Consider the following 43,767-nt stretch of genomic DNA (forward strand, 5'->3'; position numbering starts at 1 on the left):
GCTCGCGCTCGCCCGCTTCGCGCAGGGCCGCCTGCGCCGCCTCTGCGGCCTGGCGCTTGGGCGTGACGGCCTCACGCGCGGCTTCGGCTTCCTGCTCCAGCTCGGCCAGGCGATTGCGCTCGGCCAGGCGCCGGGCCGCGGCTGAGGGCGCCTCGGCGGCGGCCACGAAACCGTCCCAGCGCCAGAGATCGCCCTGGCGGGTGACGAGACGCTGGCCTGGGGCGAGCAGGGCCTTGAGGCGCGGGCCATCGGCCTTCTCGACGATGCCGATCTGGGCAAGGCGGCGCTGCAGGCTGTCGGGCGCCCGCACGAAGGTGGCGAGCGGCTCGACGCCCTCAGGCAGCGCGGCATCCTCGGCGCCGGGCTCGGCACCCGACCAATGGGCGGGCGCGGCAAGATCGGTGGGGGCGTCGATGTCATCGCCGAGCGCCGCACCCAGCGCCACTTCGTAGCCCTTGGTGACTTTGAGCTTGTCGGCGATGGGGGGATATTTGGCGCTGGCCGGCGTCAGCACAAGCTTGGCGAGCGTACGCGCCTCGGTCTCCAGCCGGCTGGCGACGCGCTCGGCTTCCTGCAGCGGGCCTCGGGAGGCAGCCTCGGCCTCGCGGGCGCCGGCATGCCGGGCTTCAGCCTCAATGGCGGCCTGCTCAGCCTCGCCGAGTCGCTGCTGGAGCGCTGAGAGTTCCTCCTGCAGGCTCTGCGCCAAGGCGGCAGCGTTGGAGCCGGCCTTCAGCGCCTCGCTCTCACGCCGCACATCGGCGAGCTGGCGCTCGAGCCGCATGACGCGGTCGCCGGCCTCGCGTTCGCTGCGCTCGGCCTGGCTGCGTCCGGCCTGTAGCTCGGCGAATTCGGTCTGGGTCTCGCCCATCGCCTTTTCCTCAGCGGCGAGGGCGACTTCGGCGGACCGCAGGACTTCCTGCGCCTCGGCGGCGAGATCGCCTGACGCTTCCTGCTCCTCCTTCAAGGCGGCTTCCTCGCCGACAAGGCGTTCCAGCATGGTGCCGGCATCGGCGATCATCGCCTTTTCGCGGGTGATGTCGGCGCCGGCCTGGGTGATGCGGTGGTCGAGCTCGATCTTGCGCTGTTCGGCCCGGCGCTCTTCCTGCTGCAGGGCCTCGCGGGCGGTGGTCAGGCGATGCAGCTCGGCGGCCGCCACCGATTCGGCCTCGCGCAAAGGCGGCATCTCATGGGCGGCGATCGCGGCGAGGCGCGCTGCCTCGGCCTGGGCGCGGGTGCGCTCGGCCACGGTGCGGATGTCGAGATCGAGGCGCTTCTCGGCCTCGATCACCAGCCGGCCCGCCTCCTCGAAGGCGATGTGGAAGAGCAGGGCCTCGGCCTGGCGGATCTCGTTGGAGAGGCCGCGATATCGGGAGGCCTGGCGCGACTGGCGCTTCAGGCTGTCGAGCTGCGATTCGATCTGGGTCAGTACGTCCTCGAGGCGCTCGAGATTGCTCTCGGCGGCCTTCAGGCGCAGTTCCGCCTCGTGCCGGCGCGAATGCAGGCCGGAAATGCCGGCCGCCTCTTCCAGGATGCGGCGGCGGGACTGCGGCTTGGCGGCGATCAGCTCGGCGATCTGGCCCTGGCGCACCATGGCGGGCGAACGGGCGCCGGTGGACGCGTCGGCGAAGATGAGCTGCACGTCGCGGGCACGTACCTCGCGCCCGTTGATGCGGTAGTTGGAGCCGCGGTCACGCTCGATTCGCCGCGAGATTTCAAGGAGATCGACATCGTTGAAGGCGGCGGGGGCGGTGCGGTCCTTGTTTTCGACCGTGAGGATCACCTCGGCCATGTTGCGCGCCGGCCGGTTGCCGGAGCCGCCGAAAATGACATCGTCCATTTCGGCGGCGCGCAGGTTCTTGTGGCTGCTCTCGCCCATCACCCAGCGCAGGGACTCGACCAGGTTCGACTTGCCGCAACCGTTCGGCCCGACCACACCTGTCAGGCCGGGCTCGATCAGGAAGTCGGTCGGCTCGACAAACGACTTGAAGCCGAGAATCCTGAGCTTGGTAAGTTTCATTCGTCACCCCGCAACCAGGCCGTTGTCAGGGCGGAGGCTGCCTTCAGGACTTGAGGAACGGATCCGCAGTCTGGGAGAACTCATCCAGCGAGATCTCGCCGCTCTTTCTAACACCATTGATGAAGAAGGTCGGCGTGCCGTCGATGTTGAAGACCTTCTCGCCGCGATCTTTCACCGCGTTCACGCCAGCATAGAGCGCCTGGTCTTTCAAGCAGGCCTGGAACTGTTCCTGTGTAAAACCCGACTGCTTGGCGATCGCGAACAGGCCCGGCAGCACCTGCTTGGCATCATCGACGAAAGCCCAATTGTCCTGCTGGGCGAAGAGGACGTCGAGGACGGTGTAATATTTGGTGGCGTCGTTGTTGGCGATGCAGCGGGCCAGCATGAAGCCGGCGGTGGCGCGCGGGTCGAGCGGGAATTCGCGCATCGTCCACTGCACCTTGCCGGTGTCGATATACTTCTGCTTGATCGCCGGGAAGACCTCCTTGTCGAAGCGCGCGCAATGCGGGCAGGTCATCGAGGCATATTCATAGACCTTGACCGGCGCGTCGGGCTTGCCAATGGAGATATCGGGAATCGGGCCGGGAACAGCGAGTTCCAGCAGGCTGACCTTGTCGCCGTCGGCGGCGAAAGCGGGCAGGGCCGGTAGCGCCGAGGTCGCCGCGAGGGCTGCGATCAGGGTGCGGCGGTTAAGCATCGGGCTCATCGGCTCATCATGTCCTTCATTGGGTGCGCTAGAGCAAAACGCGTTTTGGCAGTAACGGCATTTTGCCCAGATTCTTTATTTCGACGCGTTTTGCGATTCTTGCCGATTCCGTCAAATCGCAAAACGCTTTGCACGCTGCAAACGTGCGGTACTTGAGCCGCACAATTATGGCAACAGGCAGACGGAGCGCTTTCACGGAGCTGTGACCGGTTTTGATCCCCGCACCTGACGTCCCAGGCGCTCTAGCGCTTCGCGCAGGCCGGAGTCTTCGATGCCCTTGAGATCGTCGGCCAGCTTCTGGGCGGCGGCAGGAGCCAGTTCTGGTACCTTGGGCCGTTCGCGCCGCTCCGGATGCTCGACCGGGCCTTGCTTGAGGCGCAGCTTGCCGACGCAGCGCCAGCCGAACACCGCATTGATGCGCTCGATGATCTGGGCCGCGCCCATCTCCACCTCCAGGGCGAATGCGCTTTCCACCCGCAGAATCAGCGTTGCTGGCTGGGGGGCGGCTTCCGGCACCTGTGTCTTCGGGCGCGGGGGCCACTGGATCTTCATGGGCTGCGACTGCTCGGCGAGGCGCGCGCCCACGATATCGGGCCAGTGGCCGATGATGTCGGCCGTGGCAAAGCCGCGCGCCTTCAGGGCATCGGCAAGGGTGGGGCCGAGCAGGTCCGCGAAGGGGCGTGCCGATCGGCGCGGCTTGAAGTTTGAGGGCTTGTTGCTCATGGCCAAAATATGAAATGAGGAACCATGCTGAATCCTGCGCCCTCCGAGGTCAAGTACTCTGACGCCCTGCTGGCCTGGTACGACAGGCATCGGCGGCGGCTGCCCTGGCGCGCCTTGCCGGGCGAGACGCCCGATCCCTATCGCGTCTGGCTCTCCGAGATCATGCTGCAGCAGACCACAGTGAAGACGGTCGGGCCGTATTTCGCGACTTTCGTCGCGCGCTGGCCCACGGTCAAGGCCATGGCGGCGGATGATATCGAGGAGATCCTCAAGGCGTGGGCGGGGCTCGGCTATTATTCGCGGGCGCGCAACCTCCACGCCTGCGCCCGCTTCGTCAGCGACAAGCTCGGCGGACGCTTTCCCGATACCGTGGAGAGCCTTCGCCAGCTGCCGGGTGTCGGCGCCTATACGGCGGCGGCGGTGGCGGCGATCGCCTTTAACCGCCACGCGGCGGTGGTCGATGGCAATGTCGAGCGGGTGGTGACGCGGCTCGAGGCGATCGAGACCCCGCTCCCCCAGGCCAAGTCCGCCATCGCTGAGATCGTCCAGCGCCTCACGCCAATGGACCGTCCAGGGGATTTCGCCCAGGCGATGATGGATCTCGGCGCCACCATTTGCACGCCGAAGCGCCCGGCCTGCGCCCTCTGCCCGTACATGTCATTCTGCCGGTCCCGCGCCGCCGGCACCCAGGAGAACTTTCCCCGCAAGGCGCCCAAGGCCAGGCGCCCCTTGCGCAAGGGCGCGGCTTTCTGGATCACCCGCCCCGATGGCTGGGTGCTGGTGCGAAAGCGCCCCGACAAGGGGCTGCTCGGTGGCATGACCGAGATCCCGTCCAGCACGTGGAGCGAGGATTTCGACATCGGCGGCGCCCTTGCGCATGCGCCGCTCAGGACGAACTGGCGCAAGCTATCCGGTGAGGTGAGCCATGGGTTCACCCATTTCGAGCTTGCCGTCACTGTCTATGCCGCCGACGCCCTGGTGAGCACCAAGGCGCCGCCCGATTGCCGCTGGGTGCGCTTGGCCGATCTCGACGGCGAGGCCCTGCCGACGGTGATGCGCAAGATCGTGGCACTGGCACGCGGCGAATAGGGCAACTTGCCGCCGTCTCCTGCCGAGGCATTCCGGGTGTATATCCGGTCTCCCTTTCCGATTCCTTGCCCGACAATCGGGCACGGAAGCGCATGCTTCGCCATCTGGATAAGAATAATTTATTCTTTATGACAATCTTTGCTTTCTGCGAAAAAATAAATATTAACCTTGCGATACTTCTTGTGATACATTGGGGAAGTTCACTTTTCTCTTGCGTTTGTCGCTCCATCAGCCAGCATGAGGCCGTACGTGCAGTGGGGGTCCCATGTCATTTCTTGCCGCTTTGCTGATCGGCCTGGTCGCTGGTCTGCGCACCTTCACAGCTCCGGCGGCCGTGAGTTGGGCAGCCCATTTCGGCTGGCTTCCCCTCCAGGACACCCCCCTGGCCTTCATGGGCTACACGATCACGCCGTGGATTTTCACCGTCCTCGCCATTGTCGAGCTGGTGGGCGATCAATTACCCTCGACGCCGAGCCGCAAGGTGCCGATGCAGTTCGCGGCCCGGATCATCAGCGGCGCCTTCACAGGCACGGCAATCGGCCTGCCAACCGGCCTCGGCCTGGTTTGCCTGACCGCCGGCATCATCGGTGCTGTGTTGGGCACGTTCGGTGGCCATGAGTTCCGCCGGCGGCTCGCCCTCCTTTTCGGCAGGGATCTGCCGGCGGCGCTGGTCGAGGACGTGATCGCCATCGGCGGCGCCTTTTTGATCGTGAGGTTTCTGCTTTGAGCAGGACATTCGATGCCATCATCGTCGGTGCCGGCCAGGCTGGGCCCTCGCTCGCCAGCCGTTTCAGCGCGGCGGGGCAGACGGTGGCGGTAATCGAGCGCAAGCATGTCGGCGGGACCTGCGTCAACACCGGCTGCATGCCGACCAAGACGCTGGTCGCCAGCGCCTATGCCGCCCATCTCGCCCGGCGTGCCGACGATTACGGCGTGGCGCTCTCAGGTTCTGTCGGCGTCGACATGAAGAAGATCTGGGCGCGGAAGCAGAAGGTGACGATGGATTCGCGCACCGGGCTCGAGGGCTGGCTCGGCGGCATGCCGGGCTGCTCCCTGATCCGCGGCCACGCCCGCTTCACCGGCCCGCATGCGATCGAGGTGAATGGCGAGACCCTAACCGCCCCGAAGATATTCCTCAATGTCGGTGGCCGCGCCCATGTGCCCGAGATGTCAGGCCTTGGCGATATCGACTATCTCACCAACACTTCCATCGTCGAGCTGGACACGCTGCCCCGGCATCTCGTCGTGATCGGCGGCAGCTATATCGCGCTCGAATTCGCGCAGATGTACCGTCGCTTCGGCAGCGCCGTGACGGTGATCGAACGCGGCCCGCGCCTGGCTTCCCGTGAGGACGAAGATATCTCCGCCGCCATCCGCGAGATCCTGGAGAAGGAGGGCATCGCCATCCATCTGGGCGCCGAGGACATCCGCTTCGCGCGCCGGGGCGGGGAGGCGGCCGTGGCTCTCGGTGGAGGCGAGGAGATTCTCGCCTCGCATGTGCTTGTTGCCGTGGGCCGCGTGCCCAATACGGACGATCTCGGCCTCGACAAGGCCGGCGTCGCCACCGACAAGCGCGGCTTCGTTACCGTCGACGACCAGCTGCGCACCAATGTCGAGGGCATCTGGGCGCTGGGCGATTGCAACGGCAAGGGCGCCTTCACCCATACGTCCTATAATGACTACGAGATCGCGGCCGCCAATCTCTTCGACGACGACCCGCGCCGGGTGAGCGACCGCATCACCGCTTATGCGCTCTATATCGATCCTCCGCTCGGCCGGATCGGCCTGACGGAAGCCGAGGTGCGCAAGTCCGGCGTCAAGGCGCTGATCGGCACGCGCCCGATGACCCGTGTCGGCCGCGCGGTGGAGAAGGGCGAGACACAGGGCTTCATGAAGGTGATCGTCGATGCCGAAAGCCACGCCATCCTCGGCGCCGCGATCCTGGGCGTCGGAGGGGACGAGGTCGTCCATGGTCTTCTTGACGGCATGTATGCGCATGCGCCATCGAGCACCATCCAGCGGGCGGTGCATATTCATCCCACGGTGTCTGAACTTGTGCCGACGATGATTGGGGAAATGAAGCCGCTGGTGTAAGACGCTGCCGCCGATTTCCGACGAATTTCTGAAATTCTGGGCTGGAAAGGCCGGTTCTGCAGTTCGGTTGCGATGCCAAAACAAGGCATCGCCCTGGTTTTGCGCACCCAGATTCGGATTTTGGCTGCCAATCAGGCTGCTGGCGAGTCACGCTAGCGTCACGATGGAGTCACGCTAAGTCGCATGTCACGACAAAGCGACCGTCGGTGTGAGCCGGCCCGCGGTCTTCCCCAGCAAGGGGAAGGGGCACAGCGAAATTCCAAAAAGACCGGACACTTCAGTGCGATGGCGTCTGCAGCCGAGAGAAGACCAGATGGGCGCCATGACTGGCAGCTTGCTGAAGACCTATGCCGATTGCGATGCGCTCGACCTCGCCAGTCTGGTGAAGCGTGGTGAGGTCTCGCCTATGGAACTGGTGGAGGCCGCCATCACGCTGGTCGAGCACCTCAATCCCCAGCTCAACGCGGTAGTTCATCGGCTCTACGACGCCGGCCGGGCCTCGGCCGCGATGGTGGATCGGCATGCTCCCTTCGCCGGAGTGCCGTTCCTCTTGAAGGAACTCGGCACGGCTTTCGAGGGAGCACCACTCACCAATGCCTCCCGCTATCTCCAGGATCGGGTCGCGACGGCCGATTCGCAGGCCGTGCGCCGGATCAGGGCCGCGGGTCTGGTAACGATCGGCAGGTCGAATGCACCCGAATTCGGTCTTTCCATCACCACCGAGCCCAGGCTCTACGGCGCCACGCGCAATCCCTGGCGGCGGGAGGCCACGGCGGGTGGCTCGAGCGGCGGCGCGGCAGCGGCGGTCGCTACGCGCATGGTGCCGATGGCTGAAGCCAATGGTGGGGCGGGTTCGATCCGCCTACCCGCCTCTTGCTGCGGCGTGGTCGGCCTGAAGCCCTCACGCGGGCGGGTCAATCTCTCGGCCCCTGCCGATCTGTGGTATGGCGGCGTCGCTTCATTCTGCTGCACACGCACGGTGCGCGATACGGCAGCCTATCTTGACGCGCTTGCCAGAGGCCCGGCGAGCGAGCCCCAGGCGCTGTCCTGGCCCGAGGAGAGCTGGCTGCAGCTCTCCGCGCGCATGCCGAGACGTCTTCGCATCGCTTTCACCGTGACGTCGCCGAACGGCATGCCCGTCGATCCGCAAGTCAAGGCGGCCGTGCTGGCGGCGGCGAAGGAGCTGGAAGGCTTTGGGCACAGCATCGAGGAACACGACATGCCCCTCGATGGCGATGCCGCCTGGAGGATCTATGCCCGCATGGTGCCGGCACGAGCGGCCGCGGAATTCAGGCGGCTGGAGACGGTGGTAGGCCGTCGGGTTACGCGGGATGACGTTGAGCCGGTAACCTGGGCCATCATCGAGCGGGGACGAGGCGCCGACAGCGGCCAGCACGCCCGGGACGACCAGGAATTGCGCCAGCTCGGCCGCGCTGTCGCCGACGACCTCATGCCCTACGACATCTTCATCACGCCCACCCTGACGCAATTGCCGCGCCCCGTCGGCTATTACGACATGGGGGATGGCGATCTCGACCGCTATCTGTCGCGCTGGAGCGATGCGGTCTTCGCCTTTCCCTTCAACATCTCGGGCCTGCCGGCAATCTCGCTGCCGCTCGGCTGGACGGCGGACGAGATCCCGATCGGCGTGCAACTGGCGGGTCGTCATGGCGACGAAGCCAGCGTCCTGGCAATCTCCACGCAACTGGAGCACGCGATGCCGTGGAAGGACAGGCGGCCGAAAGGAGGTGCTCCCAGCTAACCCGCCGCTGCCAGTTCCTTGCGCAGCACGGTCCTGAATTCGTCGATCAGACGCAGCTTCCCATCTTCGCGGTAATGCCAGAAAGTCCAGCCATTGCAGGCGGGCAGGCCCTGGGCGAGGGCGCCGATCTTGTGGATCGAGCCGACGATGTCGCCGAGCATGATCGAGCCGTCGACCCGCACGCGTGCCTCATGACGGCCATTGGTGTCGGTGAGGATGGCGCCGGGCTGCAGCAGCTGGCGTTCGATCACGGTGGCGAAGGGAATGCGCGGTTCGGAGCGCTTCTCGGCCGGGGCCAGCATGGCGGCATCGTCGACCGGTTCGGCGAGGGCGATGCGCTCGCGGGCATAGGCGATATAGTCCGGATCGCGCTCGATGCCGACGAAATGGCGGCCGAGCTTCTTGGCGACGGCGCCGGTGGTACCCGAGCCGAAGAAGGGGTCGAGCACGACATCGCCGGGGCGGGACGCCGCCAGCAGGATGCGGGCGAGCAGGGTTTCCGGCTTCTGGGTGGGATGCGCCTTGCGGCCATCGTCGCCCTTCAGGCGTTCGGCGCCGGTGCAGAGCGGGATCAGCCAGTCGGAGCGCATCTGCACATCCTCATTGCCGGCCTTCAGCGCCTCGTAGTTGAAGGTGTAGCGCGAACCCTGGTCGCGCGAGGCCCAGATCAGGGTCTCATGAGCATTGGTAAAGCGCTTGCCGCGGAAATTCGGCATGGGGTTGGACTTGCGCCAAACGATGTCGTTGAGGATCCAGAAGCCGAGATCCTGCAGGCTGGCGCCGACGCGGAAGATGTTGTGGTACGAGCCGATCACCCACAGAGTCGCATCGGGCTTCATCACGCGCTTGACGGCGGCGAGCCAGGCATTGGTGAAGTCGTCGTAATGGCGCAGCGAGGCGAATTTGTCCCAGTCATCGTCGACGGCATCGACCATGGAATTGTCGGGACGCTGAAGATCCCCGCCGAGCTGAAGATTATAGGGCGGATCGGCAAAGACGAGATCGACGCTCTGCGCGGGCAGGCGTGCGAGGGCTGCAATGCAATCCCCTTCGAAGATGGTATCGAGAGGGAGAATCCCGCCCGGCGAAGCAGCCGCGCGGGATTCACCTTTCTTCGACCCAGGGCTCATCCGGAGCATTGTTGCTGCTCCGGTACGCGAGATACTCATGGGATACTCACACGCAACGCTACTCGGACTACGAGGGGAATCCTGGGCCCGTTTGGTAAATTCCGCGTTGCCATATCAAGAAAAATTGCGTGCCGGATCGGGACGAGTGTCGTAATTCTTCAGACCATAGCGCTTTACGATTTGGCGGAATCGTCAGAATCGCCAAAGCGTTTTGCGATTTGACGGAATCGGCAAGAATCGCAAAGACGCGTCGAACCAAAGAGTTAGAGCAAAGCAGCGTTTACGCTTAAACGCGCTTTGCTCTAGGGCGCGTCGAGACAAAGACCCAGTGCAAAAGGCGTTTCCGCCTGAACGCGTTTTGCTCTGGGGATGCCATAAAGCCTGAAACGGGGAAGCGACATGCTCAAGAATATCGATCCGCTGCTCAATGCCGATGTGCTCTATGCCCTCAGGGCCATGGGCCATGGCGACACGCTGGTGATCTGCGACACCAATTTTCCGGCTGATTCGGTGGCCCGCGAAACGGTGCTCGGCGATCTCCTGCGCATCGACGGCGTGAGCGCGGCCCGGGCCGTGCAGGCGGTATTGTCGGTGGTGCCCCTCGACACCTTCGTCGATGATTCCGCCCGCCGCATGGAGATTGTCGGCTCGCCGAGTGAAATCCCGCCGGTGCAGCAGGAAGTGCAGGTCGAGATCAACAAGGCCGAGGGCACGCCCCGGCCGATGACCTCGATCGAGCGCATGGAATTCTACGAACACGCCAAGAAGGCCTATTGCGTGATCACTACCGGCGAACGGCGTTTCTATGGCTGCTTCATCTTCCGGAAAGGCGTGATCGCGCCGTAGCTGGGAGCGCGTTCTGCTGGGAGCGCGGACGTCCTCGTCTGCTCTTGAGACGGAGACGTCCAAGGATAGAGCGCGCCCGCGATCGGCGGTCTCAGGGGCCGCCCGTGATCGGTGTGCCGGTCTTCAGACCGGCATGTCCTGGACCTAGGTGGAAGATGCCGTTCCCGCCACATCGACTGAAGGTCGATGTGGCTGAGAAGACCGGCACACCGTATGCGCCCCTTCTTTGGAACTCTCCGTTTCAAGAGCGGACGAGGACGTCCGCGCTCCCAGCATTATACGCCTTCAGCCGCCCGAATGTCCGCCGGTGATGCCGGCAGGGGCCGTGGGTGTCGATCGCCCTCGTGTGCTCGGCGGTGCCGTAGCCCATGTGGCGCTCGAAACCGTAGAGCGGGAATTCGGCGGCGAGCTTCACCATCAGCCGGTCACGCGTGACCTTGGCGATGATGGAGGCGGCGGAGATGGCGGGCACCAGCGCGTCACCGTCGACAATGGCGCGAGCGGGCAGGTTCAGGCCATGCGGCACGTCCTTGCCGTCGATCTCCACCGAAGTGGGGCGCAGCGAGAGGCCGCGCACGGCCCGGCGCATGGCATCGAGCGTGGCGCCGCGGATGTTGAGGCGCTCGATCATGTCGGGGCTCGAAAAGGCCACGGAGACCGCGAGGGCGCTACGCATGATCTCGACATAGAGTTCCTCGCGCCGGACAGCGGTGATCACCTTCGAATCAGCCAGACCCTCCGGCACATTGTCCGGATCCAGGATCACGGCGGCAGCCGATACGGGACCCGCGAGAGGGCCGCGGCCTGCTTCGTCGACACCGGCAAGAAGTATCTTTGTCATGATCTGCCGTTAGAAGATTCCCCGGACGTGTTCCAGCCCCAAACTGCAATCGCCCGCGCATAATTCGTGACTTGCTTTGTGTCCGGGCCATGTCAGACTAGGGCCTCGTCTCGATAAGTCACAGGAATATTGTCTTTCAACCAGAGAACGGCCGACATCGCCGGGGATAGGTCTGGATGCAGGAACAGCTGAGCGAGGACGAAACCATGGCCGCCGAGCCTTCCGATTATCAGCCGCCCGCCGAGGTTGCTCCGAGTAAGGTTCCTCCTGCCACCAAGACGGGCCTTTTGAACGACCACGTCTTCGAACGGCTCGTCCAGGACGAGGAGGATGTCGTCGGGCTGCTCGCCTATTCGCTCTCCATGCAGAACAAGCGCGACTGGCTGCTCGCCTTCCACAAGGAAGTCGGCCGCGACCCCACGCCCGCCGAACTCGCCGCATACGACATCGGCGAGCGCATCGAGCGGCGCCTGATGACCTATCGCAAACTCGCCGAGCATGCCCTCTCAGGCAACGCCTTCTGGGCCTCGGCGACACTGACGCCGGTGAGCGAACTGCCGGGCGCCCCGGCGATCGAGCCCTCGACACCGGCCCCCGCCAAGAACGCCGGCAAGCAGGGCTGGTTCGGCGGGAAGTCGCGCTAGCTGGGAGCGCGGACATCCTGTCCGCTCTTGGAAACGACAACATTGCAGAATGCGGCGACAAGCTTCGTTTTCGTCATTGCGAGCGCAGTGAAGCAATCCAGGGGCGGCAGGTACCGCCCTCTGACACCTGGATTGCGTCGCTGCGCTCGCAATGACGATGTCGGATCTCGCGCCTTTTCCTGAAAGCTACATGTTTCATGAGCGGACAAGATGTCCGCGCTCCCAGCTAGAACAACGCCAACTGCTCTCCCACCCGCACCGGGCGCGTGAAGAGATCGGCGCGCAGCTTTAGGCGGCGGGCGTTGATGCCGAGCCTTGCCGCCGCCAGCTCGAAGCGGCGGCCGATGGTCCAGGCATAGGGCCCCGTGCCGGTCATGCGCAGGCCCCAGCGGGAATCGTAATCCTTGCCGTCGCGGGCGGATTTCATTAGCGAGAAGACGTGCTTCAGCGCGTCGGGCCGATGCTCGGCCAGCCAGCCGCGCATCAGCTCCGACACTTCCAGCGGCATGCGCAGCATGACATAGCCGGCCTCGCGGGCGCCGGCGGCATGGGCGGCGTCGAGGATGCGCTCGATCTCGGCATCGTTGATCTTGGGGATGATCGGCGCCACCATCACAGTGACGGGGATGCCGGCATCGGCGAGCTGACGCATGGCCTTGAGGCGCAGCGAGGGCGTCGCCGCCCTGGGCTCGAGCGAGCGGGCGAGCTTGGCGTCCAGCGTCGTCACCGACAGCGCGACCTTGACGAGGTCGCGCTTGGCCATGCGCGCGAGGATGTCGATGTCGCGGGTGATAAGCGCCGATTTGGTAACGATCCCGAGCGGATGGCTGGTGCGGTCGAGCACTTCCAGGATGGAGCGTGTGATGCGGCGCTCTCGCTCGATCGGCTGGTAGGGATCGGTGTTGGTGCCCATGGCGATGGTGCGCACCTCGTAATTACGGGCCGACAATTCCTTCTCCAGGAGGGCGGCGGCATTGGGCTTGGCGAACAGACGGGTCTCGAAGTCGAGGCCGGGCGAGAGGCCCATATGCGCGTGGGTCGGCCGGGCGAAGCAATAGACGCAGCCATGCTCGCAGCCGCGATAGGGGTTGATCGAGCGGTCGAAGGAGATGTCGGGCGAATCATTGAAGGTGATGATCTTGCGCGCCTGCTCGTCCTGCACCTGTGTCTTGACGGCGGGCAGGTCCTCGACCGAGTTCCAGCCATCGTCCTCGATGAAACGCGACAGGCCTTCGAAGCGCCCGCTGGCATTAGAGCCGGCGCCGCGGCCACGCCGCCTGTCGATGTCGACGACGGTGGTGCCGAGAGGCACCGCCGAGACGAGAGGGTCCTTGATGATAGGCATGCCCATGGAAGCCTCCGGCAATCCGCATTCTCGAATCAAATTTCTCTGTTCTCATTAGAACAAAAAGAGAACATTGATGCAAGGGCGCCGAAAATGCCGATAATTTACGCAAAAGCGGTAGGCAGGGCCTCTGCCGAATTCGCATGGCGCGTGATATGCGGTCGCCTCGAAAATTGTCGCTTTCACCGAATTCCGACCCTCCCATGATCAGTGTCGTCATCGCCGCCAAGGACCAGGAATATCTCCTGGCCGAAACGCTCGCCGCCCTCGTTCCGGCGGCCGCCGACGGCTTCGTGCGCGAAGTGGTGGTGGCCGATGGCGGCTCCTCAGACGGCACGTGCATGGTGGCCGATGCAGTGGGCTGCGTGATCGTGGAGGGCGAGGCTGAGGCAGGCCTCAAGGCGGCGCGGTCCGATTGGGTACTGGTGGTGGCGCCGGGCGTGCGGCTCGAAGCCGACTGGTTCCGCGAAGCCGCTATCGCCATGCAGCGCCTGCAGCGCGGCGGCAGCAAGCCGGTGGCGATGCTGTTCCGCGGTGCGATCGACGATTATGGCTGGCAGGCGAGGGGGCGCGAGCTGGCGCTGAAACTGTCACGCTCCAGCCGCCGCAAGCAGGCCGTGCTGGCACCGCGCAAGTCGCTGCTGGAAGGGCAGAGGCTGGCGGTTTACGCACTGAGGGCGCGGGCGTTCACGGGCGGGATTACGCTGCCGCCGGAGTGATCCTGGGAGCGCGGACATCCTGTCCGCCTCTCCCTCTCCTGCAGGCGCGGCGGTTCCAAGAGGCGGACGAGGACGTCCGCGGTCCCAGCCACCGCGCTTCGCCAGCAAGGACTGTGTCCTGATCAGCGGCTTGCCGTATCGCGATTTTCTTCAGGAAGGCGCAGTGGCTGGGACCGCGGACGTCCTCGTCCGCTTCTTCCCTTCCAACAAGCGTGCTGTTTCCAAGGGCAGGCGAGACGCCTGTGCTCCCGTCACCGCGTCAGCGTCGCGCCCTTGTCGTCGAACACATGGCAGATCGCCGGATCGATGCGCAGCGGCACGCTCTCGCCGTGATGCACGCGCAACTGCCCGGCTGCCGACACCGTGAGGTTCTCGCCGCCCGCGGTGGTCGCGTAGAGCACGGTGCCACCGCCGAGATGCTCGACGAGGTTGATCTTCACCTCCCCCAGCGCCTCGCCCGCTTCGCCGCCCACCTGGATATGTTCGGGCCGCACGCCGAAGGTCACGGGTTCGCCCGTCCGGGCGCCCGGGAGTGGTGCGCCGAGGCGCACATTGCGGCCGGCGACCTCGATGGCGTCGCCCGCTCCGGCAAGGCGCGCGGGAAGGAAGTTCATCTTGGGCGAGCCGATGAAGCCGGCCACGAACTGGTTGGCCGGCGCGTTGTAGAGGTCGAGCGGGGCCCCCACCTGCATGATGTTGCCGTCGCGCAGCACCACGATCTTGTCGGCCATGGTCATCGCCTCGACCTGGTCATGCGTGACATAGATCATGGTGTTGCCGAGATCCTGGTGGAGCTTGGCGATCTCCACGCGCATCTGCACGCGCAGCTCTGCATCGAGATTGGATAAGGGCTCGTCGAACAGGAAGATCTTGGGCTCGCGCACGATGGCGCGGCCAATGGCGACGCGCTGGCGCTGGCCGCCGGAAAGGGCCTTGGGCCGTCGCTGCAGATAGGTGTCGATCTTCAGGATCTTGGCCGCCTTCTGCACACGCGCCTCGATCTCGGCGCGCTTGTACCCGGCCGTCTCCAGGCCGAAGGCGAGGTTCTTGTAGACGCTCATATGCGGGTACAGCGCATAGGACTGGAACACCATGGCAATGCCGCGCTTGGAGGCGGGCACCTCGTTCATGCGTTCGCCATCGATCAGCAATTCGCCGCCCGAAATCGGCTCGAGACCGGCGATCATGCGCAACAGCGTGGACTTGCCGCAGCCCGAAGGGCCGACGAAGACGGTGAACTCGCCAGGATCGATGCTGAGGTCGATGCCGTGCACCACTTCGATGGCGCCATAGCGCTTCACCACCTTGTTGAGCTTGATGCTGGTCGCCATCGCGTCCTCCGGGCCTTTGGTGGGTCGACCTCCAGGTCGACCTCTTTTTTCCTGCAAACGGGGCGTCTTCAGAAAGGGCCGACCTGGAGGTCGGCCCACCGACTGGCGTCCGGCCCGTTTACTCCGCCGCTTCCTTCTCGTCCGGCCGCCAGCCCCGATATTTCGGGTGATCCGGCCCGAGCGGCAGGGCGACATCCCTGCCGGTCTCGGCCGAATGATAGAAGGCCGTCGCCAGCTCCAGCGAGCGGCGGGCATCGGCGACGGTGACCGGGTTCGGCGCGCGGCCATGCAGGGCCTCATGGAAGGCATCGAGCTGACCAAGGTAACGCCGGCCCACCGGCTTGTAATCCTTGAGCAGGGCCTCGATCTTCGCCGCTACCTCGTCATTGGCGGGCAGGATCTGCCAGGGCTCGTCGCCTGGCGAATAGACCTCGCCGCCGCTCTCGAAGGTGACGTTCTCGAACATCAGGCGCAGGCGGCTGATCTCGTTCTGCGAGCCGAGCGTGGCGCTGAGCGCGACGAGCGCGCCGCTTTCCATCTCCAGCGAGGCGGCGACGCAGTCCTCCACCTCGATGGCGTTCACCCGCGTGGTGGCGCGGGCGAAGAGCTTGGCCACCGGGCCCATCAGATAATTGAGCATGTCGTGCTGGTGGATGGCGTGGGTCATCAGCACGCCGCCGAGTTCGGTGGCCCATTTGCCGCGCCATTTCACCTCGTAATAGGCGGGCGTGCGCTTCCAATGCGTCTCGACCGTACCGAGATAGGGCTTGCCGGCGATACCGGCATCGATGATTCGCCTCGCCTTCTGCACGCCGTCGCCGTAGCGATACTGGAACACCGGCATCAGCAGGCGCCCGCTCTTCCTCTCGGCTTCCGCGAGCTGGTCGACATCGGCGATGGAGCCGGCCAGCGGCTTTTCGCAGACGACATGCTTGCCGGCGGCCAGCGCTTTCATGGTGAGATCGACATGCGTGGCGGGCGGCGTGCCGAGATCGATGACGTCGATGTCCTCGCGGGCGAGAAGCTCGTCGAAGGAGCCGGTGCGGGCGGGCACGCCGAACTCCTCGGCCACCGCATCGAGGCGCTCGCTGTTGAGGTCGCATACGGCGGCGAGGCGCCAGCGCTCGGGGCGCGGCACGATGCCCTCAACGATATGGTTGCGGCCGACATTGAGGCCGACCACGGCGATGGATTTGATCTCGCTCATCAGGCGGCCTCCCCACGCTTCATCTGGATGCCCCCGGCCTCGGCGACCTGCTGCGCCTTCAGGGCGATTTCCATGGCCTTGAAGCAGCGCGCCTGTGGCATCGCGGTCTCGGTGCGGTCTCTGATATCGGCGAGGAACTGGCGGCCATAGGGGAGTTCGACGGCGGAACAATCGATATGATGCATGCCCTTGCGGTCGGTGAGGAAGAGATGGTCGCCGCCCGCCCGGCCGGCGACATCGACATATTTGCGCAGCTCGATGGTGCCCTCGGTGCCGACGATGAAGAGGCGGCCATCGCCCCAGACCGGCAGGCCGTCGGGAGTGAACCAGTCGATCCGGATGTAGCCGGTGACGCCACCGGGCGTGCGCAGATGGACATCGCCGACATCCTGCAGGCCGGGCTTGTCCGGATTGGCGCGGTTGCCGACCGAGGCGGAGAGCACTTCGGCATCGTCGGCCCCCGTGAAGAACAGGAATTGCTCGAACTGGTGGGCGCCGATATCGACCAGGATACCGCCATAGCGTTCACGCTCGAAGAACCAGCCGGGACGCTGGGGCTTGCGGATACGATGCGGGCCGAGGCCGGCGACGGTGACGATGTCGCCGATGGCGCCGGCTTCGACCAGCTCGCCCGCCTTGACGGTCGCCGGCACCTCGAAATGCTCGGAATAGAGGATGGAGACGATGCGCCCGGTTTCCGCCTGCGCCCGCTTCACCGCGGCAAGCTGGTCCAGGCTGGTCATGCCGGGCTTGTCGAGCATGACGTCCTTGCCGTGGCGCATGGCCTTGAGGGCGATGTCGGCCCGGTCGCCTGGAATGGCGGCGCTCACGATGAGCTCGATCTCCGGATCCTCGTAGAGGCGCCCGGCCTCGGCGATGCGCGGAATGTCGGGATAGCGGGCGGCGAAATCAGCCGCGAGATCGTCCTCTAGGGCATGGAAGCCGGTGCAGACGCCGCCGGCCCGGCGCAGGGCAGCGAGCTGGCCGTTGATGTGATCGTGATTGATACCGTCGATGGCAAATCTTACGGGATTCATAGCGATTGTCTCATGATGAAAATGTCATTGCTCGCCTGGTCATCCCGGACGCGATGCAGCGCGAAGCGCTGCGGCGCAGATCCGGGACCGTACGCGGAATGAAGCGCCAATCTCTTGACGGTCCCGGATCTGCGCCGGATCGCGGTGCGCCGCGGCTTGTCCGGGATGACTCCATCGGCAATTCGCATGGCCCTGCTCCCTCAACGCTTCATGCCGGTGGTGGCGATGCCCTCGATCAGGAGGCGCTGGAAGAACAGGAAGATCAGGAAGATCGGGATCAGGGAGAGGATCGACATCGCGAACAACGCGCCCCAGTCGGAGGCGCCGCTGGCGTCGACCATCGAGCGCAGGCCGAGCTGCACCGTGTAGGTGTTGATGTCGTTGAGATAGATCAGCGGCCCGAAGAAGTCCTCCCAGGTCCAGATGAAGGAGAAGATCGCCGCGGTGGCGAGCACGGGCACCGAAAGCGGCAGGATGATCTTCCAATAGATGCGCCAGGCGCTGCAGCCGTCCATCTGCGCGGCCTCGTCGAGCTCGCGCGGCAGGCCGCGGAAGAACTGCACCATCAGGAAGATGAAGAAGGCGTCCACCGCGAAGAATTTCGGCACCACCAGCGGCAGCCAGGTGTTCACCCAATGGAGCTGCTGGAACAGCACATATTGCGGGATCAGCGTGACGTGATAGGGCAGCATCAGCGTGCCCAGCATCAGCGCGAACCAGAAGCGCTTGCCGAAGAATTCGAGGCGCGTGAAGGCAAAGGCCGTGACCGAGGCGGCCATGACATTGCCGATGGTCGCCAGCACCGCGATCAGCAGGGAGTTGAGGAAGAAGGTGCCGAAGCTCACCTGCAAGCCGAACCAGCCCTTCCCATACGCTTCCACCGAGACTTGGGAGGGAATGAGCGAGACCTGGTCGCCGAAGATGTCGTTGGCGGGCCTGAGCGAGCCCGACAGCATCCACAGGAGTGGATAGAGCATCACGAAGGAGAGGGCGATCAGCACGACATGGGTGAAGGTTGAGCGCAGGATCGAGCGCTCGGGCGTCATGTCGGGGGAGGCGTGCGCGGCATCAGTCATCGTAATGCACCCAGTAGCGCGACGTCAGGAAGGAGAAGGCGGTGAAGACGGCGATGATCAGCACCAGGATCCAGGCCAGCGCCGAGGCATAGCCCATGCGGAAATAGCTGAAGGCTTCCTGATAGAGGTAGAGCGTGTAGAACAAGGTCGAGTTGATCGGGCCCCCGCTGCCTTCGGAGATGATGAAAGAGGGCGTGAAGGCCTTGAAGGCCTCGATGGTCTGGATGACGAAGTTGAAGAACACCACCGGGGTGAGCAGCGGCAGGGTGATCTTGAAGAACTGCCTGGCCTTGGAGGCGCCGTCGAGACTGGCGGCCTCATACATGTCCTGCGGGATCTGGCGAAGGCCCGCCAGGAAGATGATCATCGGCGAGCCGAACTGCCAAACCGACAGCACCACCAGCGTATAGAGCGAATAGCGCGGGTTTGAGATCCAGCTCGGTCCGTTGATGCCAATATAATAGAGTAGCGAATTGACGAGGCCGTCGGCGGCGAAAAGCTGGCGCCAGAGCACGGCGATGGCGACGGAGGAGCCGAGCAGCGAGGGCAGATAGAAGACCGCACGGTAAACAGGCAGGCCGCGGATGCCACGGTTGAAGGCCATGGCCAGCGCGAGCGCGAAGATCAGCTTCAGCGGCACCGAGAGCACCACATAGAGCAGCGTGACCTTCATCGCCGCAGCGAATTTCGGGTCGGCGGTGCCGATACGGATATAATTGTCCGCACCGACGAAGTTGGGGCTCTGCAAGAGGTCGTAGTCGGTGAACGACAGATAAAGCGAGGCCAGCGCCGGCCCGAGCGTCAGGCCGAGGAAGCCGAGCAGCCACGGCGTCAGGAAGAGATAGCCTGCCGCGTTCCGACTCAGCCAGCCCGGTGCGGAAGTCTGCTGCCGGCCTGCCGATGCGACGCTTGCAGAGGGAACGGACATCGCGGTTTACCCCCGCTTGAGGATCGACTCGGCTTCCGTGATCAGTTGGGTGCCACCATCTTCCGGCGTGGAGGAGCCAAAAGCGACTTCCTGGCTGAGGCGCTGCAGCACGAAGGCGACCTCGCCGGCGCCCTTGGGCGGGGAGGGCGGCAGCGGGCTGACATAAGGATCGAGCTTGCCGATATAGTCGACCATCTGCTTGCTGGTCTCGTCGAGCGAGGGTGTCACGAGGTCGCGCACCTTGGGCGAGGCCGGCACGCCACGCTCCACGCCAAGGGCCTTGACGCCCTCGGGTACCTTCACCGTGAAGTTCGCGAGCTTCACCGCAAGTTCCGGCGCCTTGGAAGAGGCGGCGATCGACCACATCTGCGAGGGCTTGTAATAGTGCCCGGGCTTGCCGCTGCTGGTGACGGGATAGGCGGTGATGCTGAGCTTGGTCTTGCTCAGCGCCTGCGCGCCGATGAACTGGTTGGCGTGCAGGAAGCTCAGCGCCGCCTTGCCGAGCGCCAATGGCGAGGTGTCGAGGGTGAGCTTGTCGAGCGCCTGGATGTCGGCCGTGACGCAGCCGCCGGAGTCGCGTAGCGCTCCCCACATCTTGAACCAGTCGGCGGCATCCTTGGCGTCGAAGGCGAGCTTGCCATCATTGTCGTAGAGCGCCTTGCCGCGCTGCCGGAGCCAGAGCTCATAGGCCGGCTCCACGCCGCTGGCGTCGCAGGCGGCGTAGAAGTTCCGGCGCTTGTTGCCCTTGGCGAAAGCGGCGCATTTGGAGGCGAAGTCCTCCCAGCTGGTGCCGAGCGTCGGCGGCTCGGCGCCGGCATCCTGCCAGGCCTGCGCGTCATAGGCGACGGCGGAGGAGTTCACGCCAAGATTGATGCCATAGAGCTTGCCGTCGACGCTGCAGGAGTCGAGGTTCGGCTTGCCGAAATCAGCGATGTCGAGGCTCTTGCCGAGATACTCGTCGAGCGGGATGATGGCCCCGCGGCGGGCATATTCGAACAGATAGCGGTAATCCATCTGGATCAGGTCGGGCGCATTCTGGCCAGCGACCTGGGTGGCGAGGCGGGGCCAGTAGTCGCTCCAGCCGGCCGATTCGGTTTTGACGTCGATGCCGGCATTGGCGGCCTTGAAGGCATCGACCGCCTTGTTGCTGCGGTCGGCCCGTTCCTGCGAACCCCACCAGAAGGCACGGATCTGTTTGACATCCTGCGCCCAGGAGGGGCTGCCGAGGAGAGCAGAGGCAGCAAGGCCCGCACCTGCCCCGAGAATGGTACGGCGATTAACGAGATGGTCACTCATCAATTCTCTCCCTATGTCGGGTCGTTTCCGTGTGCTGATCTTCTTCTTCGTCTTCTTTGTTGTTCCGCTTGGATGTCAATCCTGCCGGATTATTTCTAGCCGGGCCAGCGCAATCCTTCCCATACGTCTTCTTCACGACATTGCGGCAACACCGCTGTCATTCAGAGCTTGTAAGCCTTTTTGGCGAGATTGTAGGCGAGGTCCGCAGCCACTTCGTAAGCTTCGTCCTCGTCGAGACGGTGGTCGGCGACGAGCCGGGCGAGATAGGAGCAGTCGACGCGGCGGGCCGTGTCGTGACGGGCCGGTATCGACAGATAGGCCCGGGTATCGTCGTTGAAGCCGACCGTGTTGTAGAAGCCGGCGGTCTCCACCGCGAGTTCGCGCGCCCGGCGCATGCCCTCGGGACTGTCGAGGAACCACCAGGGTGGGCCGAGCTTCAGGGCCGGATAGTGGCCGGCGAGCGGGGCGAGTTCGCGGCTGAACACTGTCTCATCGAGCGTGAAGAGAATGACGGTCATGCCGGGCTCGTTGCCGACGGCATCGAGCAGGGGCTTGAGCGCCCGCACATAATCCATGCCCACCGGAATGTCGGCGCCGATATCGGTACCAAAGCGCTGGAAGAGCGGGGCATTGTGGTTGCGGTAGGAGCCTGGGTGAATCTGCATCACCAGCCCGTCATCGAGGCTCATGCGCGCCATCTCGGTGAGCATCTGCGCGCGGAAGAGTTCGGCATCCTCGGGTACGGCCGGCCCGGCGAGCACGCGGGCGAACAGGGCTTCGGCTGCCGCGGTGCCGATATCGGCGGTGCTGGCGCTGGCATGGCCGTGGTCGGTCGAGGTGGCGCCCAGCGACTTGAAAAAGGCGCGGCGCTCGCGATGGGCGGAAAGATAGCCCTGCCAGGTCGCCAGCTGGCCGGTCATCGCGAGCAAGGTCCGCACGCCGTCATGGAAGCCAACGCGTTCGGGATCGACGACGACATCCGGGCGATAGGCAGGGAGCACGCGACCTTTCCAGCCGGAGGCCAGGATCTGCTGGTGCGACTTCAACTCGTCTATGGCGCTGTCGGTGGTCGAGATCGCCTCGATGTTGAAGCGCTCGAACAGGGCTCGTGGCCGGAACTCGGGCTTTCCCAGGGCCTCGGCGATGGTGTCGTAGAGGCGGTCGGCATTGCCTGGGGCCAGGCGCTCGGTGATGCCGAAGCAGCGCTCCAGGGAATCTTCCAGCCACAGCCGGCTTGGCGTGCCGCGAAAGAGATACCAGTGGCTGGCGAACAGGCGCCAGATCTTGCGCCCATCCGTCTCGACCGGCGTGCCGTCCCTGGCGGGGATGCCGAGTTCTTCCAGCCGCACACCCTGCGAATAGAGCATGCGGGTGACGTAATGGTCGGGTTTGACGAACAAGGTCGCTGGATCGGGGAAGGGCGCATCCTCCGCATACCAGCGCGGGTCGGTATGGCCGTGCGGTGAGAGGATCGGCAGGCCGGCAACGCTCTCATGGAGGCGCCGGGCGATGGCTCGGGCACTCGCTTCGATCGGAAACAGCCTGTCTGGATGCAGTGCCATGCTGGGCGTTGCCCCGTTCTAGTTGGCGTGTCCTCTTGACGACGGCTTTAACACTAAGATACTAGTGTGTCAAAGTCTGAATAAACGGCCCGCTGTCGGGCCGATCCGGGGCAGGCCCATGGAGAGCCACGGCGACGATCACGCGCTGGAAATCCTGGTGGCGCGGGGCAAGGCGGCACAATCGGGCCTGCGCCCCTCGATGCGGCGCGTCACTACGGCCACGGCGATCTATAACGACTTGCGCGAGGCCATCATCAGCATGCGCCTGGTGCCCGGCACCCCTTTGCAGGAGAAGGCGCTGACCCAGCGTTTCGGCGTGAGCAAGACCCCGATGCGCGAGGCGCTGATCCGCCTGGCCGACGACGGCCTGGTCGACATCTTCCCGCAGTCCGGCACTTTCGTGTCGCATGTGCGGCTGGCTGAGATCCCCGAATCCACCGTCATCCGGCAGTCGCTTGAGGATACGGCGGTGCAGCGCACGGCCGAGATCGCCAATGCAGCCGATATCGCCCGCATCGATGCCATCATCGCCCGCCAGCGCATGCTCGCCGATCTCGGCGACACCGACGCCTTCCACGAGGCGGACGAGGCCTTCCACGAAGTCATCGCGCTGATCGCCGGCTATCCCAACATTCCCCGCCTCTTGCGCCAGGTGAAGGTCCAGATCGACCGGGCGCGCCGGCTGACCCTGCCGGTTGCCGGGCGCATGCACCAGGTCATCGACGAGCATGAGCCCATCCGCGATGCCATCGCCCGCCACGACGTCGAAGCGGCCCGCGCCGCCATGAAGACGCATCTGGCCGTCATGCGCCTCGATATCGACCGTCTCAGGCTGGAATATCCCGACTATTTCGTTTGATCGGCAGGCCGACAAGCGCCGGGACAAGGCGCGGCGTGCCGATCGTCAAGACACAGGTCCGAGAGACAATTCGAAGTGAGGAAATTTTGATGACGCAAGCTTTGAAGAACGCCGCCGCCGAGCGCCACCGCGTGGCCCTGGTCGGCACCGGCCATCGCGGCACCGGCATGTGGGGCAAGGAATTGCTGGCAGGCTGGCGCGACCGGGCCGAATTCGTCGCCATCTGCGATCTCAACGAAGTGCGCGCCGCCCATGCCCGCAAGGCCATCGGCACCAATGCGCCCATCTATACCGATGTCGACGCCATGCTGACGGCGGTGAAGCCCGAGATCGTCATCGTCTGCAGCCGTGACGACACCCATGACGAGATCATCGTCAAGGCGCTGGAAGCGGGCTGCCGCGTCATCACCGAAAAGCCGATGACGACCACGCCCGAAAAATGCCGGCGCATCCTCGAGGCCGAGATCCGTACCGGCAACACGGTCGACGTCACCTTCAACTACCGCTTTGCGCCGACGGCGGCGCGCATCAAGCAATTGCTGCGCGACAAGGCGATCGGCACGGTGACCTCAGTCGATTTCCACTGGTATCTCGACACCCAGCATGGCGCCGACTATTTCCGCCGCTGGCATGCCATGGAGAAGAATTCGGGCAGCCTGTTCGTGCACAAGTCGACCCACCATTTCGACCTCCTGAACTGGTATCTGGAATCGACCGCCCGCGAGGTCTCCGCCTTCGGCACGCAGCGCAAGTATGGCCGCAACGGTCCCTTTCGCGGCGAGCGCTGCCACACCTGCAGCCACACCAGCGAATGCGACTTCTATCTCGACATGAGCAAGGATGAGTGGCTGACCATGCTCTATGAGGAGCCCTCCAGGGAGGACGGCTATTTCCGCGACGGCTGCGTCTATCGCGAGGACATCGACATCCCTGACACCATGACAGCGATGCTGCGCTACGAGAACGAGGTGATCGTCTCCTATTCGCTCAACACCTTCATGCCGGTCGAGGGCTACCACCTCGCCTTCAACGGCACCAAGGGACGCATCGAGGTCCGGCAATTTGAGCGTCAGGCTTTCGATACGCCCGACTATGACGAGATCCTGCTGATGCACAATTTCGGCAAGGTCGAGCACATCCGGGTGCCGCATGCGGGAGGCGGCCATTTCGGCGGCGACGACCGCCTGCGCGACATGCTGTTCCGAGAGGGCACCGCCGATCCCCTCGGCCAGCGCGCCGGGGCCTTGGCCGGTGCGATGTCGATGCTCTGCGGCGCGGCTGCGGTGGCCAGCATGAAAGCGGGGAGGCCGGTGAAGCTGGCGGAGTTGGGCGGTTTGCCTGGGAGCGCGGACGTCCTCGTCCGCTCTTGAACCAGAGGGCAATAAAATAGGGCGCAAACCTCAGCGGTTGCGCCCTTTTTTCACACCGAAGCGGTTCAAGAGCGGACGGGACGTCCGCGTTCCCAGGTTACAACTGCGCCGAGTTAAACGTGTTGCAGGCGTTGATCTGGCCGCTCTTCAGGCCGGTGGTGAACCAGCGCTGGCGCTGGGCCGAGGTGCCGTGGGTGAAGCTGTCGGGCACGACATAGCCCTGGGCCTTCTTCTGCAGCATGTCGTCGCCGATGGCCTGGGCCGTCTGCAGCGCGCCTTCGACGTCGCCTTGCTCGATGAACTTGAAGTTTTGCTGGGTGCGGTTGGCCCACACGCCGGCCAGGCAGTCGGCTTGGAGTTCAAGGCGAACCGAGAGGGCGTTGGCGCCGGCATCGTCGGTCTGCTGCTGGGCCTGGTGCACCTTGGGCAGGATGCCGAGCAGATCCTGGACGTGATGGCCGACTTCATGCGCAATCACATAAGCCTGCGCGAAGGCGCAGGCGCCCTGGCCGGCCGGGCAGGCGTTGAAGCGGTTGCGCATCTCGTCGAAGAACTCGGTGTCGAGATAGACCTTCTTGTCATTGGGGCAGTAGAAGGGGCCCATGGCCGATTGCGCCGTACCGCAGGCCGAGCTGGTGGCGCCGCTGAACAGCACGAGCTCGGTGGGCGTATAGCTGCGCCCGCCGGCCTGCTCCTTGAACAACTCCGTCCAGGTGTCTTCGGTTGAGCCGAGGATCTTGCGCACGAACTGGCCCGAGGCATCGTCGGCCCCACCGCCGGCCGTCTGCCTTGAGGGCTGCTGTTGCTGCTGGACCTGGGGCTGGCCGCCACCGCTGAGGCTCTGCAGGGCGTTCATCGCCGCATCCGGGCCGACCAGGAAATAGAGCGCTGCCACGATCACCAGGCCGCCGAGGCCGATGGTGCCGCGTCCGCCTGGAAAACCACCACCGCCGCCGCCCAAGCCGCCACCGTCGTCACCACGGCGATCCTCGACATTGTCGGAGGCGCGCATATCGTCGAGCTTCATGGCCCTGTCTCCTGATCCCTCCATGCCGGCCGTCTCGCGGTCCCGCATGCCTGTTCGTTCCAGCCGCTCAAGGCTTAACTGTAAACCTAGGGTTTCGCAAAGCCCGTTGCCAGTGTCTTAGTGCGTACTTCCGTAAGGAAAATAAGTTTTCCTCAATCGCGGAAATTAGGGTTGTTCGAGCGCGGCCCGGATGGCGCGAAAATCGCGCCAGGCCAGGCGTTTCTGAACAGGCTGGCGCAGCAGATAGGCCGGATGCAAGGTTGCCATTGCCTGAATGCGACGGCCGCCGATCTCGTGCTCCAGCCAGCGCCCGCGCAGCTTCAGGATACCGTCGGTGACCCCCAGCAAAGCCTGCGCGCTGCGGGCGCCGAGGCAGACGAGAATCTTGGGATCGACCAGCTCGATCTGCCTCTCGATGAAGGGACGGCAGATCGTGGTCTCCTGCGGTGTCGGATCGCGGTTGCCGGGCGGGCGCCAAGGCACGACGTTGGCGATATAGGTCCGGGTGCGGTCGAGGCCGATGGCGGCCAGCATGCGGTCGAGCAACTGGCCGGAACGTCCGACGAAAGGCTTGCCCTGGATGTCCTCGTCGCGCCCCGGCGCTTCCCCGATGAACATGATGTCGGCATCCGGCGCGCCATCGGCGAAGACGAGTCGGCTCGCCGTCGCCTTGAGCGCGCAGCCTTCGAAACGGTCGAGAATCTCGCGCAATTCGTCCAGCGTTCGGGCGCTGCGGGCCTGTTCGCGGGCCGCCAGCTCGACCGTATCGGGCGTGGCGGTCAGCAGGGCTGCGGCGGGCGAGGCGAGCCGTGGGGATGCAGCCGGGCGGGGCGCTTCTGCGGGACGAACCGCCACGGCAACCGGGCGAGCGGGAACCGCGCTTTCGGCGAAACGGTCGACCGGTTCGTCCGAGATGGCCGTGTCAACGCCCATGTCGGCGTACCAGCGCAGCAGCGCGACGACTTCTTCCGGCGGGATGGGCAGGGACATCATGGTTGAAGGATAGAACAAAGCCGTGCCGGTTTGAACCGTCTTGTGCGTTACGTTAACCCCCCATCAAGGTTAATGCATCATCAATGGGCTCACTGCTTCGCCTTGCGGTTCCAACTCGTGAGCTCCGTGGATGTTTCTGCGCCGGCCTGTCGTCATCGCCCTGCTGCTATGTGCCGGCGCGACAAGCGCGATGATCTATCGCCGTTGCACGGCCGTTCAGGCGGGTCCGACCGTCACCGCCAGCCTGCATAGCGCGCTCGACAGGCCTGTCGGCTTGTTCGGCGTGCGCTCGGCGCGTGTCGTCGAGGCCGGCCTGTTCGGCATGCCGCAGCTCAGCCTCGCCGATATGAGCGCGGCGCCGAAATCCAGGGATGGCAGCAACGGCTTCGTCCTGCGCGCCACGCCGGCCTCGCTGGTGCTGACGCCTGATAGCGACGACCTTGCGGACCCTCCCGCCGATGGCGGCCCGCGCAGCGCGCCCATCCATGACGGCATGAAAAAGAATGCCGAGGGCTGGCCGACCGTGATGCGCGCCGCCAAGGGCGACCTCAATCCCGAGCGCGGGCCGGTGGAGAATGCCGCCTACATGGCCTATGGCGCCGACATCTTCTTCATGCCGCGCAGCGGGGCCAAGCCGATGGCGCGGGTGTCCCGCAAGCTCCAGCCACCGGCGACGGCGGAAGGGCTGCAGCAGTTCCGGCCGACCCGGCTGAACTCCATCGTCGCCACCCGCATGGCCGAGCGGCTGATGACGGCCGACCTCGATCTCGGCGGCAGCGATGGCGCGGTGCCGCTCGATCATTCGCTGGCGCCGACGGGCGGCACTTCCCCGGCCGCCAGCCGCCCGGACCTTGCCAGCCTCAACAGCGGCACCACGCGCTCGGACGAGACGGCGCCGGTCGAGCTGGCGATGGCTGACCCCGCCGCAACACAGCCCACGGTCACCCTTGCCAGCGTGCAGCCGACCACGCCGGATGACGCCCAGGACCTGCCGGATATCGGTGATGACGAAGGCCTGACGGACGCCCAGAAGAAATCGCGCATCGCAGGCCTGCCCGGCTTCGACGACGGCAAGCCGCGCCCACTCGACCTGCCGCCCGTCGCCTTCACCAAGGGCCAGATCTGCCTTGCCACCGCCATTTATTTCGAGGCGCGCGGCGAAAGCCGGGAAGGGCAGGTAGCGGTGGCCCAGGTGATCATCAACCGCCTGCGCTCGCCCTTCTATCCCAAGAATATCTGCGACGTCGTCTATCAGGGCGCCAGCAACCATCGCTATGGCGGCTGCCAGTTCTCCTTCGCCTGCGACCTCACGGCCGACAAAGTCACCGAGAAGGAGCCTTGGGACCAGGCACTCGTCATCGCCGAACGTGTGATGAACGCCAAGGACTGGATCCCCGAAGTCGGCAATGCCACGCATTACCACGCCAACTACGTCCGCCCGCGCTGGGTGCGCGACATGACGGAAAAGGACAAGATCGGCAAGCACATCTTCTATCGCGTGAAATGGTGGGCGTGACATTTCCCGATGTGATGGCTGGCTGATCCGTCTGCATCCACAGGCTGTGTAACCGGCGGCATACAAAAGTCCTCGATTCCGGCATAAGCAGAAGCATGTCCGATGATGTCATTCTGATCCTGCTGGTTATTCTCGTGGCGATCGCCTTCCCGGTGCTGGCGATCGCGAGCTTCGTCATGGCGCTCGGGCTGAAGCGCCGGGTTCGACAATTGGAAGATCAGGTTGGGCAGTTGCGGTCCCAGCATTCGGCGGTGCAGGCGACGGCGAAACCTCCAACCACCGACACGCTGCGCGAGTCATCGATCCCAGTTCCCGTTGCAACCGTGCCGCCCGATGCGCCCAAGGCCACCCCGGCGCCGGAATCGCAACCCGTCACGCCGGTTCCGCCCGTCTTGCCGCCAAAACCGACAATGGAGGGGGAGGAAACCGATATCCCCGCCCTGTCGCCTCCGATCGCCGCCCGGCAAGCCGCGCCTGCACGCGCGTCGATCAGCCTCGAAGAGCGTCTCGGCACGCGCTGGGCGGTCTGGGTCGGCGGCGTGGCGCTGGCGCTCGGCGGTGCGTTCCTGGTGCGCTATGCCATCGAAGAGGACCTGATCGGTCCGGCCGCCCGTATCATCGCCGGTCTTCTCTTCGCGCTCGCCCTGATTGCGGGGGGCGAATATCTGCGCCGCCGCCCTGCCGCCCCGGCCGGGATCGGGGCCGCCTATATTCCAGGCGTGGTCACGGCGGCCGGCACGGTCGCGCTGTTCGCCACCATCTATGCGGCCTATGCGGTGTATGGTTTCCTCAGCCCGGCCCAGGCCTTCATCCTGCTCGGCGCAGTCGGCGTCGGCACCATGTATGCGGCAGCCCTGCACGGACCGGGGCTCGCCGGTCTCGGCCTTGTCGGCGCCTATGGCACGCCCTTGCTGGTCTCCACCAGCCAGCCGAGCCCGTGGGCCCTGGCGCTCTTCGTGCTGGTGGTAACGGCCGCCGCCTTCGTGCTGTCGCGCGCCCGTCTTTGGCGCTGGCTGGCGGTGACGGCCAGCGTGGCGGCGCTGCTCTATGGCGCCCTGCTGATCAACATGATGGGAGACGATCCGAGCCCGGTGGCCGCCTTCACTTTGGCGCTGGCGCTGCTGATCGGGGCCGTCCTGGTCTATGAGCCTCATCGCGGCAAGACCTATCAGAGCTTCGACTGGGTAGGCGCGGGGGCGCTGGCCGGACTTGCGGTGCTGGCGCTGGCCTTTGCCGATGCCGATTTCTTCTCGCAGACCTCGCTGGCGACCCTGCTGATCGTGGTGGCGGTGGCGCTTGCCAGCGCTCTTGTTTTTGACGCGATGGCTCCCGCAGCAGTGATCGCCGGCATTGCGGCTGTCGTCTGCCTGTGGATCTGGCCGATCGACAGCCAGCTTGCCGCCGAGCCGATGATGCTGGTTCCCGGCCATCTCTATCTGCCTTTCCTGATGCCGGATGCGCTGCAGGCCTATCTGGAAATGGCGATCATTCCCGCCGTGGCCCTGTTCGCGGCGACGACATCAAGCCTGATGCGCCAGCCGCGGGCGCTGCAGCCGGCTTTCGCCCTGGCACTGGCCGGTGCGGGAACTCCGATCTTCGCCTTGGCGACCGCCTATCTGCGCATTGAAAGCTTCCGGGAAAGCCTGCCCTTCGGCGCCGTCGCGGCGGGGCTCGCGCTGCTGTTCGCCTTCACCACCGAGCGCTTCCTGCGCCTCGAGGCGCGGACCGCGCCTGCACACGCCAACGTGGCGATACCGGGCGCAGGCTCGTCGCTGCATGCCGTCGCGAGCTGCAGCGCAGTGGCGCTGACGCTTGCCTTCGTGATTGCGGATTCACCGCTGACGCTTGCTTTCGGCCTGTCGGCCCTCGGCGCCGCCTGGGTCTCCACACTACGGCCTCTGCCGGCCCTGCGCTGGTGCGCCGCCGGCTTCGTGCTCCTCGTCCTTGCCCGCCTCGGCGGCGCCTGGATGCTGGCGGGCGGTGTCCTCGACGGCTTCCCCGGCTGGCAGGACATCGCGCTGCGCTATGCCATCCCGGCGGCGGCGATCTACGGCGGCGGCGTGTGGTTGCGGCGCAGCCGTGTCGATACGCCGGCAGTCATCCTCGATTTCGGTGCGATCCTCCTCGCGGCCACAGCGGCGGTCCTTGCGATCCGCCTCACCGTGCGCGGCCCGGAGGAGGCCCTCCATCCCGGTATGAGCCTGGCGGAGGCCGGCCTCTACTCTATGCTCGCCTTTGTGGTCGCGACGGTGCTGGTCTATCGCTCCGCTTCGACAAGCAGTCCCGTTTATCGTCTGGCGGCACCAGTCGTCACCATTGTAGGGCTTTGTACGACCCTGGTCGGGCCGCTGGTAACAGCCAATCCCCAGGTAAGCGACATGCCTGTCGCCGGCGGCATTCTCTTCAACGAGCTGCTGCCCGGCTACGTGCTGCCGGGCCTGGCTGCGGCGGGCGCGGCTCTCGCCTGGCGCTGGTACGGGCAGGGCGTCGGTCCCCATATCGACAAGGCAATCTTCCGCGCGCTGTGCGGCGTCACCGCCTTCGTGCTCGGCTTCTTCTATGTCACGCTGGAAGTGCGCAAGATCTTCACCGGCGGCCTGCCGGGCTTCGAGGCTCTCTCCTCGCCGGAAAACTGGGGCTACACCATCGCCTGGCTGCTCTACGGCATCGCCCTGCTGGCGATCGGCATCTGGGCGAAGGCGATGCCCATCCGCCTTGCCTCGGCCATCGTCATCATGCTGGCCGTGATCAAGGCCTTCCTGTTCGACCTCTCCGAACTCGAAGGCATCTGGCGGGCGCTCTCCTTCATCGGACTCGGCGTGGCGCTGATCGGCATCGGGCTGGTCTATCAGCGCCTGCTGTTCGGCAAGAGAGTGGCGGAAGGCAAGCAAGGCATTTGAGGCCGGTTATCACTTCTCAGGCAGATGTAGGCTAGGAGCGCCTCTCGCTCCGCAATTTCCGCGGTTGGGTAGAAGCTTGGCTCGGCTGGTAGCGGAGCCCAGCCTTCCGCGATGACGACACCTTCATATTCGTTGCGATACCAATACTCCTCTCGCGTCGAATAGGTGCCGTCCTCACGCCTGATGATGACAACCCGCCGTAAGCTATTCTGGGAAGTCAAGATTTTTTCGATCTTGTCTACATCCATTCGAAAATCCGCCGATCGGGTGCCTCACAACGTCAGCGCAAACGGCACGCCCTCGAAGCAATCCTCGCCGCGGCCGATCGCATCGATGGCGGCGATCATGCGTCCCTGGCGCTTGAGGCGGGCATCGGCGAGGGCCACGATGCGCTTGTTGGGCGTCGCGGTCGGCGAGAGTCGGCGGATGGTCTGGGCCAGCTCCATCTCGTCAAGATGCGGATTGAGGGCGCAGGCCGTGGTGAAGGCAGCGGCGGTGGAGCGGCTGACGCCGGCAAAGCAATGCACCACCAGCGGCGTGGTCTGGTCCCAGGCGGTGACGAAGCGCAGCAATTGCGACAGGTGGTCTTCGCCCGGCAGAATCTGCCCGTCGGCCATCTCGATGATGTCGTTCATGCCGAGGAAGAGATGCATCCTCTCCTCCACCGTGGCAGGCCGCACGACTTTGGTGCCCACATTGAGCAGGGTCAGGATCTGCCGGGCGCCGGTGGCCATCACGGTGGCGTCGAGCAGGGAGAGCGAGCAGACATTGATTTGCATGGGCGGCTTACCGAAAAATCTGGACAAATCGATCAAGAAACATTTTTTGCGCCTCGGAGGCGGGCAGGGGCTCCAGCCTGACCCCATCCATCGTCCCAGGCAGCGGGCGCGGATCGCCGAAGATGCGGCAGGATTCCTCGATGCCGAAGCCGGCGAGCTGCGTCGCCTCCAGGAAGGCCGCGACCTTGTCGGCCTTCTTGGTGAGCGCCTTGATCGCTGACGGCGTCACCGCCGGCAGGCCGAAACGCAGATGGATGGCGCCGAGCAGGCGCGCCTCCACCCCCTTGTAGCTCTCGCCGATAACCGCCTTGAAGGGCGAAATCATGTCGCCGATCACATATTCGGGCGCGTCATGCAGGAGCACCATCAGCCGCGTCGTCTCCGGCAGGCCGGGCTCCATGGCATCGAGCACGTCGAGCACCAGCACGCTGTGCTGCGCCACCGAGAAGATGGCGTTGCCGCTGGTCTGGCCGTTCCAGCGGGCGACACGGGCGAGGCCATGGGCGATGTCCTCGATTTCGACATCGAGCGGGGAGGGATCGAGCAAATCGAGCCGGCGTCCCGACAACATGCGCTGCCAGGCCCTGTGCTTGGTTGTAGCCTTGTCGCGCATCATGATCAGCCCGGATGGCCCTTACGGCCCAGCTCAGCGCATTCGGCATGGCGGAAGCAGTCGACCAGATGGTCGTTGACCATGCCCACCGCCTGCATGAAGGCATAGACGATGGTGGGGCCGACGAATTTGAAGCCGCGCGACTTCAGGTCCTTGGAGATCGTCTGGGAGAGTGGCGTCTCGGCTGGCACTTCGCCGATCGCGCGGGGCATGTTCTGGACCGGCTTGCCATCCAGGAAGTCCCATAGATAGCGCGAGAAGCCCTGCTTCTCCTCGATCTCGAGCCAGAGCCTGGCGCCGATGATGGTGCCTTCGACCTTGGCCTTGTTGCGGATGATGCCGGGGTCGGCCATCAGCGCCGCGACTTTCTCGGGGCCGTAATGCACGATCTTGCCGGGCTCGAAGCCGTCGAAGACCTCGCGAAAGCGTTCGCGCTTGCGCAGGATGGTGATCCAGGACAGGCCCGCCTGGAAACCGTCGAGGATCAGCTTCTCGTAGAGCGCGCGGCCGTCATATTCAGGCACGCCCCATTCCTCGTCGTGATAGGCGACATAGAAGGGATCGGTGCCGGGCCAGGGGCAGCGCCACTTGCCGTCGTCGTGAAGGATGGCTGTACGTTCCATCGCCTCTCTTTGCCACGAGGAGGACGACTCGGGAAGGGGCGGCTTGGTGTGCCGGTCTTCAGACCGGCATGGAACCTCATCCGCTGAGGGCATGCCGGTCTGAAGACCGGCACACCGGACCATTGCCTCACCGCCTCCAGCCCCTATATCAGCCTGACCTTCCTCATTTCATCCCGCAGTTTTTCATGACCCCGATTTCGCTCCTCGATCTTTCGCCCGTCTCCGTCGGCAGCACGCCCGGCCAGGCCCTCAACAATTCACGCGAACTGGCCCGCCATGCCGAGAAGCTCGGCTACAAGCGTTTCTGGATGGCCGAGCATCACAACATGCCAGGGATCGCCAGCGCGGCGACGGCGGTGGCGCTGGCCCATGTCGCCGAGGGCACGAAGACGATCCGGCTCGGCTCGGGTGGCGTCATGCTGCCCAACCATGCGCCCTTGATGGTGGCGGAAGCCTTCGGCACGCTGGCCGCGCTCTATCCCGGCCGCATCGATCTCGGTGTCGGCCGCGCGCCGGGCACCGACCAGATTACGGCCCATGCGCTCCGTCGCAACCTCAATGCTGATATCGACGCCTTCCCGCGCGACGTCATCGAGCTGATGAGCTATTTCCGCCCGGCCGAGCCCGAGCAGCGCGTGCAGGCAGTGCCGGGCGCGGGGCTTAACGTGCCGGTCTGGATCCTGGGGTCGAGCCTGTTCGGCGCCCAGCTTGCCGCCATGCTGGGCCTGCCCTTCGGCTTCGCCTCGCATTTCGCTGCCGCGGACCTCGAAGGCGCCGTCGAAATCTATCGCCGCCGCTTCGAGCCCTCCGAGCATCTCGACAAGCCCTATGTGATGCTCGGGGTCAATGTCGTGGCCGCCGAGACGGACGAGGAAGCGAAATTCCTGCAGAGCACACGGCTCCAGTCCTTCGTCAACCTGCGCACCGGCAGGCCCGGCCAGATCCCGGCGCCGGTTGAGAACTATGAGGAGACGCTCGATGCCGTCGGCCAGGCCGTGCTGCGCCAGAGCCGCTTCTCGTCCGTGGTCGGCTCGCCCAAGGCCGTGAAGGCGGGTCTTGACGAGTTCATCGCGCGCACAGGCGCCGACGAGATCATCGCCACCAGCATGATCTACGATTTCAAAAAGAGCCTGCGCTCCTACGAGATCCTCGCCGATGTGGCGATCGCGCCGGCGGAAGCGAGCATGGCGTAAATACTGGGAGCGCGGACATCTTGTCCGCTTCTTCCCTTCTGGTGAAAAAAGTGGTGGTTCCGAGGGGCGGACAAGATGTCCGCGCTCCCAGTCAGGCGCTCGCCTTCTGAGCTTCCGCCGGCGCCTTCCACCAACCAGGCTTCGCCACCATAAGCTCGATCTCATCGGCCTTCAGCGTCTCGCCCTTCTGCGCGCCTTCCTCCACCCGGTCGAGCCGCAACAAGGCGAGACCGCGCGAGCCGGCGGAGGAGCCGAGCGTGCCGGCTGGCTTGTCGCCGATGCGGATCTCGGTGCCGGTGGCGGGCAGGGGAGATTTGGCCGTCACCGGCAGGATGCGGGTGCGGGCGGTGCCGCGGTGCTGCATGCGGCTGACGACCTCCTGGCCGACATAGCAGCCCTTCTTGAAGTCGACGCCATCGAGCATGTCCATCAGCGCCTCATGCGGGAAAGTATCGCCGAAGGCGAAGTCCTTGCCGCCTTCGGGAATGCCGAGGCCGATGCGGCGGGCGTGATAGGCGGCGACCGCGGCTTCATCCACAACGCCCGCTGCCGGCATCAGGATGCGCTGGCCAAGACCGGGGTGACGCGGATCGGCAAAGGCGATGGCATCGGCTCCAGGGGTGATCCCTGGAGGAAGCGCCGCATGCACGCTCCAGCCTTCCGACAGGTCCTCCACCGCGACCTTGGCCCGCAGCCTGTAAAAACTTAGACGCTTGGCAAAGTCGCCCGCCTTGCCGCGGTCCGTATCGAGATAGAGGCGGCCGTCCTCGTCGGTGGTGGCCAGGAAATCGAACAGGATCTTTCCCTGCGGCGTCAGCAGCGCGCCCCAGCGTCCCCCGCCCGGTTTGAGCCCGGCAATGTCGCAGGTGACGAGGTTGGCGAGCCAGGAGTTCGCATCCTCGCCGCTAAGGCGGAGCACGGCACGGTCGGGCAGATGGATCATTACAGGTGGTCCTTTTGGGCCTTCCCTATATGGCAATCCCTATGCGCGCCGTGAAGGGGCGGCAGATTGCCGATTGAAACGCAAGGCGCTCTGGGGGAGAAGGGGGCGGTTGTTTTCAGGAGCCGACCGTGACCCAGACCTTCGACCGCATCTTCAGGCATGGCGAAATCGTCAACCATGACGGCCGGCACCAGGGCGATGTCGGCGTCAAGGACGGCCGCATCACCGCGCTGGGCGATCTCTCCCAGGCCAGCGCGGGTGAGGTCGTCGACTGCACGGGCCTTACCATCCTGCCTGGCGTGATCGACAGCCAGGTGCATTTCCGCGAGCCGGGACCGACCCATAAGGAAGACCTCGAATCGGGCTCACGTGCTGCCGTGATGGGTGGCGTCACCGCGGTGTTCGAGATGCCGAACACCGATCCGCTCACCATCTCGCCCGAGACGCTGGCCGACAAGGTCAAGCGCGGGCAGCATCGCATGCATTGCGATTTCGCCTTCTGGGTGGGCGGCACGCGCGAGAACGCAAGGCATGTCGGCGAACTCGAGCGCCTGCCGGCGGCGGCCGGCATCAAGGTCTTCATGGGTTCGTCCACCGGCTCGCTGCTGGTGGAGGACGACGAGGGCGTACGCGAGATCCTCAGGTACACCCGCCGCCGCGCCGCCTTCCATTCGGAAGACGAGTACCGCCTGCGCGAGCGGCGCGACCTGCGCGTGCCCGGCGATGCCTCCTCGCATCCGGTCTGGCGCGACGTCGAGGCCGCGCTCAACTGCACGCGCCGCCTCGTCGGCATCGCCGAGGAGACCGGGGCGCCCATCCATGTCCTGCACATCTCGACGGCGGAGGAGATCCCCTTCCTTGCCGAGCACAAGCGCCTGGTGACCTGCGAGGCGACGCCGCATCACCTGACGCTCGCCGGCCCCGAAGCCTATGAAAAGCTTGGCACGCTTGTGCAGATGAACCCGCCCGTGCGCGATGCCCATGCCCGCAACGGCGTCTGGCACGGCGTGCAGCAGGGCATCGTCGACGTGCTCGGCTCCGACCATGCGCCGCACACGCTGGAGGAGAAGGCCAAGCCCTATCCGGAATCGCCGTCCGGCATGACCGGCGTGCAGACCCTGGTGCCCCTGATGCTCGACCATGTGAACAAGGGCCGGTTGAGCCTGGAGCGCTTCGTCGATCTCTCCAGCCACGGCCCGAACCGGATCTTCGGCATCGCCGGCAAGGGACGCATCGCGGTCGGCTATGACGCCGATCTCACCATCGTCGACATGAAGCGCCAGGAGACCATCCGCAACGAATGGATCGCCTCCAAATGCGGATGGACGCCCTATCAGGGGATGACGGTCACCGGCTGGCCGGTGGGCACCATCGTGCGCGGAGCGAGGGTGATGTGGGAAGGCTCGCTAGACGAGCATTCGCGCGGCGAGCCGGTGAAGTTCTGGACGGCGTGACTGGGAGCGCGCACGTCTCGTCCGCTCTTCCTTTGTCGTAAAGCGAACCGTCTCCAAGAGCGGACGAGACGTCCGCGCTCCCAGGTTCACCGCCGCTTCAATATCCAGCCCAGCGCGATGCCCGCCAGCAATCCGATCAGATGGGCGGTGAAGCTGATCTGCGGCAGGGCAAGATCGATGCCGGCCTGCAGCACCAGCACCAGCCCCACCATGCTGAGGTTGCGCCGGTCCGCGACCGTGCGGGTGGCAAGGAAATCCGTCAGGCGTTGCAGGGCGATGGCGCCCAACAGGGCGAAGATCGCTCCCGAGGCGCCGACGAGCAGATTCGGTTCGGTGAGGCCGGCCGCCGTCAGCCCAACCACACCGGCCATGGAGATGAGGCCGCCCACGCCATAGATCACCGCCATGCGCCAGGTGCCCATGCCGATCTCGACGAAGCGGCCGAGGACCCAGAGCGCGAACATGTTGCTGATCAGATGCTCCGGTCCGGCATGGAGGAACATGGCGCTGACGAGCCGCCACCATTGCTGGTCGTGGATGACGTCGGGTGGCCACAAGGCCCCGAGATCGTACAGGGTCTGGGTGTCCTGGCTGTCGCCGACGAACATCTCCACGCCGAACATCACGCAATTGGCGAGAATCAGGAGATAGGTGAGTGGCGTGCGCCGCCAGTCCGCCTGCCTGAGGGGGGCGTCGCGGCCGGCGCGCATCGCCATCATGTCCAACTGCTGCGCCGCGGCGGGGGACAGCAGAGGGGCAGCCTCGACCACAGGACGTTTCAGGCGCGCGGCGATCATTTCCCGCTGGATGTCGGTGAGTGCTGCCGGATCGAACGTCTCCAGGAGGCGGCGGGCCTCGTCGAAACGCCCGGCCGCCTGCAGCGCGGTCGCATGCCAGAAGGCTTTCACCACCGGCGGCAGGATGCTGAGGGTGGGCAGGAGTGCGGCAACGGCATCCACCCTGCCGCAGAAGGCGAGCATGATCATCAGTGGGACGTGCGATCGTCCCAGCGTGGTGCGATGGGCCGCATAGGTCTGCACGAGCGCATCGAGCTGCCCGGTTTCGCCCAGCGCCCGGATCGGGAAGAGGACGGCGTCGCCGACGAGCGGTACGCTGTGGCTGCGCAGGAAATCGACCATGCCGGGCCAGTCGCCTTGCTGCCTCAGGATCTGGAGCTCGAGCATGAGTGCCTCGGGCCCCGCCACCGTGGATCTCATCGCCGTCAGGGCCTCCACGCGCTCCTGCGGCGTCGGACGGGCCACGGCCGAGAAAAGCGCCGCAGTGTAGCGGGTGGTGCGATCGGGATGGAGCAGCACGGCGAGGCCGGACAGCCGCGCAGCGGAGATGCTTCGGCCTGCTATCGTCTCACGCTGCGCCTTCAGCATCAGAAGGCCGGGAGCATAGACCAGTGCCAGCGCCAGGACCGTCAAATAGCCGTAGACCCCAGGTAGAAGCCAATAGCCGGCGACCGCGACAAGGATCACCAGGCTCAGCAGCGCGAACATGCGTCCGGTGCCAGGAACACGGTGGCTCTCGGTGATCACCATCTGGCCGATGACGACGGCGGCGAAGGAAGCAGCGGAGAGCGCCAGGAAGATCTGCAGGTCCATAGGGGGCTTTTGCCGGAACTGGCTGTGCGCCGCAACTCGACGGCGGCAAGCCTCTTATGCACTGCACGACGATTGAGCCTGCACGGCTTTTTCTTTATCTAAGGTGGCAGAAGGGGCTATAGAGAGAAAAATTTTTCATGTGACAGGTTGGTTATGGCCGAAAAGCCGTCCGATATTGCAACGCTCAGCTTCGAAAAAGCACTCGCCGAACTTGAGCAGATCGTGCGTAGCCTCGAAGGCGGCAATGTGCCGCTGGAAGAATCGATCACGCTGTTCGGCAGGGGCGAGCAGCTCAAAGCCCATTGCGACCGGTTGCTGAAGGTGGCTGAAGCCAAGGTCGACAAGATCCGCCTGGATGCCGAAGGCAAACCAGCCGGCCTCGAACCACTGCCCGAAGCCTGATTTCGCACGGCTTCCACGGCTTTTTTGGTGAACACTTTGGCACACATTCCTTCTACACCCCTGCTCGACACCATCCATTCACCCGCGGATCTGCGTCTTGTCCCAGAGGATAAGCTGCAGCAGGTAGCGGACGAACTGCGGCAGGAGACGATCAGCGCCGTTTCGGTGACGGGCGGGCATCTGGGCGCCGGCCTCGGCGTGGTCGAGCTGACGGTCGCCCTCCATGCCGTGTTCGACACGCCGCAGGACCGGCTGATCTGGGATGTCGGCCACCAGGCCTATCCGCACAAGATCCTGACCGGCCGGCGCGAGCGCATTCGCACTTTGCGCCAGCCGGGCGGCCTGTCGGGCTTCACCAAGCGCAGCGAGAGCCAATACGACCCCTTCGGCGCCGCCCATTCCTCGACCTCGATCTCGGCGGGGCTGGGCATGGCGGCGGCCCGCGATCTCGGTGGGCGCGCCAACAATGTCATCTGCGTGATCGGCGACGGTGCGATGTCGGCCGGCATGGCCTATGAGGCGATGAACAATGCCGGTGCCCTCGGCTCGCGCCTGATCGTCATCCTCAACGACAACGACATGTCGATCGCCCCGCCGGTGGGGGCGATGTCGGCCTATCTCGCCCGCCTGGTCTCGGGCAGCACCTACAAGAACCTGCGCGATTTCGGCAAGATGCTGGCCAAGCGCCTGCCGAGGTTCTTCTACGACAAGGCCCGCCGCACCGAGGAATATGCCCGGGCCTTCTGGACCGGCGGCACGCTGTTCGAGGAACTCGGCTTCTATTATATCGGCCCGATCGACGGCCATAATCTCGACCACCTCCTGCCTGTGCTCAAGAATGTGCGTGACCAGGCCGACGGTCCCGTGCTGGTGCATGTCGTCACCCAGAAGGGCAAGGGCTACGGCCCGGCCGAGGAATCGGCCGACAAATATCACGGCGTGGTCAAGTTCGACGTGATCACCGGGGCGCAGGTCAAGGCCAAGGCCAATGCGCCGGCCTATACCCGCGTCTTTGCCGAGAGCCTGGTCAAGGAGGCCGAGAAGGACGAGAAGGTGGTGGCCATCACCGCCGCCATGCCCTCCGGCACCGGTCTCGATCTCTTCCAGCAGGCCTTCCCCCGGCGCCTGTTCGATGTCGGCATCGCCGAGCAGCATGCGGTGACCTTCGCCGCGGGCCTGGCCAGCGAGGGCTACAAGCCGTTCTGCGCCATCTATTCGACCTTCCTGCAGCGCGGCTATGACCAGGTGGTGCACGATGTCGCCATCCAGAACCTGCCGGTGCGCTTTCCGATCGACCGCGCCGGCCTGGTCGGGGCCGATGGCGCCACCCATGCCGGGGCCTTCGATGTCACCTATCTCGGCTGCCTGCCCAACATGGTGGTGATGGCGGCGGCCGACGAAGCCGAGCTCGTGCATATGGTGGCGACCGCCGTCGCCCATGACAGCGGCCCCATCGCCTTCCGCTATCCGCGCGGCGAGGGTGTGGGCGTCGAGATGCCCGAGGTCGGCATCCCCCTGCCGATCGGCAAGGGAAGGGTGCTGCGCGAGGGCGCCAACATTGCGCTGCTCTCCCTCGGCACGCGCCTGGCCGAATGCCTCAAGGCGGCGGAGGACCTGGCGGCGCTCGGGCTCTCGGCCACGGTGGCAGATGCCCGCTTCGCCAAGCCCCTCGACGAGGAGTTGGTGCTGCGGCTTGCGCGGGAGCATGAGGTGCTGCTGACGGTGGAGGAGGGCTCGGTGGGCGGCTTCGGCAGCTTCGTGGCCCATCTGCTGGCCGATGCTGGCGTCTTCGACCGCGGCCTGAAGTTCCGTTCCCTGGTGCTGCCCGACGTCTTCCTCGACCAGGACAAGCCGGAAGTGATGTATGCCCGCGCCGGCCTCGATGCCGCCGGCATCGTCGTCAAGGCGCTCTCAGCCCTCGGGCGCGACACGGTGTCGGGCGCAAAGCGCGCCTGATGCGCAAGCGCGCCGACCTGCTGCTGGTGGAGCGCGGCCATTTCGACAGCCGCGCCAAGGCGCAGGCGGCGATCGCCGCCGGCCTCGTCAGCGCCGCCGGCAAGCCGGTGCGCAAGGCCTCCGAAGCGCTGGAAGAGGACGTCGACATCCAAGCCCAGGCGGCCTTCCCCTTCGTCTCGCGCGGTGGGGTGAAGCTCGCGCATGTGCTGGACGCCTTCGCCATTCCTGTCGAGGGGCGGGTGGCGCTCGACATCGGCGCTTCGACGGGTGGCTTCAGCGACGTGCTGCTGCGGCGCAAGGTGGCCAAGGTCTACGCTGTCGATGTCGGCCGCGGCCAGCTCCATCCCAGCCTGCGCGACGACAGGCGGCTGGTCTCGCTGGAGGGACTCGACGCCCGCCAGCTCGATCGCAGCCTGGTGCCCGATGCCATCGACCTGGTGGTCGCCGATGTCAGCTTCATCTCGCTGGCTTTGGTGCTGCCGGCGGCGCTGGCCCTGGCCGGTCCCCGCGCCGATCTCGCCGTGCTGATCAAGCCGCAATTCGAGGCGGGCCGCGAGCGTGTCGGCAAGGGCGGGGTGGTGAAGGACGAGGCTGTGCACGGCGAAGTGTGCGACCGCATCGCTTCGCTCGTCTCCGACCTCGGCTGGACGGTGCGCGGCATCGCGCCTTCGCCCATCGAGGGCGGAGACGGCAATCGAGAATTTCTCCTGGCTGCCGAACGGGTTACGCCATCAAATTGAGAATTGACTGAGGACTCTTCAGGGAGTGATTCAAGTCGCTGCAACACTGCTTCAAGAAGTTGAGAGAGTGATTCATCAAACTGACACATTGGTTCAGCTCACCATCGAGCGGCTCGGCCATCGCGGCGATGGCGTGGCGGAGGGGCCGGTCTTCGTGCCCTACACCCTGTCGGGCGAGCGTATCGAGGCAGAGGTGCAGGGCGAGCGGGGCCGCCTCGTCGCGCTGCAGGAGCCGAGCCCCGATCGCATCGAGCCCTTCTGCCCGCATTTCACCCGCTGCGGCGGCTGCGCCATCCAGCATCTCAGCGAACCAGCCTACCACGCCTGGAAACGGGGCCTCGTGGTGGAGGCGCTCGGCCAGGCCGGCATCGACGTGCCGGTCGAGCCCCTGGTCGATGCCCACGGCAGGGGGCGGCGGCGCGCCACGCTGCATGCCCGCAAGGGCAAGGTCGGCTTTGCCGAGGCACGCTCGCATGAGCTGATCGAACTCGACGCCTGCCCGATCCTGGTGCCCGAACTCAATCAGGGCCTGGAGGCGGTGCGGGCGCTTGAGAAGCAGTTGCGCGGCCTCGGCAAGCCGCTCGACATCGTGCTGACCGCGACCCTCACGGGCCTTGACTGCGACATCCGCGGGGCCGGCCGCATCGATGACAAGATGCGGCTGAAGCTGGCGGAACTGGCCGCCCGCTATGATCTCGCGCGGCTCTCCAACCATGGCGACGTGGTGATCGAGCGCCGGGTGCCCGTCGTGCGCTTCGGCAGTGTCGAGGTCTCACCGCCGCCTGGCGCCTTCCTGCAGGCAACGGCGGATGCCGACAGGGCGCTGACCGCCCTGGTGCAGGAGGGGCTGATCGGCGCCAGGCGCGTCGCTGACCTCTTCGCCGGCTGCGGCACCTTCGGCCTGGCGCTCGCTGCAACCTGCCAGGTCCAGGCCTTCGATTCCGATAAGGCGGCCATCGCGGCGCTCGACGGGGCGGCAAAACGCGCCCAGGGCTTGAAGCCGATCACCGCCACCGCCCGCGATCTCTTCCATCGCCCGCTGCTGGCGGATGAACTGAAGCCGTTCGACGCGGTGGTGTTTGATCCGCCGCGCGCCGGGGCGGAGGCGCAGAGCAGGCGCCTGGCCGCCGCCAAGCTCAAGCGCGTCGTCGGCGTGTCCTGCAACCCCGCCACCTTCGCCCGCGACGCCGTCATCCTGATCGCCGGCGGCTACAAGCTCGTGAAGGTCACGCCGGTCGACCAGTTCCGCCATTCGGCGCATGTGGAACTGGTGGGCGTGTTCGAGCGCTAATGGTGTGCCGGACTTCAGACCGGCATGCCCGCTACTGTGCAGAATACGAAAGAAGGCCGGCACACCAGGGCGGCCCTTGCATCCTCCTGGACCTCTCCCTTACCAAGGGAGTGCTCCAGTCGCTTGCGGATGAAATGCCATGGCCGAGTCGTCCTCACTCCCCACCGCCCTCATTGTCATGGGCGTCTCCGGCAGCGGCAAGAGCACGGTGGGGGAGGACCTCGGGGCGCAACTCGGCTGGCCCTTTCGCGATGGCGATTCCTTCCACTCGCCTGCCAATGTCGCCAAGATGCATGCCGGCATCCCGCTTACCGATGAGGACCGCTGGCCCTGGCTCGCCGCCATCGCCGCCTGGATCGCCGAACACCGGTCGAAGGGGCAGCACGGCATCGTCGCCTGCTCAGCCCTGAAGCGCATCTATCGCGACGCCCTGCGCGACGGCCATGCCGACGTGCGCTTCGTCTATCTCGAAGGCACCAAGGAACTGATCGCCACCCGTCTCGCCAGGCGCAAGGACCACTTCATGCCGCCGAGCCTGCTCGACAGCCAGTTCGCCACCCTGCAGCCGCCGGGCGCGGACGAGAAGCCGATCACGGTGTCGATCGATCAGTCACCCGAGGGCATCGTGGCGGATGCGTTGAGGCAGCTGGACTGACGCCAGAAAGGGTACCGCAAATTTATTCGAGGGAAGCCATGCCGAGTCGAAAAGGCTCAGGCGGTCAAGGCGCTCCTGGGACCGCGGGCGTCTCGCCTGCCTCTTCCGTTGTCCGGGGCGCAAGCCGAAATTGGTGTGCCGGTCTTCTCTGTGACATCGGCCGACAGTCGATGTCACGGTAACTGCATGCCCTGAGCCTATGTGGAACCTGAGCCTATGTGGAAGATGCCGGTCTGAAGACCGGCACACCAAGCTGCGACCTTCCCGGCTTACGTCGTGCTTCCAAGATGCAGGCGAGACGCCTGCGGTCCCAGGAGCGCCTCCAACGAAGCCTCATGCCGTTGGTGACGTGGGGAGAAAGAAGAACAAATATTGATTTTCTTTCGTTCCCATGCTCTCATCTCTCCCGGAATGAGGCGTCAGCGGCCGGCGGAGGTACAACCCGACCCCGAACGCTTCCATCCACCCCGAGAGCCTGTCCAAGCGGCAG

The 43,767-nt window shown here is 65.4% G+C and carries 38 protein-coding genes; 18 read left to right on the plus strand and 20 right to left on the minus strand.

Going from position 1 to position 43,767, the window contains the following annotated elements; all coding sequences use genetic code 11:
- The 3 genes from QQL24_RS31730 to QQL24_RS31740 form a co-directional block, all read right to left on the minus strand.
- Positions 1-2,017: chromosome segregation SMC family protein (locus QQL24_RS31730; protein ID WP_284316318.1), on the minus strand; the 2,017-nt coding region annotated here is incomplete at its 3' end.
- A 43-nt stretch (positions 2,018-2,060) separates the two neighbouring features.
- The gene (locus QQL24_RS31735; protein WP_284316319.1) at positions 2,061-2,723 is read right to left on the minus strand and encodes a DsbA family protein; all 663 of its coding nucleotides are present in this window, start codon (positions 2,721-2,723) and stop codon (positions 2,061-2,063) included.
- Positions 2,724-2,915: 192 nt separating this feature from the next.
- On the minus strand, positions 2,916-3,446 hold the full coding sequence (locus QQL24_RS31740) for a DUF721 domain-containing protein (RefSeq protein ID WP_284316320.1): 531 nt from the start codon (positions 3,444-3,446) through the stop codon (positions 2,916-2,918).
- Between the two features lie 24 nt (positions 3,447-3,470).
- Here QQL24_RS31740 and mutY point away from each other — a divergent pair, with 24 nt between their 5' ends.
- The 4 genes from mutY to QQL24_RS31760 all read left to right on the plus strand — a co-directional run bounded on the left by mutY (position 3,471) and on the right by QQL24_RS31760 (position 8,391).
- Positions 3,471-4,535, plus strand: coding sequence for an A/G-specific adenine glycosylase (mutY, locus tag QQL24_RS31745; RefSeq protein ID WP_284316321.1), 1,065 nt, complete (start codon positions 3,471-3,473; stop codon positions 4,533-4,535).
- A gap of 265 nt (positions 4,536-4,800) precedes the next feature.
- Positions 4,801-5,262, plus strand: coding sequence for a DUF4126 family protein (locus QQL24_RS31750; protein ID WP_284316322.1), 462 nt, complete (start codon positions 4,801-4,803; stop codon positions 5,260-5,262).
- Entirely contained in the window at positions 5,259-6,629 is a 1,371-nt protein-coding gene (locus tag QQL24_RS31755) for an FAD-containing oxidoreductase (protein WP_284316323.1), read from the plus strand. Before QQL24_RS31750 ends, QQL24_RS31755 begins: the two co-directional genes overlap by 4 nt.
- Positions 6,630-6,951: 322 nt before the next feature.
- Positions 6,952-8,391 (plus strand): amidase, encoded by a 1,440-nt coding sequence (locus tag QQL24_RS31760; RefSeq protein WP_284316324.1) that lies wholly within the window; start codon positions 6,952-6,954, stop codon positions 8,389-8,391.
- Here QQL24_RS31760 and QQL24_RS31765 read toward each other — a convergent pair.
- On the minus strand, positions 8,388-9,560 hold the full coding sequence (locus QQL24_RS31765) for a site-specific DNA-methyltransferase (RefSeq protein WP_431310784.1): 1,173 nt from the start codon (positions 9,558-9,560) through the stop codon (positions 8,388-8,390). The two genes, QQL24_RS31760 and QQL24_RS31765, sit on opposite strands and share 4 nt — an antisense overlap.
- 360 nt (positions 9,561-9,920) lie before the next feature.
- Between QQL24_RS31765 and QQL24_RS31770 the strand changes: the two genes are divergently transcribed.
- Positions 9,921-10,367 (plus strand): RbsD/FucU family protein, encoded by a 447-nt coding sequence (locus tag QQL24_RS31770; RefSeq protein ID WP_284316325.1) that lies wholly within the window; start codon positions 9,921-9,923, stop codon positions 10,365-10,367.
- Positions 10,368-10,608: 241 nt separating this feature from the next.
- On the opposite strand, the gene rnhB is transcribed toward QQL24_RS31770, so the two are convergent.
- The gene (gene rnhB / locus QQL24_RS31775; RefSeq protein WP_284316326.1) at positions 10,609-11,208 is read right to left on the minus strand and encodes a ribonuclease HII; all 600 of its coding nucleotides are present in this window, start codon (positions 11,206-11,208) and stop codon (positions 10,609-10,611) included.
- A 176-nt stretch (positions 11,209-11,384) separates the two neighbouring features.
- Between rnhB and QQL24_RS31780 the strand changes: the two genes are divergently transcribed.
- Positions 11,385-11,852: a hypothetical protein gene (locus tag QQL24_RS31780; RefSeq protein WP_284316327.1), complete on the plus strand. Its 468-nt coding sequence runs from the start codon at positions 11,385-11,387 to the stop codon at positions 11,850-11,852.
- A 226-nt stretch (positions 11,853-12,078) separates the two neighbouring features.
- Here QQL24_RS31780 and QQL24_RS31785 read toward each other — a convergent pair whose 3' ends face one another.
- Entirely contained in the window at positions 12,079-13,197 is a 1,119-nt protein-coding gene (locus tag QQL24_RS31785; protein WP_431310787.1) for a PA0069 family radical SAM protein, read from the minus strand.
- A 203-nt stretch (positions 13,198-13,400) separates the two neighbouring features.
- On the opposite strand from QQL24_RS31785, the gene QQL24_RS31790 reads away from it, so the two are divergent.
- Complete coding sequence (locus QQL24_RS31790) at positions 13,401-13,916, plus strand: glycosyltransferase family protein (protein WP_284316329.1); 516 nt, start codon at positions 13,401-13,403, stop codon at positions 13,914-13,916.
- A 251-nt stretch (positions 13,917-14,167) separates the two neighbouring features.
- Here QQL24_RS31790 and QQL24_RS31795 read toward each other — a convergent pair whose 3' ends face one another.
- The 7 genes from QQL24_RS31795 to uxaC all read right to left on the minus strand — a co-directional run bounded on the left by QQL24_RS31795 (position 14,168) and on the right by uxaC (position 22,353).
- On the minus strand, positions 14,168-15,247 hold the full coding sequence (locus tag QQL24_RS31795; RefSeq protein WP_284316330.1) for an ABC transporter ATP-binding protein: 1,080 nt from the start codon (positions 15,245-15,247) through the stop codon (positions 14,168-14,170).
- Positions 15,248-15,365: 118 nt separating this feature from the next.
- Positions 15,366-16,454, minus strand: a complete 1,089-nt coding sequence (locus QQL24_RS31800) for a Gfo/Idh/MocA family protein (RefSeq protein WP_284316331.1) — start codon at positions 16,452-16,454, stop codon at positions 15,366-15,368.
- Complete coding sequence (locus tag QQL24_RS31805) at positions 16,454-17,491, minus strand: Gfo/Idh/MocA family protein (protein ID WP_284316332.1); 1,038 nt, start codon at positions 17,489-17,491, stop codon at positions 16,454-16,456. The genes QQL24_RS31800 and QQL24_RS31805 overlap by 1 nt, the downstream gene beginning before the upstream one ends.
- A 200-nt stretch (positions 17,492-17,691) precedes the next feature.
- Entirely contained in the window at positions 17,692-18,567 is an 876-nt protein-coding gene (locus QQL24_RS31810; protein ID WP_431310785.1) for a carbohydrate ABC transporter permease, read from the minus strand.
- Positions 18,560-19,495: a carbohydrate ABC transporter permease gene (locus QQL24_RS31815; protein ID WP_284316333.1), complete on the minus strand. Its 936-nt coding sequence runs from the start codon at positions 19,493-19,495 to the stop codon at positions 18,560-18,562. The genes QQL24_RS31810 and QQL24_RS31815 overlap by 8 nt, the downstream gene beginning before the upstream one ends.
- Before the next feature lie 6 nt (positions 19,496-19,501).
- Complete coding sequence (locus tag QQL24_RS31820; protein WP_284316334.1) at positions 19,502-20,791, minus strand: ABC transporter substrate-binding protein; 1,290 nt, start codon at positions 20,789-20,791, stop codon at positions 19,502-19,504.
- A gap of 161 nt (positions 20,792-20,952) precedes the next feature.
- A complete protein-coding gene (gene uxaC / locus QQL24_RS31825; protein WP_284316335.1) occupies positions 20,953-22,353 on the minus strand; it encodes a glucuronate isomerase in 1,401 nt (466 codons plus the stop codon).
- A gap of 199 nt (positions 22,354-22,552) precedes the next feature.
- On the opposite strand from uxaC, the gene QQL24_RS31830 reads away from it, so the two are divergent.
- Positions 22,553-23,212 (plus strand): GntR family transcriptional regulator, encoded by a 660-nt coding sequence (locus QQL24_RS31830; RefSeq protein ID WP_284316353.1) that lies wholly within the window; start codon positions 22,553-22,555, stop codon positions 23,210-23,212.
- 89 nt (positions 23,213-23,301) lie between these two features.
- Positions 23,302-24,582 carry a Gfo/Idh/MocA family protein gene (locus QQL24_RS31835; RefSeq protein WP_284316336.1) on the plus strand — a complete coding sequence of 427 codons (1,281 nt, stop codon included), beginning with the start codon at positions 23,302-23,304 and terminating at the stop codon, positions 24,580-24,582.
- Between the two features lie 97 nt (positions 24,583-24,679).
- Here the strand turns inward: QQL24_RS31835 and ypfJ are convergent, their stop codons facing one another.
- Complete coding sequence (gene ypfJ, locus QQL24_RS31840) at positions 24,680-25,609, minus strand: KPN_02809 family neutral zinc metallopeptidase (protein ID WP_284316337.1); 930 nt, start codon at positions 25,607-25,609, stop codon at positions 24,680-24,682.
- Between the two features lie 165 nt (positions 25,610-25,774).
- Positions 25,775-26,599, minus strand: coding sequence for a uracil-DNA glycosylase (locus tag QQL24_RS31845; RefSeq protein WP_284316354.1), 825 nt, complete (start codon positions 26,597-26,599; stop codon positions 25,775-25,777).
- Between the two features lie 133 nt (positions 26,600-26,732).
- Here QQL24_RS31845 and QQL24_RS31850 point away from each other — a divergent pair, with 133 nt between their 5' ends.
- Together QQL24_RS31850 and QQL24_RS31855 are read left to right on the plus strand one after the other, a co-directional pair.
- Positions 26,733-28,118 (plus strand): cell wall hydrolase, encoded by a 1,386-nt coding sequence (locus QQL24_RS31850; RefSeq protein ID WP_284316338.1) that lies wholly within the window; start codon positions 26,733-26,735, stop codon positions 28,116-28,118.
- Between the two features lie 95 nt (positions 28,119-28,213).
- Positions 28,214-31,018, plus strand: a complete 2,805-nt coding sequence (locus QQL24_RS31855) for a DUF2339 domain-containing protein (protein ID WP_284316339.1) — start codon at positions 28,214-28,216, stop codon at positions 31,016-31,018.
- A gap of 272 nt (positions 31,019-31,290) precedes the next feature.
- On the opposite strand, the gene QQL24_RS31860 is transcribed toward QQL24_RS31855, so the two are convergent.
- The 3 genes from QQL24_RS31860 to QQL24_RS31870 are packed head-to-tail and all read right to left on the minus strand — an operon-like array spanning position 31,291 to position 33,033.
- Positions 31,291-31,797: a tyrosine phosphatase family protein gene (locus QQL24_RS31860; protein ID WP_284316340.1), complete on the minus strand. Its 507-nt coding sequence runs from the start codon at positions 31,795-31,797 to the stop codon at positions 31,291-31,293.
- A 7-nt stretch (positions 31,798-31,804) separates the two neighbouring features.
- Positions 31,805-32,410, minus strand: a complete 606-nt coding sequence (locus tag QQL24_RS31865) for an HD domain-containing protein (RefSeq protein WP_431310788.1) — start codon at positions 32,408-32,410, stop codon at positions 31,805-31,807.
- Between the two features lie 5 nt (positions 32,411-32,415).
- Positions 32,416-33,033 carry a DNA-3-methyladenine glycosylase I gene (locus tag QQL24_RS31870; RefSeq protein ID WP_284316342.1) on the minus strand — a complete coding sequence of 206 codons (618 nt, stop codon included), beginning with the start codon at positions 33,031-33,033 and terminating at the stop codon, positions 32,416-32,418.
- A 185-nt stretch (positions 33,034-33,218) separates the two neighbouring features.
- Here QQL24_RS31870 and QQL24_RS31875 point away from each other — a divergent pair, with 185 nt between their 5' ends.
- Positions 33,219-34,226 (plus strand): LLM class flavin-dependent oxidoreductase, encoded by a 1,008-nt coding sequence (locus QQL24_RS31875; RefSeq protein WP_284316343.1) that lies wholly within the window; start codon positions 33,219-33,221, stop codon positions 34,224-34,226.
- Between the two features lie 91 nt (positions 34,227-34,317).
- Here QQL24_RS31875 and ygfZ read toward each other — a convergent pair whose 3' ends face one another.
- Positions 34,318-35,169 carry a CAF17-like 4Fe-4S cluster assembly/insertion protein YgfZ gene (gene ygfZ, locus QQL24_RS31880; RefSeq protein ID WP_284316344.1) on the minus strand — a complete coding sequence of 284 codons (852 nt, stop codon included), beginning with the start codon at positions 35,167-35,169 and terminating at the stop codon, positions 34,318-34,320.
- 128 nt (positions 35,170-35,297) lie between these two features.
- Between ygfZ and QQL24_RS31885 the strand changes: the two genes are divergently transcribed.
- Entirely contained in the window at positions 35,298-36,623 is a 1,326-nt protein-coding gene (locus QQL24_RS31885) for a dihydroorotase (protein WP_284316345.1), read from the plus strand.
- 86 nt (positions 36,624-36,709) lie between these two features.
- Here the strand turns inward: QQL24_RS31885 and QQL24_RS31890 are convergent, their stop codons facing one another.
- Complete coding sequence (locus tag QQL24_RS31890; RefSeq protein ID WP_284316346.1) at positions 36,710-38,233, minus strand: rhomboid family intramembrane serine protease; 1,524 nt, start codon at positions 38,231-38,233, stop codon at positions 36,710-36,712.
- Positions 38,234-38,386: 153 nt separating this feature from the next.
- Between QQL24_RS31890 and QQL24_RS31895 the strand changes: the two genes are divergently transcribed.
- The 5 genes from QQL24_RS31895 (at position 38,387) to QQL24_RS31915 (ending at position 43,277) form a co-directional block, all read left to right on the plus strand.
- Positions 38,387-38,635, plus strand: a complete 249-nt coding sequence (locus QQL24_RS31895; protein WP_284316347.1) for an exodeoxyribonuclease VII small subunit — start codon at positions 38,387-38,389, stop codon at positions 38,633-38,635.
- 36 nt (positions 38,636-38,671) lie between these two features.
- Positions 38,672-40,591, plus strand: a complete 1,920-nt coding sequence (dxs, locus tag QQL24_RS31900; RefSeq protein WP_431310786.1) for a 1-deoxy-D-xylulose-5-phosphate synthase — start codon at positions 38,672-38,674, stop codon at positions 40,589-40,591.
- Complete coding sequence (locus tag QQL24_RS31905; RefSeq protein WP_284316348.1) at positions 40,591-41,331, plus strand: TlyA family RNA methyltransferase; 741 nt, start codon at positions 40,591-40,593, stop codon at positions 41,329-41,331. Before dxs ends, QQL24_RS31905 begins: the two co-directional genes overlap by 1 nt.
- A 67-nt stretch (positions 41,332-41,398) precedes the next feature.
- Positions 41,399-42,622: a class I SAM-dependent RNA methyltransferase gene (locus QQL24_RS31910; protein WP_284316349.1), complete on the plus strand. Its 1,224-nt coding sequence runs from the start codon at positions 41,399-41,401 to the stop codon at positions 42,620-42,622.
- Between the two features lie 139 nt (positions 42,623-42,761).
- The gene (locus QQL24_RS31915; RefSeq protein ID WP_284316350.1) at positions 42,762-43,277 is read left to right on the plus strand and encodes a gluconokinase; all 516 of its coding nucleotides are present in this window, start codon (positions 42,762-42,764) and stop codon (positions 43,275-43,277) included.
- Positions 43,278-43,767 lie beyond the last annotated feature (490 nt).

The sequence above is a fragment of the Labrys miyagiensis genome (assembly GCF_030160835.1).
GTDB lineage: Bacteria > Pseudomonadota > Alphaproteobacteria > Rhizobiales > Labraceae > Labrys > Labrys miyagiensis.

What these genes read in the sequence shown, in the direction of transcription:
- QQL24_RS31735 (WP_284316319.1), bottom strand. Translation starts at nt 2,723, where the DNA reads ATGAGCCCGATGCTTAACCGCCGCACCCTGATCGCAGCCCTCGCGGCG.
- QQL24_RS31740 (WP_284316320.1), bottom strand. Translation starts at nt 3,446, where the DNA reads ATGAGCAACAAGCCCTCAAACTTCAAGCCGCGCCGATCGGCACGCCCC.
- mutY (WP_284316321.1), top strand. Translation starts at nt 3,471, where the DNA reads ATGCTGAATCCTGCGCCCTCCGAGGTCAAGTACTCTGACGCCCTGCTG.
- QQL24_RS31750 (WP_284316322.1), top strand. Translation starts at nt 4,801, where the DNA reads ATGTCATTTCTTGCCGCTTTGCTGATCGGCCTGGTCGCTGGTCTGCGC.
- QQL24_RS31760 (WP_284316324.1), top strand. Translation starts at nt 6,952, where the DNA reads ATGACTGGCAGCTTGCTGAAGACCTATGCCGATTGCGATGCGCTCGAC.
- QQL24_RS31765 (WP_431310784.1), bottom strand. Translation starts at nt 9,560, where the DNA reads ATGAGTATCTCGCGTACCGGAGCAGCAACAATGCTCCGGATGAGCCCT.
- QQL24_RS31770 (WP_284316325.1), top strand. Translation starts at nt 9,921, where the DNA reads ATGCTCAAGAATATCGATCCGCTGCTCAATGCCGATGTGCTCTATGCC.
- rnhB (WP_284316326.1), bottom strand. Translation starts at nt 11,208, where the DNA reads ATGACAAAGATACTTCTTGCCGGTGTCGACGAAGCAGGCCGCGGCCCT.
- QQL24_RS31780 (WP_284316327.1), top strand. Translation starts at nt 11,385, where the DNA reads ATGCAGGAACAGCTGAGCGAGGACGAAACCATGGCCGCCGAGCCTTCC.
- QQL24_RS31785 (WP_431310787.1), bottom strand. Translation starts at nt 13,197, where the DNA reads ATGCCTATCATCAAGGACCCTCTCGTCTCGGCGGTGCCTCTCGGCACC.
- QQL24_RS31790 (WP_284316329.1), top strand. Translation starts at nt 13,401, where the DNA reads ATGATCAGTGTCGTCATCGCCGCCAAGGACCAGGAATATCTCCTGGCC.
- QQL24_RS31795 (WP_284316330.1), bottom strand. Translation starts at nt 15,247, where the DNA reads ATGGCGACCAGCATCAAGCTCAACAAGGTGGTGAAGCGCTATGGCGCC.
- QQL24_RS31800 (WP_284316331.1), bottom strand. Translation starts at nt 16,454, where the DNA reads ATGAGCGAGATCAAATCCATCGCCGTGGTCGGCCTCAATGTCGGCCGC.
- QQL24_RS31805 (WP_284316332.1), bottom strand. Translation starts at nt 17,491, where the DNA reads ATGAATCCCGTAAGATTTGCCATCGACGGTATCAATCACGATCACATC.
- QQL24_RS31810 (WP_431310785.1), bottom strand. Translation starts at nt 18,567, where the DNA reads ATGACTGATGCCGCGCACGCCTCCCCCGACATGACGCCCGAGCGCTCG.
- QQL24_RS31815 (WP_284316333.1), bottom strand. Translation starts at nt 19,495, where the DNA reads ATGTCCGTTCCCTCTGCAAGCGTCGCATCGGCAGGCCGGCAGCAGACT.
- QQL24_RS31820 (WP_284316334.1), bottom strand. Translation starts at nt 20,791, where the DNA reads ATGAGTGACCATCTCGTTAATCGCCGTACCATTCTCGGGGCAGGTGCG.
- uxaC (WP_284316335.1), bottom strand. Translation starts at nt 22,353, where the DNA reads ATGGCACTGCATCCAGACAGGCTGTTTCCGATCGAAGCGAGTGCCCGA.
- QQL24_RS31830 (WP_284316353.1), top strand. Translation starts at nt 22,553, where the DNA reads ATGCGGCGCGTCACTACGGCCACGGCGATCTATAACGACTTGCGCGAG.
- QQL24_RS31835 (WP_284316336.1), top strand. Translation starts at nt 23,302, where the DNA reads ATGACGCAAGCTTTGAAGAACGCCGCCGCCGAGCGCCACCGCGTGGCC.
- ypfJ (WP_284316337.1), bottom strand. Translation starts at nt 25,609, where the DNA reads ATGAAGCTCGACGATATGCGCGCCTCCGACAATGTCGAGGATCGCCGT.
- QQL24_RS31845 (WP_284316354.1), bottom strand. Translation starts at nt 26,599, where the DNA reads ATGTCCCTGCCCATCCCGCCGGAAGAAGTCGTCGCGCTGCTGCGCTGG.
- QQL24_RS31850 (WP_284316338.1), top strand. Translation starts at nt 26,733, where the DNA reads ATGTTTCTGCGCCGGCCTGTCGTCATCGCCCTGCTGCTATGTGCCGGC.
- QQL24_RS31855 (WP_284316339.1), top strand. Translation starts at nt 28,214, where the DNA reads ATGTCCGATGATGTCATTCTGATCCTGCTGGTTATTCTCGTGGCGATC.
- QQL24_RS31860 (WP_284316340.1), bottom strand. Translation starts at nt 31,797, where the DNA reads ATGCAAATCAATGTCTGCTCGCTCTCCCTGCTCGACGCCACCGTGATG.
- QQL24_RS31865 (WP_431310788.1), bottom strand. Translation starts at nt 32,410, where the DNA reads ATGCGCGACAAGGCTACAACCAAGCACAGGGCCTGGCAGCGCATGTTG.
- QQL24_RS31870 (WP_284316342.1), bottom strand. Translation starts at nt 33,033, where the DNA reads ATGGAACGTACAGCCATCCTTCACGACGACGGCAAGTGGCGCTGCCCC.
- QQL24_RS31875 (WP_284316343.1), top strand. Translation starts at nt 33,219, where the DNA reads ATGACCCCGATTTCGCTCCTCGATCTTTCGCCCGTCTCCGTCGGCAGC.
- ygfZ (WP_284316344.1), bottom strand. Translation starts at nt 35,169, where the DNA reads ATGATCCATCTGCCCGACCGTGCCGTGCTCCGCCTTAGCGGCGAGGAT.
- QQL24_RS31890 (WP_284316346.1), bottom strand. Translation starts at nt 38,233, where the DNA reads ATGGACCTGCAGATCTTCCTGGCGCTCTCCGCTGCTTCCTTCGCCGCC.
- QQL24_RS31895 (WP_284316347.1), top strand. Translation starts at nt 38,387, where the DNA reads ATGGCCGAAAAGCCGTCCGATATTGCAACGCTCAGCTTCGAAAAAGCA.
- QQL24_RS31905 (WP_284316348.1), top strand. Translation starts at nt 40,591, where the DNA reads ATGCGCAAGCGCGCCGACCTGCTGCTGGTGGAGCGCGGCCATTTCGAC.
- QQL24_RS31915 (WP_284316350.1), top strand. Translation starts at nt 42,762, where the DNA reads ATGGCCGAGTCGTCCTCACTCCCCACCGCCCTCATTGTCATGGGCGTC.